We start from the raw sequence: 57671 nt of genomic DNA on the forward strand, positions 1-57671 counted from the left end.
CCTAAACTACCAAATGTTTTTCTGAAAAAATTTCCCTTCATCAATGAAAGCAAATCCATACCCAAAACATCCAATCCCTAAATAAACTCCTCCTGCGCTTCCCGGTTTTGCCGGACTGCAAAGATAAMAACTTTAACCAACATAATCCAAGAAAAAATATTTTTATTTTTTCTAAAACTACATCCCTAAAATCTCAACCTCAAAAGTGTTTAATTAAGTGCTTTTTCCTAAAATCTAATCAGCTCCCCCTATCGGAAACCGCTCCTGCGCTTTTACCTGATCAACAAACTCTCATCCGTTTTTCAGTGCGGCAAAAGTAAGAATCTTTAAGCTGTAATTCCAACTTATCTACAATGTTTTTTTAATCCCAGACCTAAACACCTGACTTCCCGAAAGAAAAATTTATATAACCGGAGTATTTGATCTCAGGAAAAAGAAACTGATTATCACAGACGGTGAAATTCTGNTCTAATCAGCTCCCCCTATCGGAAACCGCTCCTGCGCTTTTACCTGATCAACAAACTCTCATCCGTTTTTCAGTGCGGCAAAAGTAAGAATCTTTAAGCCCTCAATCCAAACAACAGAAAAGATATTTTCTAAAACCACCCTTAAACTGTTGATTACAAAAGCGAAAATTTTTATCATTGGATAATTACTTATAAATAACGCGGTTTTGATTTCATCAAATCAAAACAATAAATTCCAACTCAACTACGTTTTCTAAATTATGAAAGCACTATATTCAGTCATATTTTATCTAGACAGAAAAACTATACAATTGCTAAATGCGCAGAAAATCAATCTTCGGCAACTAATAGGTTCCTTTGCAAGTTCAAACTCAATAGCACATATTACGATCGCAGAATTTTCGGCAACGCCAGAAGAAATCAATTATTTAATACAGAGATTAAATACTTTTGTAAAAAGCCAAGAAAAATTGAATGCACTTTTTGACAGTTTAAGTTGCTCCAGTTATTCAAAATGTGCAGTCTATTTACCAGCCACAGATGTCGAATCTAAAATTCATGATATCACTAAGGCTGTCAGAAAGCGTATTAAGACAGAGAAAAGTGATATATGCACACCTCATATTTCATTGGGAAGAAAACTTTCTGAACAGCAGCTTAAAAGTGCTGCAGACAATTTTAGCGACGTAACATTCGAATGTGAAATAGGGCAAATCGCACTGCGAAAATATGATCCTTCAATAGGACAATTCACAATTGAAAAACAATTTACTTTCGGCGGAAATCGATCTGGAGGAACGCAACTGTCGTTCTGGTCTTAATTAGACCAACTATAAAAATCGAATTCAAAATCGCGCGAAAGTTGCAGCCCCGATTGTAGCGGCATCCTTTTGGCGAGGCGGCGAAGCGAGGCGGCAAAGCGAAGCGGAGCCGACAAAGCCAAAAGATACAGCGCAAAGCGGGAATTGTCTGCCCGAAAGAAAAATCAATTATTCAACGTATCCCAAAGTGACAGAATTTTGATGTCTGAAACTGGTGCTGATAAACGGATTATGCGCTTAGTATTTGGTAAAAGATCATAAAAATTATCGCTGAAATGCGTCTGTCCCATTAAATAAACGTCTTTCGCCAAAACATCGGTTGAAATTTCGATTTCATTTGGAGAGATTTTCTTTACAGAAATCCGTGGCTTTGTAAGTTTCAGATCTTTTGGTTTTGAGAAAAAGTAAATGTTTTCTGCTATAATCTTGCTGTTCACGTCTTTCAACGATAATTTCAAAAATATTTTATTTTTGTCATAATTGGCGAAGAGTTCGGAAGTTTTCAAACTTTCAAACTTTAAAATATCTTTTAAATCTTTTCCTGCAGGCTGCAATTCTTTTTTTATTAATATTTTTCCCGAAAAATCCATAGTCTGAACTTCCAAAGAGATATTTTCAAATTTTTCTAAAGCGTCATTCACAGCGTAGAAATTGAGCGTTTCACTCTTTTCCTCTGCTAATATCACCTTATTTTCAAAACTTCTCTTCACCTGATAATGCAGCGCCTTCCAGTTTCCCAAATAGTCAATCGACGACCAGGAAATCACCGGCCAGCAATCGTTCAGCTGCCAGTAAAGCGTTCCCATATTGTCAGGTTTTTCCCTGCGGTGTGCTTCGATCGCGATTTTCATTCCGCGCGCCTGAAGAAGTTGTGAAACGTAATTATATTTTACAAAATCCGTCGGAACCACATAATCGCGCTCCATGTATTTTTTTATGATATCAAATCCACGAGCGTTTTTTTCGTGTGCTTTAACCGTGGGATTCTCTAAATTTAAATCCGGATTTGTTGAAAACATCGACTTCACCGCTTCCAGACTTGGCATTCCCTGAAAACCATATTCAGAAGCAAATCGCGGAACTTTTTCGCTGTAAATTTCAAAAGGAAATTCGCCCCACCAAACGCCCCAGTAATGAGAATCGCCTTCGGTTAAACTTTCTTTATGTCCCCAACCTATCGATGGTGACGTCGGCCAATAGATATTTTTTTCTGAGGTTAAATTTTCCTTCAAAGCATTTGGAATAACTTCGTGGAAAACCTTTCTGTAATCTTTCCAGACCTGCAGAGAATCTTCTTTTGAATATTTGAACTGCTTCTGATAACCCCAGTTGACGATAGCTTCATCGATTTCATTATTTCCGCACCATAAAGCAATTGACGGGTGATTTTGAAGTCGGCTAACCTGATCTTTGACTTCTTCTTTCACATTATTCAAGAAATCTTCATCTGACGGATAAAAACTTCCGGCAAACATAAAATCCTGCCAAACCAAAATCCCATTTTCGTCGCAGGCTTTGTAAAATTCGTCGTCCTCGTAAATTCCACCGCCCCAAACACGAATCATATTCATGTTGGCATCTTTGCAGTCTTTGATGAGTTTTTGATATTTTTCTTTTGTAATTCTGGGTGTAAAACTGTCAGACGGAATCCAGTTGGTTCCTTTTGCATACATTGGATTTCCATTGACTTTAAAGTAGAAGGATTTTCCTTTTTTGTCTAAGTCCTGAATTAATTCGATGGTTCTTAATCCAATTGTCTCATCTTTTTTATCAATAATTTGAGCATCTTTTTTCAGAGAAAATTTTAATAGATAAGTCATTGCTTTTCCCCATCCGTTCGGTTGCCAAAGTTTTGGATTTAAGATCTGATAAGGAATTGAGATTTTATTTAAACCTTGCTTTAAAGAAATATTATTTACTTCATTACTGATTAAAAAACTGTATTTCCCATTTTGTTCGGCAAAAATTTCTGCATGAATAATGAGTTCTGCTTTTTGATTTGTTACACTTTTCTGCTCGATTTTTACGTTTTGAAGTTTCGCAAGATTCCAGAAATTGAGTTTTACATCTTTCCATATTCCTGCGGTCACTAATCTTGGTCCCCAATCCCAACCGAACTGGTATTGTGCTTTCCGAACAAAACTTCTCGGAGATTCCGGCATGGTAAACGGAACTTTTTTGGCTAAATCTTTTCCAATATTAACGGAAGATTTAAATTTTATCTGCAATGTATTATTTCCAACTTTCAAATCATTTTTCACCGGTATGTTCCATGTTCTGAACATGTTGTCTGTCTTCTTCAGCAATTTTCCGTTTAAATAAATTTCAGAAAACGTGTCCAATCCGTGAAAAACCAATTCGCAATTTTGATTTTGTAATTCTCTAGCTGAAACTTTAAAAACCGTCTGATAATCCCAGTCTTCACTTTCTACCCACTGCACTTTTTTTTCGTTTTCATCTTTAAAAGGATCCTGAATTACTTTATTTGCCAACAAATCCAGATGCACCATTCCCGGGACTTTAGCTGAAAGCCAGGTGTTTTCTTTGCTGTTTTTAAACTGCCAGTTTTCTTCGGATAAATTTCGTTCGGATGTTTGCGAAAAGCCTTTGGCAAATAAAAGAAGGAAAAAAAGGTATGGGTAATATTTCAAAGCTAAATTCAGTTAATAAGTTTCAGTCTTTTGATTTCTTCTGCGCTTGCGAAACTTTCATAGGGCAAAATAGCTGAAGAATGAAAGTATTTTCCATTCGTCATATTTTTCAACTCCGAAATATTATTAGAACGGACGCCGCCGCCGATGAGAATTTTTATATCATCAGAATAATCAGCAACCATCTTTTTTAAATTTTCCTTGCCTTCCACAGCAGAATTTTTTCCACCGGAAGTCAGGATTTCTTTAAAACCCAACTCGATAATTTTTTCGGTTGCTTCAAAAATATCAGGAGTTCTGTCTATCGCGCGGTGAAAAACACACGGTTTTCCCATCGCCAGCCCAACCAAGATTCTGTTTTTTTCCTCGTCAACTTCCTGTTTTTCATTTAAAATCCCAAAAACAAAACCATCAGCACCCGCATCAGAAAACCGGATAATGTCTTTTTGCATTCTCAAAAATTCAGAATTTGTATAGAGAAAATTACCGCCGACCGGCCGAATCATTACATGAATAGGCTTTTCATATTTTTCTTTCAAATATTGCAGTTCGGTAATGTCTGGAGTGACGCCGCCCGTCGTGACGTCAGCACAAAATTCGAGGCGGTCTGCGATAGAATTTAACGCAATTTCGGCGGAAGTGATATCAAAACTGGCGATTTCTAAGAACATAGTCTGATTTAGATTTGAGATTGGGAGTTTGAATAACGGAGTATAAAAGTTAAATTTATTTTAAAGCAAATTCAGGTTTCTCAAGACGGTTTCCTTTCTGGTCGTAAACTGCAAAATTAAATCCATCCTGAATGCAGTATGAGCCATATTCCCCTTTTTTGTTGATGGCAATGAAGCCCACCTGAATATCTCTTAGATTTTTATTTCTTCGCTTCGTAATGTTTACGATTCTTTCAACCGCTTCTTTACAGGCCTGCTGAGGATTTCTCCCCTGTCGCATCAATTCCACCACAAGATGAGTTCCGACTGTTCTTATAACTTCTTCGCCATGGCCGGTCGCCGTTGCTGCGCCGATCTCGTTATCAACAAATAAGCCAGCTCCGATGATTGGGGAATCACCTACTCTGCCGTGCATTTTGAAAGCCATTCCGCTGGTAGTGCATGCTCCGGAAAGATTTCCCTGAGCATCCAGTGCGATCATTCCAATCGTGTCGTGATTCTCGATGTTGACGATAGGTTCGTATTTGCTGTCTTTCAGCCATTCTTTCCATTCTTTTTCGGATTCTGCGGTGAGAATGTTTTCTTTTTTAAAACCTTGAGAAACGGCAAATTGTAAAGCTCCATCGCCCACCAACATGACGTGAGGCGTCTTTTCCATTACTGCTCTAGCCACAGAAATTGGGTTTTTAATATTTTCAAGACATGCCACCGAACCGATGTTGTAATTTTCATCCATAATACAGGCATCCAGGGTTACTCTTCCGTCTCTGTCGGGGCGGCCACCATAGCCAACGCTTCTTTCGTTGGGGTCATTTTCAACCAGTCGGACTCCTTTTTCTACCGCATCCAAAGCTCTTCCGCCTTTTCCTAAAATTTTCCACGCTTCTTCGTTGGCCTTTAAACCAAAATCCCAGGTTGAAAGAACAATTGGTTTGTTTACCATCGTACTTTCGCTTTCTGGAAATTCTTTTGCAATTAAATCTAAAGGATTCAGCAATAATGCAGATGATAATATTCCAGTAGTTTTTAAAAATTTTCTTCTTGAATTCATATCTTTAGGTTGAGGCTTAGGTTAAGGTTAATTTTGAGTATTAAATTTTAAATCTTGAATCAATTCGCTCCTATTTCGTCGACAAAAAGCCACGCTTTTGAATCTGTGCCAGGATTTCCTGCAGGAATAATTCCTGCATTTTCTATTTTAATTTTAATAAATTTCGCACTCTGGTTTCCAACTCTGATACTGATTCTTCCTTTTGCTGAAAGAATTTCCTCTTTGCTGATTTCTTTAACAGTCTCAAAATTTTTACCGTTATCAGAAACAGAAACTGTCGCTGATTTTGCCAGATGAATCCAGCTTCCTTTATTGTCTAAGGTGTTAAAATAAACTTCTGAAAAACTGATTTTTTCACTTAAATCAATCGTTGCCACAACATCTTTCCCCTGAAAACCAAGCCAAGTTTTTCCCAGTTGTTTAACATTTCCAATAATTCCGTCAACCAGCGTAAAAGCACCACCAAAAGAATAATTTTCGCTCGGCTGATTTTCCAAAGTGATTTTTTTTCCGGTCGTTTTTGAGGTAGAAAAATTCTGAGAAGAAACCGCTGATTTTAATTCATCATTTTCAAAATAAGCAGATTTAATGGTCATCGCTTTTGAAACCGGAATCGGATTTTGGTAGGTTGAAGAATTTGATGTTGGCTCGCTTCCATCTGTCGTAAATTTAATTCCGCTTGGATTTTGTGAAGTTGAAAGTTCATACGAAACACCTTTGCTATCAGGAATTACCTTTCCTGAAATGTTGTAAATACTTTTTGCATAGTTGATGTTCATTTTATCTAAAATTTTAAAATGCTCCACCACCCTGTTTTCAAATTCCTTGTAATTATCCGGTTTTGAAGTTCCCCAACCCACTTCTGAAAGTGCAAATAATCTTGGGAAGATCATGTACTGAACCTGTTTGAAATCCAGAATATATTCCGTCCATAAATTTGCCTGCACTCCCAGAATATATTTCGACTGTTCAGAATTCAACTCCGCAGGAATCGGATTGTATGAATACACTTTTTCCAAAGGTGTAAAACCTCCGAAAGCATTCGGTTCTGTCTGCGGATCGCCCTGATAATGGTCGAAATAACAATATGCTCCCGGAGTCATTACGGCAAAATGATTGGTTTTTGCGGCTTCAATTCCACCTTTAATTCCCGTCCAGCTCATTACTGCGGCATTTGGTGCCAGTCCGCCTTCCAAAATCTCATCCCAGCCGATAATTTTCCTGCCTTTTGAGTTTACGTATTTTTCAATTCTCTGAATGAAATAACTTTGTAAACCGTGTTCGTCTTTCAGATTGTTTTTCTTTATTAAAGCCTGACAGTGGGCACATTCTTTCCATCTTGTTTTCGGACATTCGTCGCCACCAATGTGAATGTACTGCGAGGGGAAAAGCTGAATAACTTCATCCAGAACATTTTCCAAAAAAGTAAACGTTTCGTCTTTCGGGCAAAAAACATCATCAAAAACGCCCCATTTCGTTGCCGCTTCAAAAGGCCCTTTAGTACAGGCCAGTTCAGGATAAGCAGAAAGTGCAGCTAAAGCATGACCAGGCATTTCGATTTCAGGAACGACGGTGATGTGTCTTTCCTGAGCGTATTTTACAACATCTTTAATCTGCTCTTGAGTATAAAAATACGGCCCGTAAGGTTTTCCGTCAAAAGTATTGTCAACGTAAGCTCCAATCATGGATTCTTTTCGTTTTGAACCGATTTGAGTGAGTTTTGGATATTTTTTAATTTCGATTCTCCAACCCTGATCGTCGGTTAAATGCCAATGAAAAGTATTCAATTTATACATTGCCAGATAATCGATGTATTTTTTTACTTCTTCGACAGTGAAGAAATGACGGCAAACGTCTAAATGCATTCCTCGCCATGCAAATTTGGGTTCATCTTCAATTTTCAATGCGGGAATTTTACCCAAATCTTTATATTGTTCGAATAACTGAATTAAAGTTTGAATGGCTAGAAAGTAACCTTGATCTGTATAGGATTTTATGTGAATCTGTTTAGAAGTAATTTCAATTGAATACGCCTCGTTATTGAGTTTTGACTGATCTGATAATTTTGAATACAACAAATGTGCATCCGAATTTTTTGCGTTACTGAATTTTATTTTTAATTTATTTTTTAAATATTCTGTCTCTTTTACAGGAAGATTATTACTTAAATTAAATAATGCCGGAATAACAAATTCTCCTTTTTGAAACTCCACTTTTTGCGGATAAGGAATTAAATGCAGTTTTGTCTGGGCGGAAAAGCACGTTGAAATCAATAAAGAAAAGATCAGAAAAATACGCAGCATCTTGTAGAGTTTAGATTTTAGCGAATATAATTCTTTTCTGAAAAATTCATTCTTTCATTTTACTATTTCAGCTCTAAAAATAAATCATTATGATGCTTTCAAAAACGTTGCAGAAAATAAAGTAGGATCAGAAAATAATTCTGCTGTAAGAAACGACTGAAAATTAAAGAAAAATCTTTTCGATGACAGAATGCGCCTGTTTTACTGAGATACATTTATTCCGCTACTTCCCCAGTGCCTTTGCACCGGCTGCAGACGTCATAAAACGTTCTTCCGGTTGATGTAGTTGTAGTAGGATTAGTCAAATTTATCCTGCCCTGCCCGAATTCACTCACTGTGTAAGTTCCCGCTGTGGTGTAAGAATAGCTGACTTTGCTGCCGGTAATTCCTTTGCCACTGCAAACGGGGCATTTTACACGTTTCACATTTGCAGCTTTTTGCTGAGCTTCCAATTGAGCTTCGACTGCGGGATTGTGAACTTCCGTAATTGCATTATCCTGTATTTTGACTGTCGCGCCTGTGTCGTGATGATTGTACAGACCCGTTTTCGGTGTGCCTTCCTGATTAAAATAGCCCACAAAATCAATCTCTTCGGGATGGTAGGAAAATTTACCTTTATAAATTACGTTTTCTTTAATTTCACCTTCAAAAATATTGCCTCCTGCAAAATAAAATGTTCCGTTGCCGTGCATCATTCCGCCCTGGAAATTGCCAGCATATCGGTTACCGCTTGGGAAAAAAATTTCTCCGCTTCCATTTTTGCAGTCGCCTTTTTTACAGCCTTCCACGGGAACTCCACCCACGTAGTTGGGCACAGCTTTTCTTACCAGATTTCCAAAGCTGTATTCTACATTTTCGGCCTTACCGTTTTTATGGGTCAGTATGCCTTTTCCATGTTCTGAACCATCGGCAAATTCTCCGCTGTATCTGTCGCTACCATAGTCAATTATGCCGTTTCCGTGAGGTTTTCCATTTTTAAAACTTCCTTCATATACCGCATATCCCAAATCAGATTTTCCAATACCGTCTTTGCAGTTTCCACTTAAACATTGTGCGGATAAAAAATGAAATGAAATACACAACGCGAGAAGAAAAAAAACCAAACTTTTCATCACTCAAAAATTTATAACATTATCTGAACAGGTTCCCAAACGCAAATCCCTGGCACTCTCAAGACTGACTTTCATTTTTCTGGCAATATCACTGTATAAATCACTGCATTTTGACCCCTGATTAAAAGAATATCCCACGTAACCGCTGTCTGAGATATATTTTGACTTTAAATTCTGAACAACAGCTTCTTGTGAAATGTTATTCCCAAATTTTACCGGATACGCTTTGTAAGAGGTGACTGATTCTGAAGTTCCGAGCCAAAAAATGACCATACCTTCCGTTTTATTCCAGCGGCTTAGATTGGCATAGGAAAAAGTGACATTCCCATTTTGAGCTTTCGCCAAAGCTTCTGGTGATGGTGGTTTCGTCCCTGCAAGTTTAATACCTGAAAATTTCGCAACATTTACATACACGCTTACGAAAGTTCCTTCATCAGTTTCAGGAATATATTCAGCAGGCATGTGCAAATTTTCTTTTTTGGGAATGTAAACAACACAGTAAAAATTGCCGTCTATTTTCAGATTTCCAACCCAATAACTTTTATAATATGGCATCAGTGCTCTGTTCTGTTCCTGACTGCCTTTTTTCAGACCAGAAGGAACAATATCATTCTTCAATAAATAGATTATTCTATCCAACTGCCCGGGGCTGTACTTTATTTTTTTGAATTCTGGATCTTTAAAATTCCTGTCCTGAGGTTTGACACGGTTTTTATAACCGTCATTGATGTCCCACAATGCAGCCCGCAATTCTACGGGATGATCTCTTCGGTTAGCTGCATCAGGAAGAATAATGTTTGCCTGTCCGAAAATAGTGAGCTGAATCAACAAGAACGGCATTAAGAAATATTTTTTCATCATTTACATTTTTAAATTTCACTTAAAAGCTTAAAAATCAGTCCGTTACTTCTTCTTCTTAGCTATCTCAAAATACAGGGTATTGGCGTTCATATTGCTGATCAGCATCATTGCATCTTCGCCGTCTTTAGTGAACTTCGTAACGTCATTTCCTATTTTGTTTTTATATTCAGACGGCGTATAGCCTTTTGCAGGAAGCTCCTGCAGTACAGGGATTAGATTATTCAGAAAAGTCATCGTCTCGGGGTCAGTCATGTCCATTTCCAAAACATATTCGTAGGCATCAGCAGTTTCGTTGATTTTATTTTTAAAATATCCTAATCCAATCGTTCCGTTGTAGGTCATAAAGCCAGAATCATTTTTTCCGCTGACGGTTCCTTTTAAATTTTTAAAACCGGTAGCTCTCTCATCCAGTAAGCGGTAAAAATCTCTTTTAAAGTCAATTGTTTTTTCGAAGATAACCAATCCGGCGTCTGCCACAGAACCTTCACTTAAACCTACACCTACCGTAGCTTTTGTCACTCCCGATGATGGCTGAAAGTCGTCTGTTTCCAATATGGCATAGTTATCAGACACTTTTCCCTGCGATCCTGCATAAGTACTGCTGCCATCTTTGATAATGAGCATAGCATTCTGACCTTTGCTCTCTTTAGCTTTTACCGCACCCAGCGCAGTGTATGAAAACCCTGTTTTGAAACTGACTTCCACAGCGACCGGTTCGGCTTTGTAGCTTTCATATACCTTCGTCCATCCATCTCCAAGTAAAGCTTTTTCTCTTTCAGAAATGGCAAGTTTTGCATCTGAAGTAATGCTTGCTTTCGATTGTTTTGAAGTTGCTGTACTGGTTTTTTGTGCCCGTGCCAGTGTAAAAGAGCAGGCAATTATTGCTATGGTAAAGAGTTTTTCAATCATGACCGTTTAGTTTTATTTAATTTAAATATTTTCTGATTTTATTTCTTCTTAAAAATATAGAAGTAAGGCGTGTTTTTGGCAGGATAGCTTGCGAGCATCATCACATCTTCACCATTTTTTTTGAATTCTATAACGTCTCCGCCAGCATCATTTTTATAATCTTTACTGGTAAAACCTAGTGCAGGAAGTTCTTTCATCACCAAATCAAGATTGTCTAAAAATCGCAGTGTTTTCGGATTGTCAAAATCTAAAACGATAATATATTCATGATTGGCGCTGGATTCCAGAATTTTGGCTTCCTGATAACCCAATGTATCGTTGCTGTAATAAATCTGCTCATTGTTTTCTGTGATATTGCCTTTCATTCCCCTGTAGTCTTTAAATCCTGCATTCCGTGCTTCAAGAAGATTGTAGAAACTTCTTTTAAAATCAAAAGGCTTTTCAAAAACAAGCAGACAGGCACCGGAAACAGGTTCGCCGGAAGCATCTATAAGGTAAGTTCCCTTTAAAACCGATATATCCTCTTTTAAATTATAAACCCCGAGAGTGGTAAAATTATTTTCGATATTTTTTCTGATGCCACCCAACCGGTTATCACCGTTATAAGCTGCCAACATCGGAAATATCCCCGGTTTGTTGGAAGTCACTGCTCCAATAGCCGTGTAGGAATGACCAGACAAAAATCTAATTTCAGCAGCGCATGCCGCAGTTTGATAGTCTTCATAAATTTTCTTCCAACCCTGTGCGATGAGTAATTTTTCTTCCTGTTCTACGTATGGCGACATTTTAGTTTTATTCTCCGGAGTGAAAACGGGACCGTCTTCAGCGCTCTTTACAAAACTGTAATTCACGTCTGCACAGTTTCCGTTTCGCAGATCTTTCACATCCCGTAAATTCATGTTCAGGGATCTTGCCAGATAGCCGTAAGTCTGGTTGCAATCATAATTTTCAAGAAATTCGTAGGTGATGTATTTTGAAGATTTGTAAGCTTTCTTTTTTAACTCCTGAGCCACCTGAAATTCCTGATAAGAATCGTCAAATTTCACAGTAAATGCCGCATACTCGCTTGCTTTACCACCTGTTCCGTACCACAAAACAAATGTACCTCTTTTGTTTTTCCAACGGTCAAGTGATACACTGGTTTGAATCTGCGGATACGCAAAATTGCTGACCATAACAAGGAAAAAGATAAAAGATTTTTTTTTCATCATTTCTATTTTTTAGAAGCTGCGTCCAGCGCATTGGCTTTGTTCTCATACCATTCTGCTTTTGCAGTATCGTTGCGGCCCCATTTGTAGCCAATCGCCATGTACATGTGTGCAAGAGCATTATTTTCATCCGCGGCAATCGCCTTAGTAGCCGAGGAAATTACAGTTTCATAATCTTTCAAATTCATTGCGATATCTGCTTTGTTGGTAAAATATTCCGGTTTTGAAGGATCTTTTTCGCAGGCGATATTGATGAACGAAAGTGCCTTATTTAAATTGCCAATCTTCATAAACGAAATTGCGGCACTGTTGTAATCATCAGCATACATGTGCGGTTCCGGAACGTCGTAAGCCAACTGATATTGCTCTGAAGCTTCTTTATACATCTGCATTCTCATATAGAAATTTCCGAAATGACACCGCAGAAAACCGGTATCCATATTTTTAACAAGGATGCCTCTGTTGAAAAGGTCTGTCGCTCCATAAACATTATTCAGCTTTGCGTAAGCTGCAAAAGCTTCTTTGTACATCTCTGCCTGTGAAGGATGTTTTTCCACACCTTTCAGAAAAACCGATAATGCAGCATCGTAATCTCCCAAAGCATAATGATAACCGCCGAGTTTAATGTAAAACTGAATAGGTTCAGGATTGATCAGCAAAGCGGCTTTTTGATCTTCAACGGCTTTCTCCACTAAACCTTTTCTGTAAAATGCAATTCCACGAAGTGTTAGAATGTTGCCATCATTCGGTAATAATTTGATAGCTCTGGAAAGTGTTACCAGCGCGCCATTCACATCGTCATCTCCATACATTTGCCAGCCTCCGCGTTCTGCTAAAATATAGCCGTTCTCAGGATATTTTTTTTCAAGAATTGCCAGCAGCCGGTAAGCTTCATTAATGTCGCCGGTTGTATAACTGATTTTCGTAAGTTTAATATAGTCAGAATCTTTTTGTTGAGCCTTAAAAGTTTCAATGCTGAATAATGTAAACGCAGCCAACAAAAAACACTTTGAAACTGATAATCGTTTAGACAGGAAAATTTTGGAAAATATTATTCTGGATGATTTCATGACTGTTAGTTTTTAAAATGAAAAATACTTCTGTTTTGTTATTGAGAAAGTCTGAAAAATGCACCACCTGCTTTTTCATATTCTTCATATTCCGCATGGGCTTTGTCGAAATCTGTTTTGGCCAAATCTTTTAATGGAGAATCTGCAGGCGCATTGTTGATGATGAATAGAAAATCGTTCATGGCATCTACAAACTGTATCTTTCTGGTATGCATTCTTCCGCGGTACAGGTAGGCTTCAAGGTCTTTGGGATTTTGGGAAATCGCCTTGTCCAGATCAGGAATGGCGAGGTCGGCAGAATTCATTTTAGCATGAAGTTTTCCCCGGAACTGTAAGGCCTGATAGAAATCCGGTTTTATTTTGAGTGCAGCATCAAGGTATTGCAAAGCCTGTATGTTCTGTTCCTTAGAGATCAACGATGTGGCAGCGAGAAAACTTGCATCTGGATTCTGTGGATTGATTTTATATGCTTTTTCAGCATCAATCAAAGCTTCATCAATTTTTTTGAGCCTGATCAGAACATTGGCGCGTTGGGTAAGAGCAGCTTCATTTTCTGGGTCGGTATTTATGGCTTTTGTAAGTTCCTGTAAAGCTGGCTGATAATTATTCTGCCTTGCAGCGGCGATGGCTTCAGGAGATAATAACTGCTGACCAGATGCACTAATTACCGTTAAAAAAAAACCTAAAATGAATAATTTAAATTTTGTTCCCATGATCTCTGATTTAAGATTTTGAAACTGGAAATCGGATCAGAATAAATCCTGTTTTCCGGCATCAAAACAATATATTACAAAGATATTTCGAACAGCATTTTTAGACAATGGGCTGTTCAGCCCATTTTATTTCAGAATTAAAAGTGAAGCTGGAAGTATGATTTAACTAAATTATTGGGAAAATTATTAAAATAAATTTCGGTCACGTGCTTTCTGAAGCAATTCGGTACGGTTGTGCGCCTGAAGTTTCTGATAAATGTTTTCAATATGTCTTTTCACGGTAAAAGGCGAGATAAAAAGCTGTCCGGAAATTACTTTATTCGTCAGACCTTTGCTCAGAAGTTCCAGAATTTCACTTTCTCTGGCCGAAAGAAGATTCTCCTCAGACTGGCCGTGAGGTCGCTCCGTATCACTACTTTTTCGAAGCAATTTTAAAGTTTTTACAGCAATTGATGGAGACATTACTGCCCCGCCAGCCATTGTATCAATAATGGTATCGTAAATTTTTTCTGCTTTTGTATCCTTTAAAATATAACTGTCTGCACCTGCCTGAATCGCCCTGAAAATATGATCATCATCGTCATATACTGTAATCATTACAATTTTTATTTCGGGAAATCTTTTTTTAATCTCAAAAGTCGCATCAATTCCGTTCATTTCTGGCATTTCGATATCCATAAAAATAAGATGAGAATTGGGATTTTTTTCGACAGTGCTTATTCCTACTTTTCCGTTTTCTGCAAAAGCTACAATTTCAATTTCTAAAAATTGGGACAACTTTTCTTTTAAAGCTTTTCCTGCCATCCGGTTATCTTCAACAATAATCACTTTAATCATTGCAGCGGTATTTGAAGTTTATAAACAGTTCCTGAACCTACACCGGATTCCAAATGTACTGTCCCGGAAATATCATGAATTCTGGTTTCTATATTTGTAAGTCCAAATGATTTATTTCTTTGAATTTCAGTATCAAATCCAACTCCGTTATCAGAAATATTTATCAGCAAATCACCAGCATTTTGAGTAAAATTAAGTTCTATGAGATTTGCGCCACTGTGTTTTAAAGCATTATTTAAAATTTCCTGCACGACTCTGAAAATCTGCGCTGCCATTTTAGAATCAAGCAAGATATTTTCATTTACATCAAAGTCAATTTTAATCTTTAAGTCTGGTTTTACCTCAGAAATACTGTTGATCAAGTTTAAAATCTTCAGTCGCAAATCTTGAAGAAAAACAGTTTCGCTATGCAAAACCCAAAGGGTATTTTTCAGTTCAAAAATAGATCCGTCAACAAAATCTGACAGAGAATTGATCTTTTCTTTTACTCTAACATCAGTGTTTTCAGCATTTTTCAGACCGTCGAGCGTCGCGCTCATCAGCGTAAGATGCGCTCCCAGACTGTCGTGAAGATCTCTTGAAATTTCAAGCCTTTGCTGCTGCGTTTTCGAAATGCTCTGCTGCTGTAAAAGATCATTTTCAAGAAGAAGCTGTTTCTGCCGAAGCTTTGTTTTCACAGAAAAAATTCTGAAAGCCAGAAGTCCAATAGCTACTAAGCTACTCAAAATAATAAGCGAAAGATTTTTCTGTTTTGAAGCTAGTGTGGCTTTTGAAATATTGAGTTTAGCAAGATTTAAATCTTTTTCTTTCTTTTCAGTTTCATATTTTACATTCAGAAAAGCCACTTTATCCACCATTTCACTATTGAAAATCTTATCCTGAAACTCATTAGCAATCTTATAAAGTTTCAATGCCTTTTGCTGATCGCCTGCCTTCTCGTAGATTTCCGCCAGATTTCTGCTGCTCTCAGAAATCCGCTCGTTAGAATTTATCTTTTTTGAAATGGCATATGCTTTTTCACCAAAAAAAACAGCATTTTGCAGATTTCCCAGTTTGCTGTAGCAGTTTGACAGACTTTCGTAAGTGAAACTCAAACCCAGTTCGTCACCAATTTTTTCCCGAATGATACGGCTCTTTTCATAAAGATCAAACGCCTGTTTATCATTTTTATTTTTACTGTACTCCTCACCGCGATTCATATAGCTGATCGCAAGGCCATAATCATCGCCTGTTTTTACCTGCAAATCGATTGCTTTTTCCTGAAAATAGAGAGTAGAATCATGCTCATTAAGAAAAGAAAATGCGTTTGCGAGATTGTTATATGTGCTGGCAATACCGTTATCATTTTTCTCTTTTTTTCTGAATGCCAACGCTTTTTTTTGCCAGACGAGCGCTTCTTTGTACCTTTTTAAATCCTGCCAAACCAAACCAATATTACTGCTGATATTCCCCTGAATCTTGTTTGAACCTGATTTTTCGGCATATTTTAGTGCAAAAAAAAATATCGAAAGCGCATTTTTATAATTTCCGATTTTCCATTCGAGCAGTCCAATATTGTTAGACACACTTGCGACAGACTTTGCATTGTCTGTGTTTTTTAAAAGCTTTAAAGACTCTGTGTAAAATCGAAGTGCTTTGCTGTAATTGGAATTAATATCTTCTACGACACCAAGAAAATTCAGTGCGTCCGCTTTACCGGGAATATTCTTCGCTCTTTCTGAGATCTGCAGCATTTTTTGCGCATTCTGAGCCAATTTTTTATTATCTAAATCAATGTATTCTCTGCAGATTTTTCTGAGAATATTTATTCTGGCCGTATCAGGAATTTTTTTATCTGAAATTCTTTTTTCAAGCTTCTGTAGCTCAGATAGTTCTTCGCGCACAGTTTCCGGAATCTGTGCAGAAAACAGATTTATCATAAAAATCAGGAAAAATAAAGCGTAAAATTTGGACAATCATTTGGTTTTTAGAACAACTTAAAGATACAAATTCCAACAGTTAAAAATATTTACTGTCGCTTTTTAATTAAAATTTTACACAAAAAAAAGAGGAAATTAATTTCCTCTTTGATATTTTGAATGAATTTAACTTAAAAAGACATCTCAGGAATTTCTCCATCGATAATTAAATTCGCTTCTGTCGATTTTTTAATATGCTCCACAGAAACACCGGGTGCTCTCTCCACAAGTTTGAAACCTGCAGGTGTAACATCTAAAACTGCTAATTCTGTCACCACTTTTTTCACACAGTTGATTCCGGTAAGAGGTAATGTACATTTTTTCAGGATCTTGCTTTCACCAGCTTTATTTACATGCATCATCGCAACGATAATATTCTCTGCTGACGCTACCAAATCCATGGCTCCGCCCATTCCTTTTACCATTTTACCAGGGATTTTCCAGTTGGCAATATCGCCATTTTCTGAAACCTCCATCGCGCCGAGAATTGTTAAATCTACCTTCTGGCTTCTGATCATACCAAAACTGAACGCTGAATCGAAAAATGATCCGCCGTCTAAAATGGTGATGGTTTGTTTTCCCGCATTGATAACATCGGCATCTTCTTCGCCTTCAAAAGGGAAAGGTCCCATTCCCAAAACGCCATTTTCACTCTGAAACTCAACATTCAGATTATCCGGAACGTAATTGGCGACCAACGTAGGAATTCCGATTCCGAGATTTACGTAAAAACCGTCTCTTACTTCTCTGGCAATTCGTTTGGCTATATCTTCTTTACTTAACATTTTTTATATAATTTGATTTAGAGTAACTTACGATTTGGCTCTTACAGTGCGCTGCTCAATTCTTTTTTCAAACTTTTCACCCTGAAAAATTCGCTGCACCATAATTCCCGGGATGTGAATCTGATTTGGGTCTAATTCTCCGGGCGCTACTAACTCTTCTACTTCGGCAATCGTGATTTTTCCTGCTCCGGCCATTGGATGATTAAAATTTCTTGCTGAACCTTTAAAAATTAAATTTCCTGCATGATCGCCTTTCCACGCTTTTACGATTGAATAATCTGCTTCAAAAGCATGTTCCAAAATATGTGGCTTACCGTTGAATTCTTTCATCTCTTTTCCTTCAGCGACCTCAGTTCCAAAACCTGCCGGCGTGTAAAAAGCTGGAATCCCTGCCTGTGCAGCGCGGCATTTTTCGGCGAGAGTGCCTTGCGGCGTCAGTTCGACATCGAGTTCACCGGACAGCATCTGTCTTTCGAATTCTGCGTTTTCACCCACATAAGAGGAAATCATTTTCTTGATCTGCTTTTTCTGTAAGAGCAATCCCAAACCAAAATCGTCTACTCCTGCGTTGTTTGAAATGCAGGTAAGATCTTTTACATCTCTTTCTACCAATGCGTTGATGATATTTTCGGGGATGCCGCACAAACCAAATCCGCCCAGCATAAGGGTCATTCCGTTGGAAATTCCTTCTATGGCTTCCTCAGCATTTTTTACTCTCTTATCGATCATTTTTTTGTGAAATTTAAGTTTTTGAAATTACAATTTTTTTGTGAATTGAACGGATTTTTCGGTGGGTTTTGCGTGAGGGATGGAAGCGGCATCCTTTTTCTGTTTTTTGTGAGCGGCGGCTTTGCCGCCGCTCACAAAAAACAGAAAAAGATACAGCGGACAGCCCGACCCAAATGAGGAAATGGAGCGCGAGCGAAGCGAGCGCGTAATGACCGAATGAGGGACACGTCTTGATGATTAAAATTTTTTATTTACTTAGATAATAGTTAGTCAACTTATTGTATAACAGAAAAATTTATTTTATTTTTGCAACCTGTTATTCAACCTCTGACGAAGTCCGTGTAAGTTGCTTAGCCTGAACATTTTATTTTATAAAAAATGGATTTATTAAAGTACGTACAAGACAAGTACATTACAAAAAAAGAATTCCCTGAATTCAAAGCTGGTGATACAATTACTGTGTATTACGAGATTAAGGAAGGTCAAAAGACTAGAACTCAGTTCTTTAAGGGAACTGTAATTCAGTTGAGAGGAACCGGTTCTACTAAAACTTTCACGATCAGAAAAATGTCTGGTGATGTAGGTGTAGAAAGAGTTTTCCCGATTAACATGCCTGCTCTTCAAAAAATTGAGGTTGACAGACGAGGTAGAGTTAGAAGATCTAGAATCTATTACTTCAGAGATCTTAGAGGTAAGAAAGCGCGAATTAAGGACGCTGCTTACAAGAAAAAGTAACTCGAAAGACAACATAAAAAAAGACTGCTCAATTTGGGCAGTCTTTTTTATTTGAAAACTTTTAAAGATTTAAGCTAAAACTTCGGTCTTTTTCCCAGGTAAATTCATCAAAACGATTGCGGAGAGAATCAGTACAATCCCTATCCACTGGCTCAAAATTACCTGTTCGTGTAATAAAACAAATGCCATCGTGACTGAAACCGGTAATTCAAGCGATGAAACAATACTTCCTACTCCTAAACCTGTATTTGGAAAACCGAGATTAAAGAAAATAGGTGGAATGATCGTTCCGAATAAAGCGAGTATAAGTCCATACTTCCAAAATATGGAAATGTTGAACGGTCGGATGTGTTCTGTATTTGATGTGAAATTTAAATATAAATCTTTTAAGGCTGGAGAATGCAACGGTCCGATCTGAGCAAAAATCAGAAACAGCATAATGATTATAAATCCGCCTGAAAGCATGATGATGCTTTTTCTGAGAACAGGAAGATTTGTGGCAATAGTATTTGACGTAAACATGGTCGCTGTGAATGATGCGGCGGCAAGAAGTCCCCAAAACAGTCCGTGCCAATCGAGCTGGATATCTGTCTTGATTAAATTGGTCGCAAGTACTGTTCCTATTAGAACAATGACAGTGGCAATTATCTTTTTAAGTTCCGGAATTTTTCTTTTAATAATACTTTCTAAAACTACACTAAACCAAACCGACTGCATAAGAAGCACGATAGCGATGGAAACATTGATGTACTGAACTGCGATATAGTAAAATAAACTTGTGCAGCCAAGTGACGTTCCCGCTAAAAGCAGCATTCTGAATTCGCGGTTTGTAGGTGACACCAATTTCTTTTTTGAAGTAATTGTCTGAATAAAATTTAAAATAAGTAATCCAGTGATTCCAATAATAAACTGCGCAGAAGTGACTTCGGACGTTGTAAACCCATCTTTGTAAGCTAACTTAACAAAGGTTGCGAGCATTCCGTAAATGCTTGCTCCTAAACCTACAAATAAAATTCCTTTTAAAATATTTTTCTTCTGCATAACCATTTTTCAGCCGCCAAAGATACGTCTTTTCGTTTAAAGAAATTTAGACCATTTTTACGCAGAAAAAAATCCGCCTATGTGGCGGATTTTATATTTAAGATGATGAAGATTATTTAGAAACAATCACCTTCGTTGTTGACTCAATTCCTAATCCTTTCACTTTTACCAAATAAGTACCGTTTACAAGATTGCTCGTAGAGATCGCTTTCTTAGCATCCGGTGAAATTTTAGCTTCCGTTGACACCAATTTTCCGCTCATGTCATAAATTTCCACATTCACCTTACCCATTGTATTGCTAGGTAAATTGATGAAGAATTCATTTTTCGCTGGATTTGGATAGATTGAGATTGCATTTTTAACTGAATTCACTTCGCTTGTTGACAATAGACAATCCGCTGGTACGCTCATACTTTGCACCTGATCATTTATATCTAATTTGCTGCCGGCAGATGCTCCGACACCTAAACCTCTTCTAGCAAAAGTTCTCCAGATCATACAACGATCTGCACCATTTGTCGTGTTCAATTCCGCAGCAAGTATAGCATCTCTTCCTTCGACAAAAGTAGGACTACAAGGCTGTAATTTTAATGCGTTTGTTACCAATTGCAGAACTCTAGCACTTCCACTTGTAGTGCTCGAAGTTACATCAGACGCGTAACCATATTTGTTTGCATATTCCCAATGCAAATCCCAAAGCATGGTTGCCCAAACAAAACCTATTGAATGCACATCTGGTACAAATACTAAATTTTCGTTTTGATATTCCATACCATTAGTATCATCGTAAACATAATCATTAACATCAAAACTAGTTGAGTATTTTGCTGGACGTATTCCGTTACCAGTAATACTTTGACCAGAAGCATAGGTTGCCATTCCTCTTGGAACTGTTGCAGTGGCATTAGGACTGTTTGTGAGCATCAAAGCAAAGAAATCAGACCAACCTTCACCCATTTGTTCTTTGCTGTTACCAGACTGAAGGCAAGAGAAACCATTTCCTGTAAGTCTATTTGAAATACCATGACCATACTCGTGGACAACTATTCCATTATCAAAACTCCCATCAGGAGTTATTGCAACTGAAGGATCATTTTTCAAAGTTACATTTACCACAGTATTTGCCGCTAACTGATTTTTTATATACTCACCTTCCGCATTGCTAATTAAGACTGAAGAAATTGTGATTGTAGCATCAGTACCGCTCATATTACCAAGTGATGTGCTTGTCGGTGCATTATAAATAATTGCAGCAGTCGCTCCAGCATTTTGGACATTCTTCACTTTTGTAACAAAATCACAACTTCCTCTTTCAACTAAACCTATTTTTCCTGTTAATGATGCTGCTGGCAGAGCAGTACAACCATCCAATACAGATGACAATTGAACATTACCAGTAACTCCTGTTGCATTGAGAGCAGTACCAAATTGAGCTATGCCTGCTCCAGGCTGACGGCTGACAGCAACAGTAGGGGCATTGTAATAAAAGATTCGGTTAATTGTAGACCATAGATACATTTGCATTTTTGGTTTAGATCCGTCCGATGGTGTCGAAAAGTTGGCATTATTAAGGTTTGGATTTGCCAAGAGATAACCATCCTGCGCCTCAGCATTTACAGAATCACCATTACCAATCGGCGAAAAAGAAAAATTACTCTCCTGGAAATTTCTTGCCGATTCTATAAAACCAAATTTATAAAATATATCATGAATTTTATTATTAAGATAAAAGAGGTTTGTTATAGAAGCGTTTCTGTTATTTACCGGAGTGCCATAAAGGCTGTAAGAAAAATCAAAATTTCTACTAGCTCCGCCTTCTGCAACTGCGGTTACAGAGTTAGTTCCATTTGGATCCGCATACGCATACACGTTGTTACCTCTTGTATATGTATAAGATGAAGTACCGTCAAAATGCCATCCTTCTGGTGATGATGCTAAAATCCATGGGTTCGAAACTACTGAGCGTGAACCAAATGTTGGTGCTTCGATAGGCAATGCAAATACATTGTAAGACGCGTTTGCGGGAACTAAAAGAGAAAATTTCGCATTCTCAGATTTATTTTCCGGGAAAAAAACTTTTGCTGCAGATTCTGCAATTGGAGTAGCAGAAATTCCTGAATGGTCATGAGAATAGGCATCATGATAGAAATTACAAGAGAGGTTTAAATCATTTCTGGCAATGATGGCGCCATTTTGCGCATCAACCAAAACTTCCCAGTAACTTGCCGATTTTGGCTCCGGGAAAGAAAACTGATATGCAAGTTTTAACTCATTATTATGAGGAACATATACAAGTCTCTGTTTTGCAAACTTGTTATCGTCGCGGTCTTTTTCGTCAAAGTTTAAAATAGAAAAAGATTTTACCAGATCATTTTGAAGATCAGCAGCAATTTTATCCAATGCCTGATTCTTGGTGATTGCAGGAACTGCGGACGAAGCAGAACTGTAATCCTTTACGAAAGTATCGTTGTAATACGCTACTTTCCCATTTTTTACCAACACAGAACCAACTGCATTTCTGATTGGTAAACCATTATAAGTTTGCTGTGTTTTTACGATATCACCATTCATTGTCTGCGAAGCATCGGTGCCGTCGATTATAAAATTCATCAGATCAGACTTCTTATAATCCCGGATCTGATTGACAGTTATATAATCTTTAATTAATCGTTGATTTTCTTGAGAAAATACCTTTGTAGTTGGAAATATTGCAAAGACTGCAAATAATAATGGTAAAGTTATCTTTTTCATTTCTTTTCTTAATGCGCCAAATGTACAATTTATTTCCAATCAATTAATGCTAAGTTTAAAAATAATTCATTAGAATTTATCAATCACAAATATTTTAATCAATTGCGGGTGATTATCACATCATTATTTTACGATATTATCTTTATTAAATATGATCTGAATAATAAAACAAAAAAAAGAGCCACTAAAAAGTGACTCTTCATTTATAGAAATTTATGAAGATTATTTACCTCCATCCATTTTTCTTTTCAATTCTGCCAGCGCATCGATATCTCCAAGAGTAGATCTTTCTTCGTTGTTGTTACTAGAATTATTGTTACTGCTGTTGTTATTCGATCTGTTGTTAGAAGCTTCTCTCGCATTCTTTTTCTCTTCGTCTCTGAAGATTCCTGTATGAGAAACTACTACTCTTTTGAATTCTTTGTTGAACTCAATTACTTTAAACTGAGCTTCATCACCTTTCTTGATTTTAGATCCGTCTTCCTTTTCTAATAATCTTGATGGGCAAAATGCTTCAACTTCTGCATCTTCAAACTGAATAGAGGCACCTTTATCGTGTACTTCTACTGCTTTACCAGCGTGTACAGTTCCTTCTGCATATTTAGTTTCAAACTTATCCCAAGGATTTTCCTGCAATTGTTTGTGACCTAAAGAAAGTCTTCTAGCCTGAATATCAAGCTCAAGAACTACCACTTTCAACTGATCACCTACTGCGCAGAATTCTGATGGATGCTTGATTTTCTTAGTCCAAGAAAGATCAGAAATATAGATTAATCCGTCGATACCTTCTTCAAGTTCTACGAATACACCAAAGTTTGTAAAGTTTCTTACAGTTCCTGTATGCTCAGAACCTACCGGATATTTAGCTTCGATGTTTTCCCAAGGATCTTTAGATAACTGTTTCATACCTAAAGAGATTTTTCTGTCTTCTCTGTCAAGAGTAAGTACTTCAGCTTCCACTTCGTCACCTACTTTTACGAAATCTCCTGCGCTTCTCAAATGAGTAGACCAAGACATTTCAGAAACGTGAATCAATCCTTCTACACCTGGAGCGATCTCAACGAATGCACCATAATCTGCAAGAACTACCACTTTTCCTTTTACTTTATCACCCACTTTCATGTCAGCAGAAAGAGCATCCCAAGGATGAGCTTCTAATTGCTTCATACCCAATTGGATTCTTGTTTTCTCGTCATCAAAGTCAAGGATAACCACTTTCACAGTCTGTCCGTCTTCCAAGATTTCAGATGGATGGTTCACTCTAGACCAAGAAAGGTCTGTAATGTGGATCAATCCGTCTACACCACCAAGATCTACGAATACACCGTAAGAAGTAATATTCTTAACAGTACCTTCAAGAACCTGACCTTTTTCAAGCTGCGCGATGATTTCTTTTTTCTGACCTTCGATATCTGCTTCGATCAATGCTTTGTGAGAAACCACTACGTTTTTAAACTCTGGGTTGATTTTCACAACTTTGAATTCCATAGTTTTTCCTACATACTGATCGTAATCTTTAATAGGCTTCACGTCGATTTGAGAACCTGGTAAGAATGCCTCGATGCCGTGTACGTCAACGATCATACCTCCTTTAGTTCTTGATTTTACAAAACCGTTTACGATTTCTCCAGTTTCGTGAAGTTCGTTTACTCTGTCCCACGCTTTCAGCGTTCTTGCTTTTCTGTGAGAAAGTTGTAGTTGTCCGGTTTTGTCTTCTCTTCTGTCAACCATTACTTCTACCTCATCACCTACTTTCAGGTTTGGATTGTAACGGAATTCGTTAAGAGAAATAACACCTTCAGATTTGAAATCGATGTCTACGATCGCTTCTTTATCCGTAAGTCTTACAACTTTACCGGTAATCACGTCGTTGTCATTTAGGCTGCTTAAAGAACCGTTGTAGATTTCTTCAAGATCACTTTTTTCTTTTCTTGCATCGGCATCAAGACCAGATTCGAAAGAATCCCAGTCAAACTGTTCTGGTGCTACGTTTTGGTTAAGAATAACCTCTGCTGAATTTGTCTCTTTTGACATTTTCTAAATAAAATTTGTATTCCTTCTTTTTTAATGGTCTGCCACGTCGGTGTTTAAAAAATACGGAAGTTATTAATTACTAATAATTTACTTTTCCAGACCTTACCTCGAAAAGCGTGTGCAAAGATATGAATTTTTAAGAAATAAATCTTTCTAAATTTTATCCTGATTTAAATTAAAAACTCGGCTTAATCGTACGTTTTGCTAGAGTCTTCCAGAAGATTATTTAAAGTTGAAAACTCTTCTTCCGTCAGATCGCGCCATTTTCCAAGTGGCAGATCGAGTTTGATATTCATAATTCTGATGCGCTTCAGTTTACGTACCTCATAGCCAAGATGCTCGCACATTCTGCGAATCTGCCGGTTCAAACCTTGCGTAAGCACAATTCTGAATGTCATATCGTCGATTCTTTCCACCTCACATTTCTTGGTCACCGTATCCAAAATCGGGACACCGTTTCGCATACTTTCCAGAAACTTTGTGTTAATCGGTTTTTCTACACGCACGAGATATTCTTTCTCGTGATTGTTTCGGGCACGAAGAATTTTATTGACGATATCGCCGTCGTTGGTCAGCAAAATCAAACCTTCACTTGGTTTATCAAGCCTTCCAACCGGGAAAATTCTTTTCGGATGGTTGATATATTCGATAATATTGTCGCGTTCGCGTTTCGTATCGGTCGTGCAGACAATTCCTACAGGTTTGTTGAAAGCAATATAAACCGGTTCTTCCTCAGATTCTTTGATCGGTTTTCCGTCGACTTCCACCAGATCGTCGTCAGACACTTTCGTTCCCATTTCCGGTACAATACCGTTGATTGTGATTCTTCCTTCCTCCAGAAGTTTGTCTGCTGCACGTCGCGAACAGTAACCTACTTCCGATAAATATTTATTGATGCGTGTTTTTTCCATTAATCCAAACCTTCTTTTGTGTAATTTTTATTGCTGAAAACCGTGATCCCGTAGCTGACACCCAAAAAAAATGCACTGTTGTCACCCAGCTGCATTCTCTCCAGCACAAAAGCACCTTCCTGACTGAGTCTTTTTGAAAAAGATGTTTGCACCCCAAGTTTCACAGCTAGATAATAAGAGTCTTTAACTGCTGTATTATTCAGCTGACTTCCATACGTTAGATCAATAAAAAAAGCATCATCGCCCGGTCCGATAATAATTCTTGGCTGCACCAGCCAGTAAACCAAATGAAAATTGGGATCGATGTAGCTGTATTTCAGTCCGCCACCTACAGCGAAATTAGGCAAAAAATGATAGCCGCCGACCGCCAAAATACCATAAGACAATTTGTTGGGCAAATAAGGTGCAATATTGTTCTGATAGTAATACGAGTCTTTGTTCTGACTGTCTTTTATACTGTTACCCAGATTATAACCGATATTCAATGACGGATTAAAATAAAAATCCATTTTTGGTTTTGCTGACTGTGCTGATATTGTCTTTATCATCAAGACAAAAATTATAAAGAATATTTTTTTCATTAGACACTGAATTTAAAACCGTTCTCAAGATATTCGGGACGGGCTTTTTCTATACTGTACTCTCCGATTTTTGTCCGGCGAAGCTGCGTGAGATAAGCGCCAACGCCCAACTCCTGACCGATGTCGTGCGCAAGACTTCTGATATACGTTCCTTTCGAGCAACCGACTACGAAACTTACAAAAGGCAAATTTATTTCAATTTCAATGATATAATGAATGGTCGTCTTTCTGGATTTCATTTCCACTTCTGCTCCGGCGCGGGCGAGGTCGTACGCTCGTTTTCCGTCGATTTTCAAAGCTGAAAAAACAGGTGGTTTCTGATCGATTTCTCCCACAAATTTTTCTAAAGCCGATTTTACGTCTTCTACTTTAATGTGCGAATATTCCTGATTCAAAATTTCGGGCTTTTCGGTGTCGTAAGATTCAGTTTGAACACCTATTTTTATTTCTGCCCAGTATTCTTTGGGCGCATCCTGTATTTCGGGGATTTTTTTGGTAAATTTTCCGGTACAGACAATTAAAAGACCTGTTGCTCGCGGATCTAAAGTTCCGGCATGACCTATTTTAAATTTTTTCGGGAGCCCAAATTCATTTTTGAGTTTGTACTTGAGTTTATTCACTGCCTGAAAAGAAGTCCAGTCGAGTGGCTTATCGAGAAGTATGATTTGTCCGGAAAGTAAATCTTCTGCGGTCATTTTGAGTTTAAGGGTTTAAGCGTTTTCAGGGTTTGTGTCTTTTTCGGGAAATGCTATTATTGATTACAAATCTTTGCCGGTTATTACAGATATGCAGCCCGACCTGAGTGGAGCTCTTTTTGCCGGAGCGAAGCGCAGGCAAAAAAGCGGGAACGGAGGGCGGAAAAAGCTGCCCAAATCATTATTTATATTAAATTGGTAACGAGTAATTTTTATTGAAACCAGTAGAAATAAATCAGCAAAGCGATTCCCACGAAAATCCTGTACCAGCCCCAAGGTTTGAATCCGTATCTGTTTAAAACGCCGATGAAGGCTTTGATCGCGATAAGTGCGGTAATGAAGGCAACGATATTTCCGATAACAAATATCATGATGTGATCCTGCGACGAAAGAATCATCTCAAAACCTTTCTGCGGATTTCCGGTTTCTTTGCCCCAAGTTTTTACGAAAACTGAATACACAGTCACCGCCAACATTGTAGGCACCGCCAGAAAAAATGAAAACTCTGCTGCTGCTTTTCTTGTCAAACCCTGAGACATCCCGCCAATAATGGATGCTGCACTTCTGCTCGTTCCCGGCATCATTGCCAGACATTGCCAAAAACCGATAATCACCGCTTTTTTGACGGACATCTGTTTTTCATCGGTAATGGTGGGATGTTTAAACCATGTATCTGCAAAAAGCAAAACGACACCGCCCAAAACCAAAACTGCCGAGATGGCGATCTGATTACCAAGCACTGCCTCAATCATATCATCAAAAATATATCCTAAAACCAATGCAGGAATCACCGCAAAAGCCAATTTAAAATAGAATTTCAGATTTTTAAAATCAAAAAATTTCTTCCAGTACGCAACAACTACAGAAAGTATCGCCCCAAACTGTATGGAGACCTGAAACATTTTAAGAAATTCTGTTTCTTCAAGTCCAAGTAGATTCGCTGTAAATCCCATGTGCGCTGTCGATGAGATCGGAAGATACTCTGTGAGACCTTCGATGATGGCAATGATGATTGCTTTTAATAAATCCATTCTTTTATCTAAAATTAAAAAGATCAAGAAAACCGGAATTCAGCAAAACCAAATTTCCGGATTTCTTAATCTCAGAATATAAACTGTATTTCTATTTTCTTTTTAAAATCGCGTAGATCTCAATCCCAAACCCGATCACAATCAGTAAAGGTGCGATTCTTATTCTGCGCACCGAGAAAATACCGTCGTTCCAGACATTCGGGTCGTATTTTCCGTCTACCGTATTGGCATCTGCGCCCATCATCAGAAGAAATCCCACGACGATGCAGGCAAGCCCAATCATCATCCATTTAAAGTTTTCTTTACCGAAGTAAAAAGCATTCTGCTGAGGTTTTTCGGAAGGATTGCCGAAATCTGAGGCAGAAAATTTCTGTGTTTTTTTACTCATTTTTTTAAGAATAATATAGATCGTCTACGTTTGAACGCAGGAATCTCCAGGTTGCAATAATGGTGCTGAGCACAGTGATAAAAATTCCGACAGCGAGAATTCCGATTAGAAGCCAAACGTACTGGCTTGTATCCTGTACAAACGGCGTTTTTGTAGTGGTAGAGAAATAATACCAGATTCCACACACAGCGAGAATCCCTATAAAAGCGCCTAAAAGTCCCAGTACCAGAGCTTCTTTAATGAATGGCATCAAAATAAAACTTCTCTTAGCGCCTACCAGCTGCATGGTTTTAATAATAAATCTTCTTGAGAAAACTTTCAGCCTGATCGAGTTATTAATCAAGACAATCGCTAAAACTAAGAACAGTAAAGAAAATCCTAAAATCCATTTCAAAACGGTGTTGAGTTTATCATAAATTTTCTGAGATTCTGAATCGTTTCTTACGTCTACAACGCCGGGAATGGTTTTTATCTGCTGCAAAACACTTCCTATTTTAAGAGAATCATTGTATTCCGGTTTTAGTGTAATCTCAATAGACGCCGGAAAAATATCTTCCTCAAAAAGTGCTTCACTGCTGATTCCGAGACTTTTTCTCGCCTCGTCAGCGGCCATTTTTTTGGTGATGTAATTGGTTTTCTTCACCGACTCAAACTTCTGAATCTGATTTACGGCATCGGTTTCCATTTTAGCGACTTTGGCAGAATCTTTTGCATCGTAGTTTTCGTCGAAATAAGCGTTTACCACGAGCTGCTCCTTCAGATAATCCGAATATTTCTTCGCATTAATCAAAATAAGACCCGTGAGGCCCAAAAGAAATAATACCAGCGCGATACTGATGATCACGGTAATATTGCTTGAGCGCAGCCTTTTCTTATTAAACTCTTCTACAGATTTCGCCATTAATCCTAAAATTTTTGGCTAAAATAGAAAAAATCTTCCGAAATTTGGGGCGTATACAGGAAAATCATTGTTAACGAAATCATAAATAACTTGAGCGTAAAAGCAAAAAAACATCTCGGCCAGCACTTTCTTACAGACGAAAATATTGCTAAGAAAATCGTCGACGGACTCAGCTATGAGGGCTACAGTAACGTTTTGGAAGTCGGACCCGGAATGGGCGTTCTCACCAAATATCTTCTTGAAAAAGAACAGAAAATTTATCTCGCCGAGATCGACAACGAGTCGATTGAATATCTGAAGAAAAACTATTCAAAAACTGCTGAGGATACTTTCAGAGGAGATTTCTTAAAAGAAGACTTTGAGTTTATCCGTGCTGATCAGTTGGCTGTAATCGGAAATTTTCCGTACAACATTTCTTCACAGATCCTTTTTAAAATCATCGATCATTACAGCAAAATTCCGGAGATGGTCGGCATGTTTCAGAAAGAAGTTGCAGAGCGTACAGCCGGCGTTCCACGGACAAAAGATTACGGAATTCTTTCGGTTCTCGTTCAGGCATATTATGATGTGACGTACCTTTTTACGGTACACGAAAATGTGTTCAATCCGCCACCAAAAGTGAAATCCGGTGTCATCAAACTTACCAGAAATCCAAAAGAAGGATTGGTAGGAAATGAAGTTTTGTTTAAGCAGATTGTAAAAGCAGGATTTAACCAGAGAAGAAAAAAACTTTCCAATTCTCTGAAAGTTTTAAATATTCCTGAAGAATTAAAAACGCATCCGTTTCTTGAAAAACGCGCAGAAGAGCTTTCGGTAAAAGATTTTATTGATTTTACCAAGCTCTGGAAAGAATCGGTTTAAATTAAATTCACAGAAAAATCAGAAGTCATCGTCAAAATGCCTTCTGATTTTTTTTCCGGATGCAGCGTAAAACCTTTCAGTTTAGAAGTTTTCCCTTTTAAAACCAAATCATTAAGCTGCCGGTCAGAAATTTTCTTCCCAAAAATCTCAAACGGAATTTTAAAACCGCAGTCTTTAAAAGCCAAACAGCCAACCGCCGTTTTTCCTGAAACCAGTTTATTGTTTTTGCATTTCGGACAGTTTATTTCTTCCCAACCCGGAATTTCTTTTTTAATTCTTGGCTCGCGTGTTTTTTTATCTTCAATTTTCGGCTCCTCGTGCAGACTGAAAACTTTTGCTTTTCCTGAAATCACTTTCCGGGTTAAATCAGTCACCATTTGAACGAGTTCTTCGCGAAACTTATTGGCTTCGTATTCGCCACTTTCAATTTTTCTAAGCTTGAGTTCCCATTCACCGGTGAGTTCCGGACTTTTTAAAACTTCGTCTTCGATCGTATCAATCAGTTCAATTCCGGTTGCTGTCGCAATCAGGTTTTTCTTTTTACGCTCAATATATTTCCTTTTGAATAAAGTTTCAATAATATTGGCTCGCGTCGAAGGTCTTCCGATACCATTATTTTTAAGCATTTCGCGGAGCTCCTCATCATCAACCTGTTTGCCGGCAGTTTCCATGGCGCGCAACAGAGTCGCTTCGGTGAACGGCTTTGGCGGCGACGTTTTTCCCTGGTGAATAAAAGGATCATGCGGTCCGCTCTCACCTTTTTCAAAATTCGGGATCGTCTGTTCTTCCTCTTTTTCCTTTTCTGAAACTTCGGTTTTGTCTTTAGCGTATACTACCCGCCATCCTGGTTCTAAAATCTGTTTTCCGGAGGTTTTAAACGGAATCGTTCCCACTTTAGCTTCCACCAAAGTATTCGAAATCTTACATTCCGGATAAAAAACTGCGATAAATCTTCTCGCGACAAGATCATAAATCTGCTTTTCTTCCCGAGTGAGACTTCCCGACGGCGAAATTTCTGTCGGAATAATCGCGTGGTGATCCGTTACTTTAGCATCATCAAAAACCGTTTTCGATTTTGGAATCGGCTGTTCCAGAAGTGGAGCAATTAACTCCGAATAAGGTTTCATACTGTGAAGAATTCCGCTGATCTTCGGATGCAGACTTTCCGAAAGATAGGTTGTATCGACACGAGGATAGGTCACATGCTTTTTCTCGTAAAGACTTTGGATATATTTCAGCGTATGATCTGCCGAAAAGCTGTATTTCTTATTCGCCTCTACCTGAAGTGCAGTAAGATCAAACAACCTCGGATTTTTCTCTTTTCCCTCTTTTATTTCAAAGGAAACAATTTCGAACAGATTTCCTTTCAGATATTCCAGACCTTTTGTAGCGCGGTCAGCAGTTTTGAGACGGTCAATGGCAGCCGTGAAAATCACTTCGCGGTATTTCGTTTTCAGTTCCCAGTATTCTTCAGTCGCAAAAGCATCAATTTCTTTCTGACGCTGTACGAGCATCGCCAACGTGGGCGTCTGTACTCTTCCAATCGATAAAACTGCCTTATTTCCACCAAATTTTTTCGTGAAAAGCCGTGTTGCGTTGATGCCTAAAAGCCAGTCTCCTATTGCCCGGGCATTTCCTGCGAGGTAGAGATTTTTATAGTCTTCAGCAGGTTTCAGTTTTTCAAAACCTTCTTTTATCGCTTCTTCTGTCAGCGACGAAATCCATAACCGCTGAACGGGTTTGTTGCACTTTGCTTTCTGCAAAACCCACCGCTGAATAAGCTCTCCTTCCTGCCCGGCATCACCGCAGTTGATGACTTCATCGCATTCTGCCACCAGCCTTTCGATGATTTTAAACTGTGCTTCCACGCCTTTATTCGGAATCAGTTTAATGCCAAAATTTTTCGGGATAATCGGTAAGAAAATAAGATTCCAGCTTTTAAGTTCCGGACCGTAATCATGAGGTTCTTTTAAAGTACAGAGATGCCCAAAAGTCCATGTCACGCAGTAGCCATTGCCTTCCATATAACCCTGTTTGGGCATGGTCGCGCCCAAAACTTTGGCAATATCTCTGGCGACACTCGGTTTTTCGGCAATGCAAAGCTTCATCTTCTTTAATTCTTCTACGGCCTGCAAAAATCGGAAATTTTAATGACAATTGTACGCTGATTGCTTTTCATCTCCAAAATTATCTCTTCAATATTCATTTAAATCAGGAAGATTTTAATTCTTAAAACGCCAAGCAGTTAGCATTTTAAAGAACAAAATCTAACTGCAAAAAGCATTGAAAATTCATCTTATAATTTCATTCAAAACAACTTATGCGCATAACTTCAGCAATTCATGCGCATAAACCGATCAACTTATGCGCATAAATTCTCTAAGTCATGCGCATGACTTCACTAAGTTATATATATAAATTCAACAAATTATATATATGATTTTTCTAAGTTATATATATGAATTAATCAACTCATCCGCATGAAATTCCACAGACAATTCAAGATGCCTTTTCCGCTTTATGTTTTAAACAAAAAAAGCTGCCCAAAAGAGAGCAGCTTTCTGTATTTATTTTACATTAAAACCGTTAGCATTCCGGCACATTCACGGCGATGGCAAGACCGCCTTCCGAAGTTTCTTTAAAACGGTCGCTCATCGAAAGTGCCGTTTCCCACATCGTCTGGATAACCGCATCCAAACTCACTTTTGCTTTCGCAGGATCGCTTTCCAAGGCAATATTTGCTGCGGTAATGGCTTTCATCGCGCCCATCGTATTTCTTTCGATACACGGAATCTGCACCAAACCCCGAATCGGATCGCAGGTTAAACCCAAGTGATGTTCCATGGCAATTTCTGCAGCCATCAAAACCTGCCCGACACTTCCGCCGAGAATTTCGGTTAAACCAGCTGCAGCCATCGCGGAAGACACCCCGATCTCTGCCTGACAGCCACCCATCGCCGCTGAAATAGTGGCATTTTTCTTAAATAAAGTTCCGATTTCCCCGGCGACAAGTAAAAAACGGATGATGTCTTCTTCACTGTTTGCTTCGGTAAAAGCCTGAGAATACATTAACACTGCGGGTATAACGCCACTAGCACCGTTTGTGGGAGCCGTAATAATTCTTCCGAAACTTGCATTTTCCTCATTCACTGCCAGTGCAAAACAGGAAATCCACTTATTGATATTGGTAAACGTTTCTTCTGCATCTACCACCAACTGAAACCATTCGTCTCTGTTTTTATAAATTTTTTCTCCGAGAAGTTTTCTGTTAATTCCTGCAGCGCGCCGCGAAACATTGAGTCCGCCAGGCAAAACACCTTCTTTATTCACGCCTTTGTAGATGCATTCTTTGATGTTCTCCCAGATGATGAGTGCTTCTTTTCTCGTTTCATCCTGCGGCCGCCAGCTTTCTTCATTCATAAAAATCAGGTCTGATATTTTATTTAAACCCAATTTCTCGCAGTATTTTAAAATATCCGAACCGTGATGACAAGGATACAACGTGCGCACGCATTGTTTCTCGATGGAGTTTTTTTCCTGACTGGCAATGAAACCGCCACCGACAGAATAGAAATCCTGCACCAACTCAGTTCCGTCTTCAAAGACGGCTTTAAAAATCATTCCGTTGGGATGGAAATCTAAAGATTTTGATTTGTTTAAAATCAAATGGTGGCCGTAAACAAAGGGTATCAGCTTTTCTCCACCGAGATTCAGCGTATTGCTCGTCTTGATATGCTCAACAATTTCGTCGATTTTCGAAGTATTGATGGTTTTAAAATCTTCACCATTCAGACCAAGCATTCCTGCGATGTCGGTTCCGTGGCCGATTCCTGTTTTTGCCAGGGAACCGAAAAATTCAAGGAAAACTTCTTTCACCTCAACAATTGAGCGCTCTCTTTTAATGATTCTGATGAATGCCGACGCGGCGTTCCAAGGTCCCATCGTGTGCGAACTCGAAGGCCCGATGCCCACTTTAATAATCTCAAAAACCGAAATAGATTCCATAGCTTACTGCATATTCTTAGAGCAAAGATACGGGATATAAGTGATAGCAATCAACCGGAAAAACTGCGATAGTTACTGAAAATTCTATTACACAAAAATCTTTTTGAGAAGCAAAGAAACCTCACGGTGTTTTGTTGCCGGAAAAAGATGCGTCCCGTTTTTTATAACGTAATCTGGTTTTGAATTTTTTACCGGAAATACAATGTCTTTGTCGCCCAAAATCTGAACAACATCCGGCAGTTCTGTAAATTTCCATTCCGCAATTCTCTCGACCGACCATTTCAGATAGTAAGGATCGCGCATCTGAAAATATTCTGCAATTTTCGGATTATCAGGATCGAAAAACCTGCGGAACCTTTTGTAAAGAATTGAGGATTTATCGAAGAATTTTATCGGCAGAAACTTCGGAATTCTTGTCAGTTCGCCCATTTTTATAAGACGCGGTTTTTCAAGATCAGATTTTATGCTTCCGAGAATCACGGTTTTTTTTGCCGGCTTTAAAAGATTAATTTCCTGTACCAGAAATCCGCCAAAGGAATATCCGAGGAGATAAAAATCCTCAGAATCATCAATATTTTCTGCCATGCGCTGCACGTAACCGGCAAACTTTTCGTTTTGCTCAGGAATCAGCCAGTCGAGAAAGACAGCCTCATGCTCAGGTGAAAATTCCAGCTTTTCCAACACTTTAGAACCTGCACCAAGACCGCTTATCACATAGATTTTCATATTCCGAAAATATAAAAAAAGAGCAACTTATAAAATAAGCTGCTCTTTAATGTTTTGTTAAAAATAAGGTCTACAAAGGTCTTTCGTTGTCGATTTTCTGCGTAGATAATTTAAACTGAATATCCATCTCATCTTTGATGAAGTAATCTTTCAGTGAATTCTGATAATAAATCTTGAAATCTCTTCTGTTTAAAGAAAATCTTGAAGATTCGATCTCTACTGTAAACTGTGTCACGTGAACATTCGCCGGGAAAGAAATGGTTTTTCTCACACCTTTGATCGTTACATCGCCGAAGATCGTAGAGTTATATTCTGCATTTGCCAGCGGAATAATTTTCTTCAGATGAAATTTTGCCGTCGGGAATTTTTTAACCTCGAAAAAGTTGTTTCCTTTCAGATCGTTGGTCAGTTTATCTTTATCTGCGCCAGTAAGATCATCCACGGTAAGGCTGCGCATGTCGATCACAAACTCGCCATCTACCAGAACGGTATTGTCAAACGTGAATTTTCCGCTTTTCAGCTTCAATGTGCCGTAGTGTGATGTAGGTACGGTTTTCACGACTTTGTGTCCCCACCACTTTATTTCTGATGTTACAACTTTCGATATCTTATCTCCTTTTTTCTGTGCCACAACAAATGATACGCCCACACACATCATCATCAGTACTAAAAATCTTTTCATTCTTTTTTATTTACAATTCAACAAAAATAAAAAAAAGTGCAGAACTTCTGCACTTTTGTCAATATTTTTTTGATTAAATTATTTAGCGGTTACCTTTACCAGCATATCGATATCATCTTTGATAAAAACATCCTGCGCGCCAGATTTGTAATTCACATCAAATTTCTGTCTGTCGATCGGAAATTTATCAGACACCAAAGAAACTACGCCTTTGCTGTTGGAAATTTTCGCAGGGAACGTAATGCTGTTGGTTTTACCTTTTACCGTAAGATCGCCAGTCACCATTTTATTGAAAATCTTGTCGCTGTTGTTTTTTACCGAGGTAATTGTAAAAGTTGCATTCGGAAATTTTTCTACCTCGAAAAAGTCTCCGTTTTTCAGGTGACCGTTCAGTTTTCCCTGGTATTCACCTGAAAGATCGGTTGCGTTGATCGAAGTCATATCCAATACGAAACTTCCTCCTACTACGTCATTTCCTTTCATAATCAGGTTGCCGGATTTTACGTTCACTGTCCCGTCATGCGAGCTGGCTTCTGTTTTGGCAACTTTATATCCCCACCAATGTACATCAGATCCAACTACTTTTTTAGTCTGTCCGAAAGCTAATCCGCTGACCAAAACTGCGGCAAATAATAATTTTTTCATGTTTAAATAAACTGTTCTGTTAATGGCGCAAAGATAAGCTCATTTACGGAACGTGAAAATTGATCTATGATAATAAAAAAACTAAAAAAAATTTATTCGTTGAAATATGCTGTGTAAAGCACCACTCCGTTTATGCTGGTACTGTCTGTATCGATCAGATAAAGCGGGATATTCTTCAGCATATTTTCCATTTTATCGCTGATTTTGAATTTCTCGTAAAATTTATCTTTATCAATATATCTTTTTATCGTCTGCGGAATATCACCGGCAATCAAAAGTCCACCGGTAGCTTTTAATTTTAAAGTAAGATTATTTGCCTCACGCGCCAGGAATTCAAGAAAAGTATCGAGTGCAATCTTGCAGATCATAACATCTTGCTCCATTGCGGCTTTAAATATTTCCTCCGTGAAATTTCCGTTGGCATTGGCAAGTTTTTCTGCCAGCCATTCAGGTTCAGGATGTCTTTTCACATCGCGCAGAAAGCGGTAGATATTAAACAGACCAGTTTTAGAAAGTACCGTTTCCCAGCTTACAATTCCGTATATATTATTTAAAAACTGATAAAACTCTACCTCAACCGTCGTACGTGGCGAAAACTCAGAATGACCACCTTCTGTCGCAAAAGGACGCAGATATTTACCGTCGAAAAAATAACCGGCTTCTCCCAAACCATTTCCAGGCGCCAGAATGGCCACATTTCCTTTCTCGAGCTGTCCACTTGTATAGATCGGATCAAGATCCTTATCCTGCAATAAAGCAATTCCGTAAGCGGCAGCTTCCTGATCATTCAGAAGATACACTTTTTCAAATCCAAATTTAGAAGCATAATCAGATTCATAGATATCCCAACCGATACGCTGTGGCGCACTGCGGCCGTTAAAAACCGGTCCCGGAACAGAAATTCCCAGACGTTTGGCATCAGTGATATTATTGCGCTGCATAAACTGCGTAAGAATTTCCGAAAAATCAGAGTAATTTTTTGTTGGGAAATCTTCTTTTACGGTCATCTCTACACCACCGTTCTGAGAAATGTAATGTGCTACGGTAGTAAGGTCTTCGCGAAGATTAGCTCCGATAATAGAGATATTATGATTGCTGCTGTTTTTCACACCCGGAAGAAACAACGGGAATTTTGGATTTAGATTCATAGTGGCATATTTTATCAAATATAATAATAGTTTTGAAAACAGTAAAGGGAAAAGAAAAACCTTTTCGAAATTGTGAAAAGGTTTTTTGTCTGATTTTTGTCGCTAAATTATTTTCCTAAAGGCAGGTTGTAAGAAAAACCGGCACCGATGCTTCCTACATTATAATCCTGGTTTACAACATCGCCAGTGCTTCCTGTGAATACTTTTTGGTACTGCACAAAGAAATTCCAGTCGCGGTTGTGATAGCCGATTTCAGGCTTCAGATAAAAACCTCCGGAAGGTCTGTCAGCCACATAATTTGAAGCTACGCGGTCGTTACCTACCAAAAATCCGTAACCTAAATCAGCTCCGAAATAAAAACCGGTTTGCTTTGGATATATTCTGAACAACGCAGCTACCGGTACTACACCTACATCATTGTTATCATACCCGCCGTTTTCTTTACCGAAATAATGTGTGTAACCCGTTGCGATACCCAAACCAAAGCCCGGAGTAATCAGATTCTGATACGCAACATCTACGCCTACAGCCATAGAAAGATTATCCTGAGGAACGGCAACACCTACAGTGGCGCCCACTTTAATCATATTATTCATTTCCGCACTCTGAGCGCTCAGCACACCTGCTGCTAAAATTGCTGCGGTTGCCATTGTCTGCTTCAACATTTTCATAATTCTGAATTTTTCAAATTAAAGAATTCGCTATGGGAAAAATCATGCCAAAAGAAAATCTGTCTTAACAAAGAATTAACAGGGTTTAGCTGGATTGAATATGAAATAAACTTTAACTTCCTGAAATAGAACTCATCAAAACTGAAATGCAAAGCATGGCAGATTCTTTCATCAATAATAAACATCTTTTGTGGAGAGCAGGATTCGGGCCCTCCATTTCTCAGATAAAAGATTTGGAAAAAACTTCGGTAAAGAATCTTTTAAAAGATATCTTTTCAGAAAGTTCTTTTGAACCAATCACCTATCAGACTGCGGATTTTGTGATTTCTGAAACTGATACTGCAAACAACGCTACACAAAAACGCGAAATGCAGAAAATCACTCAGAGACAGAATTCCGAGATGAATCTCGCATTTTTGAAACAAATGACCGAAAGCAGAGGTCAGCTCAGAGAGAAAATGGCTTTTTTCTGGCACGGTCATTTTGCCACAAGAATCAACAATCCGAAGTTTAATCAGCAGCTTCTGAATATCCTGCGAAAAGATTCGCTGGGAAATTTCCGTGATCTGCTGTTCAGTGTGAGCCGCTCGCCTTCGATGCTGCAGTTTCTGAATAATCAGCAGAATAAGAAAGATCATCCGAACGAAAATTTTGCACGCGAAGTGATGGAGCTTTTCACGATGGGACAGGGAAATTATACAGAAAAAGACATCCGCGAAGCCGCAAGAGCTTTCACAGGCTGGAGTTATGATAAAGAAGGAAATTTTACAGAACGCAGCAAAATACACGACACCGGAACCAAAACTTTTCTTGGAAAAACCGGAAATTTCACGGGTGATGATGTTTTAAATATTATTCTCGATCAAAAAACCACTGCAGAATTTATCACCAGAAAAATCTACACATTTTTCGTCAATGAAAAACCAGATCCGCCGATTATTAAAAAACTCAGCGAAAATTTTTATCAGTCGGGATATGACATTAAAAAACTAATGAACGAGATATTTTCTTCAAATTGGTTTTACGATAATAAAAACATTGGAAACAGAATAAAATCGCCTACCGAACTTCTTGCCGGGATGATGCGGATGTTGCCGATGCAGATTCAGAATCCTGAAAACATAACGGTCTATCAAAAACTTTTGGGTCAGATGCTGCTCTATCCGCCCAATGTTTCAGGCTGGCCAAATGGAAAATCGTGGATCGACAGTTCGACTTTAATGTTACGGCTTCAGATTCCCCAGATCTGGTCCGGACTGCGACCGATGGAATATTCAGCCAAAGAAGATGACGACATCGACATGGGAATGAAATCGCGCGAAGCCCTTAACAAAAGTTTTAAAAATCCCAATATCACCATCGATTGGAAGAGTGTGGATGAGATTTTTAAAGGAAAAAATGCCGAAGACTATCTTCTGGTAAAAACTGAAAATCTCAATATGAAAACGGTACAACAGTTTTCGGATCAGAGCACAAAAATGATTATCATCAATCTCATGTCAACGCCAGAATATCAGCTGATGTAACTGCGTTTTTTGATGCGTTTTTATTTAAAAATTAGAAATCATGATTATTAAAAGAAGAGAATTTTTAAAAATCGGTTCTTTGGCAGCGGCTTCACTTTTGGTGCCGAATTTTCTGCAGTCAATGACGCTGGATCAGGCTTTGAATCCGGGGCAGAAAATATTAATTGTTCTGCAGTTTACAGGTGGAAATGACGGTTTAAACACTATCATTCCGACGAGAAACGATATTTATTTTAAAGAACGAAACACGATTGCCATAAAAGATTCGCTGGTTTTGAATGACGATACGGGCATCAATCCTGCACTTTCTTATTTTAAAGAACTCTACGACAGCGGCGAACTTGCGCTTCTTAACAATGTCGGTTATCCGAACCCCAACAAATCGCATTTCAGAAGTATGGATATCTGGCATTCGGCGAGCAAAAGCGATGAGTTTCTGGAAACCGGCTGGCTCGGCAGATTTTTGGATGAAGAATGCTACAAATGCGACCATCCGACGCAGGCTCTGGAGGTCGACGATATGCTGAGTCTGGCTCTGAAAGGTGAAAACAACAAAGCGTTTGCCTTTAAAGATCCCAAAAAACTCTATCAGACCAGTCAGGAAAAATATTTTAAATCGCTTGCAGATCACAGCCACGAGCACGATGAAGAGACGGTTTCGTATCTATACAAAACACTCGGTTCTACCATAAACAACGCCGATTATATTTTTGAGAAAAGCAAGGCGAAAAAAACCACTCAGGAATACCCAAATTCAAAACTGGGAAAAGATTTTAAAACGGTGGCTTCACTGATTAAATCAGACATTAATACGCAGGTATATTATCTCTCCATCGGAAGTTTTGATACGCATGTGAATCAGAATGAAAGACAGCAGAAACTGTTTAACGAGATCAATGAAGCGGTAAAATCTTTTGTGGCCGATATGAAAAGCAACGGACTTTTCAATGATATTCTGCTGATGACTTTCTCCGAATTCGGACGAAGGGTTTCTCAAAATGCCAGCAAAGGAACCGATCACGGTACGGCAAACCAGATGTTTTTCATCGGTGGCGGTTTAAAGAAAAAAGGAATTCTGAACGCGTTACCCGATCTTCAGAATCTGAATGAAGGCGACCTCATTTACACCGAAGATTTCCGGAAAGTCTATGCAACGGTTTTAAAAAACTGGCTGAATGCTGACGCTTCAAAAGTTCTTGGCTGGAAAAACGGTCTGTATGATTTTATCTAAAATTTAAACGAAAAAAGCTGTCTCAATGATTGAAACAGCTTTTAAACAAATTTTTTCTACTTTGTTATTTTCCGAAAAACGGCAAGCTTTTTCTTGTGCTTCCTGATTTTCTTCCTGTGATTTTTTTGATGAAATAATCAATAACAATGGGTGCTAAAAATGTAAGTACGGTTCTGAAAAGTCGTGATCTCATAATAATTTTATTTATTCTGTTATTTACAATTACTTTGCCATCCTACCATACGCGATTATTTTTTCGGATATTTTTTTGTAAATACAATAGCGTATTTTTGCAGCAAATATCAGATTATGTCATTTGAATCTTTAGGATTATCACAGAATATCATCCGTTCCGTAAAAAAAATGGGTTATCTGAAGCCGTTTCCTATTCAGGAGCAGTCGGTTCCCATTATTTTACAGGGAAAAGACCTGATGGGAATTGCCGAAACAGGTTCCGGAAAAACCGCTGCTTTTGTGATGCCCATTTTAGAAAAACTGCAGCATGCTGAGGTTAAAAAAGACCGTAACATTCAGGTCTTAATTTTGGTTCCAACGCGTGAACTGGCGATTCAGATTGACGAAGTTTTCAGAGTCTTTACAGAAAATTTAAAACGTGAAATCCGCACCATGGCAGTTTATGGCGGGGTTTCCATCAATCCGCAGATGAAAGGAATGTTCGGCGTGGAAGTTCTGATCGCCACACCCGGCCGTCTTCTGGATCTGATTGACCATAAAGCTTTAAGCATTTCAACCATCCAGCATTTGGTAATCGATGAGGCTGACAAAATGTTTAAGCTTGGTTTCGGTGAAGAGATGAATAAACTTTTTGCCATGATGCCTGTTGCAAAGCAAACCATCCTGTTTTCAGCGACTTTAAATGACAAAGTTTCTGAAATGAAAGAACGCTTATCTCTCAATCCTGTACTGATCGAAATTAAAAAAGAGGAAGTTGAAATCGACAGTATCGAGCAGTTGGCCTATCACGTTTCGCCCGAAGACAAAGGTCCGTTTCTGAGATATTTGATTAAAGAAAAGAAAGTTGAAAAGGCACTGATCTTCGTTTCCTCCACTCGATCTGCCGACAATCTTGTTGAAAAACTCAAGAAAAATAAAATTAAAGCCGTTGCCATTCACGGTCAGAAATCTATGGGCGCGAGGCGGAATAATCTTGAAGAATTTAAAGTAAACGGTGCCCAGATTCTTGTAGCAACCGACTTGCTCGGCCGTGGAATTCACATCGAATCTCTACCCTGCGTCATCAATTACGAACTGCCTCGTTCGCCAGCGGATTACATTCACCGAATCGGAAGAACGGGACGTGCCGGAGAAAAAGGTACTGCCATCAGTATTTTAACGGATGATGAACTGCAGCATTTCAGAGTCATTCAAAAGAAAATGGGCAAGAAAGTAACCTTGCAGCGAACAGAAGGAACAGATTTGCACGGATATTAACTGTAAAAATTAGTTTTACAAGTCAGCGTCTTCGTGATAATTTTCATAAGCTAAACGAATACTTTTTTTTATCCGCTCCTTAAGTTTTCTCGGACCTACAACCGTGAGAAATTCTCCCATTCCCAAAATCATTCTTTCAAGTTCGAAATTCAGCTGCACACAGATTTTAAACGTTGTACTGTGTTCATCTTCAGAAATAATTTCCTGAGAATGATGAAAAGGTTTGGTTTTTATATAAGGCGCATGATCCGAAGTCACCGTGAAAATTACATTTTGACCCCGCTGCGATTCTGAAACCGTTGCACCGATCACTTCCCCAAAATACCGGTCAGCATCAAAATCTTTGTCGATGTATTGCGTTTCAAGATCGGTTTCGATGCTGACGATCCTGTCTAAGGCGAGATTATAGATCGCTTTTTTGTGCCAGCAAATCAAAAACCAACGGTTGTTGTATTCCTTCAGCAACTGCGGATGCACTGTGAGCAAATTCTGTTCCCGTGCCTTAAAACTTTTGTAGCAAATCTTCAAAACTTTTTTATTGAGAATCGATTCGTACAGAACATCAATATACTCCAACCCTTTCAGACGCTCGTTTTTATCCAGATGAATAATCGACTTCTGCTGCGTCGACTGTATCGAATCTTCCAGTTTCTGAATGACACCATTCATATCTTTAAACATCGAAAAATCTTTAAACTGCTTCAGAATCTGAATGGCGTTATTCATTGCTTTCAGATCATTTTCCGTCACCGAGATCTGATGAATGCTGTATTCCGGATCGCTGTAACGGTAAAATTTCTTTTCAAAAACTTCTATGGGCGCTTCGTACCCGAATTTCTCACTCCGCATATTCTGCAGATCGAGCTGCACCGTCCGTCTGCTGACAAAAGACTCTTTGCCTTCAAACTCAAACAAAGCATCAGAACATTCATCAATCAGATCTTCGAGTGTATATTTCTTATATTTGTTTTTCAGACATTTGTCTAAAGTTTTGTAGCGGATCAGCGCATTTTTGTTGGAAGACATAAGCTTTTTTCGGGGTTTAAGCAGGTTAAACGTTCAATCATTAAAATTCGTCAACACGAGCGTAAGAACCGCCGTCAAAACATGAAGTCCTGTAATACAATACACAGTTTTTTTATTTTCAAAACGGTCAATCAGAAATCCATAAATAGGAAACTGTAATATTGCGAGAATAACAAATGGTGGCGAAATCGTCTGTTGAAAAACCGTCCCCACCATTCCGAAAGGAGTTAAAACCACTGCCGGCGTATAGTAACCGTAACCTCCGCCCATCAGAAAAACCACTGGCAAAAGCAGTAAAGGTGTCAGGAGGCTCAGCAGTAATGTCCATCGGTATTTTTTCATTCTTTTTTTGTTAGTGCTTCTCCTTCAAACACAACTCCTTCCCATCCAAACTCCATAAAATTTCGGATATTCTGATGATCGATGCCTTCCGGATTTCCCAAAACATCATCGTGGTAAAAACTTCCGAAAAGATGCAGTGTTTCAGTTTTAGAAAGGGCATTCAACCGTGCAAAACTGAAAATCTTACACGAACCGTTGTTTTCTCCGGCTTCATTAACAGTTTTGCCGTTGGTAAAACGTGTCGGCGTAAAGTCGTAGTGCCTGTCGATAAATGCAATAACGCTTTTGAACTCAATTTTTTCCGGTGAAACTTCCAGCTGCTCCAATATCATGGCTATAATTTTTTTTAAAAATAATCAAAAATAATATGACTGCGCAAAAAGATTGCACACTTGCGCAATTACTTTGCATTAAGAAATAACAGCGGTATTACCAATCAATATTAATTTAAAAATAATCAAAAAGATGAACACATTTACAGGAGACCAACTGATCGCTTTAGGATTTAAACCCAAAAAATGGTTTGCCGAAGCATTAGAATACATCAACAGCCATGAGCTTTCTGAAAACGAAATCACAGAATATCTTGAGCAGTTTAAAGCAGCACCCGAAATTCCGCTTCATGCAGAGCCCAAAGATTTTATCATCAACATCCGCGCAGAGCACGAAAACGAAACCGACAACGTGCAGAAAGTAATCGCGACGATGAACGTTCTGATGAAAACGCCAACCCTGATCGGCGGCGCCTTAATGCCCGATGCATGCCCGACAGGGCCGGAAGGAAATATTCCCGTGGGCGGTGTCGTGGTTGCCAAAAACGCGATTCATCCCGGTTTTCACTCCGCCGACATCTGCTGTTCGGTGATGCTGACCGACTTCGGGAAGACCGATCCCAAAACGGTTTTGGATGCCGCACATTCTATTACACATTTCGGATATGGCGGAAGAGAGCGCGGCGCACAGATGCCGATGTCGCAGGAACTGATGGGTGCCTTCAGAGAAAATTTATTTTTAAATGACGAAAAACTCATCAGCATTGCCCGATCTCACATGGGAACGCAGGGCGATGGAAATCATTTCCTTTTTGTGGGCATTTCAAAAAATACAGGAAACACGATGATGATCACCCATCACGGCTCCAGAGCGCCCGGCGCGATGCTGTACGATAAGGGGATGAAAATCGCCAACCAGTTCCGTATGGAAATTTCACCGGAAACCATGAGAGAAAACGCGTGGATTCCGTACGAGACCGAAGAAGGAAAATCGTACTGGGAAGCCCTGCAGCTCATCAGAGCCTGGACGAAGGAAAACCACGAGTCGATTCATAATGCTGTTTTGGAAGAGCTGCAGGCCGAAAAACAGAACCGCTACTGGAACGAGCATAATTTTGTCTTCCGCGACGGCGATTTATTTTACCACGCGAAAGGTGCCACACCATTAGACGATAAATTTATGCCCGATATTACAGGCCCACGACTGATTCCGCTGAATATGGCAGAACCCGTTCTGATCGTTCAGGGAACAACGAATGAGAGAAATTTAGGTTTTGCACCCCACGGCGCCGGAAGAAATTTCAGCCGTACTTTTCATAAAAAATCACTGGCGCATAAAACCGTTGATGAGATTTTTGAAGAAGAAACAAAAGGTTTAGACATCCGTTTCTTCACCAATGACATTGATATTTCCGAATTGCCGAGCGCCTATAAATCGGCGAAAAACGTCCGCGCCCAGATTGAAGAATACGGGCTTTGCGAAGTTCTCGATGAGGTGATGCCTTTCGGCTGCATCATGGCCGGCGACGTGCAGAAAAATGCACCGTGGAAGAAAAAGAAGAAGTTTAGAAAATAAATTAAACTACGCAAAATGATTGCGCATAATCGTAATTACTTTGCATCAACAATAACAGAGGTTAAGTGAAAGTTACGTCAAATAATTTCAGGTATTTACTTTCATCAATTACCTCATTTTACAGGGGCAGTAGCTCAGTTGGTAGAGCAATTAAATTTTATAATTATCAATTATGGTCAAATAAAATTTACTACTTATGTGTCGAGGGTTCGATTCCTTCCTGCTCCACAAATGGTCAACAGAAGCTTACTTCTATAATTGGTAATGCCGATGAAAATCGGCTTGTGGTTCGAGTCCGCGAGAAGTTTCTGAATTACCATTAAAAAATCAAGGTCAAGTACATCTTACTTCTAAACCTTCCTGTCACGAAAATTAGATGTACAATTACCTGATTTAATTTTAATTAAATAAAAACAAGAATGAAAAATAAGAATTTTTTAAAAGTTGCCATCCGAAATAACGCAGTTTATGTTCCTGACATCAACGGTTCTGCAAGTGAGAATTTAAATAAATCGACTTTTGAATTAATAGAAAATTTGAAGAAATTAGGATTTTCTTTTACCGAAAAATTGCTATGGAAAATAAATAATGCTGACCTTAATTATCAAAGAAAAATCTATGACGTCTTTCAGGAAATATTGGGAACAAAATTGAATTGGACGCCGATGGTAAAAAACTGGAAAATCCCAACTGGAGAAACTAAAAGTGACCATTGGATTACTTTTTTTGCCAATATTTTTAATGATAAAAAAGGAAAAACATTGGATTGTGGGCATTTGATTCCGGAAAACACTTTTCCTTTGGAAAGATACAACGGTTGTCCGTTTTGCGGAACTCCTTTCCGGTTTGGAGGAATAGAATCTTTCGGCACGGGAAGCAAAATGAAAGTCTTAGAATTGTGGACCGATAAGGATATTGAAAAGTATTTCCATTCTTTATTAAATTCAAAAACAGCATTAGATGCGTCACAAACTGACTCATTTAAAAATTTAATTGCAGAATTTAATCTTCCTGCTATTGAAATCAAAATGAAAGAAACTGTGATGATTGCTGTAGATGCTCTGATCGAAAATGAAAAAGAAGATGAAGCTGGAGAATTATTGAAAACGCCGAACGATATATTAAGATATTTGTGGTACAAAAAAACTGGTTTTCTTCAGTTGATTGAGCCAAAAACCATCATTAAAAGAAACTCAAAAAACAACCGTCATTTCTTTATTCCAATGGATAAAAGCGGTGAAGTAAAAATAGAAACGAAGAAAACTCTAAAATTAAAATATTCCCGGAAAGAATCATTGATGGTTGCAAAATGGTTGAATGAAATGGAATTGAATTCGGAAACCATTTGCGAAAATATGCATCCGAAAAGAAATATGTGGATTCGTTTTATCCGGGCATTGCGTTTGGCGGAATTCGGAAAAAGGAAAGGTTTTGAAAATCTTGCAAAAATTTTAGATAATTTCTACAACAAGAACTACACAGTTCTGCAAGGTAGAATCGAATATTTCAGATTAAAAGCAAATGCAGAAGAAACATTTGTTTTGTTAAAGAAACGTCCTGGTTTATTTGCTCGTTCTTTATTTTCAAATATTCTATGGTTTGGAGAAGATTTAACTTTGAAACATTTTGAAGAAATCGTTGATAAAATCCCAATGAGATTGGTTTTAACATTGAATATGTATGCAGAAATTTATTTTGATAAAGTAACCAAAAGAAATGTGAAAACGTTAGGCGGAACCAACAAAACAATTCCTGCAAACCGTTGGATTTTATCCTATGAAGACGACCATTTGAGAGAAATCCGAATGAAAATTGAAGTAATGTCTTTGAGAGCGATTGAAAAGAGATTTGCCGGAATGAAAACTGAAAATAAAACAATATACATCAGCCCGGAACTGTATAATATTCCATTGAGTATTGGTGACAGAAGTGATAATATTCAGGATTTGCCTAATGCTTTAATGGGAACAAAATTCCCTTTAGAAGGCAATGATATCCGTTTGTTTATGCAGTGGGGAAAAGGTTTGCCGGCACAACATCTTGATATGGATTTGAGTTGTCACATCGCTTACGAATCCAGTTCAGAAGTTTGCAGTTATTTTAATTTGACAACCAAAGGATGTGAGCACAGTGGCGATATTATCAATATTCCGAACAAAATTGGAACGGCGGAATATGTGAATTTGAATCTGTTCGAATTACAGAATGCAGGTGCTAAATATGTTACTTTCACTTGTAATGCATATAGCAACGGAAGTATCAGTCCGAATTTGATTGTTGGTTGGATGGATTCGAAATTTCCGATGAAAATCTCTGAAAATTATGGTGTTGCTTACGATCCATCTTGTGTAATGCATCAAATCAGAATTACAAATGGGCTTTCCAAAGGTTTGGTTTTTGGTGTTTTGGATGTGGACAACAGAGAAATAATCTGGTTAGAAATGACATATTCCGGACAAAACATTCAAACTTTGGACACCATTGGTGTTCAGACATTGATGAAAAAGTTAGACTCTAAAATGAAAATTGGAGACTTGCTGAAAATTAAAGCTCAATCTCAAAATTTAAAAGTTGTGCAGAAAGAGGATAATGCGGATGAGTCTTATGATTTGAACTGGGCAATAAATTCAGCTAATGTGACGCAATTATTGTTAGATTAAATGGTAATCATTCTCGCGCAGAAAATTTTATTTTAGTGATTTAATTAAAATATTAATCTTTGAAATTGAATAATCTGCTTGAGTTTTTAAGAATTAAAAAAAATGAAAGCAAAAATATTAGAAAAACTGAGAGAGGTTGAGGAAAGACGCGGCGTAGAGATACTTCTTGCCGTAGAATCCGGAAGCCGCGCCTGGGGTTTTGCATCTCCTGACAGCGATTATGACATACGCTTCATCTACCGACATGAAAAAGACTGGTATCTTTCGCCATGGGACAAAGATGAAACCATAGAATTCATGACCGAAGACGATCTTGACGGTTCTGGATGGGATCTGAGGAAGACTTTTCATCTCCTATTAAAGTCCAATGCGGCTTTGCTGAGTTGGTTCTATTCTCCGATCATCTACATGAAAAACGAAAAATTTTATGAACTTTTTAAACCTTTGGCAGATTCCTGTTTTTCGCCGATCGCGGTTTCTTACCATTATCTGAGCATGAGCAAAAATATCTCGAAGCCTGCAGGGTTGATGAAGTTAAACTGAAATCTTATTTTTATTGTTTGCGAACTGCACTGACAGGAAAATGGATATTGGAAAAAGGAACGGTACCACCTGTTTTGTTCAGTGAATTGCTGGTCTTAGTGGATGATCTTACAAGGGCGAAAATAGAAAATCTGGTAAATCTAAAGGCTTCCAAAGGTGAGTCTTACTATCATCCAAATGACTGGGAACTTTTTGGATTTTTAGAAGAAACCATACGCGACAATGAAGAAAGATCAAAACATCTGAAAAGCGGAAACATCAATAAAAACAAAATGGAAAAGGTTTTCAGACAAATACTTTCAGATTAAAATAATGAAAACAGACAAACTGATATCTCCTAAACTCATTCTCTTTGAAGCCATTTCGGGAAGCCGTGCCTATGGTCTGGCAACAGAAAATTCTGACACCGATATCAGAGGTATTTTCTATGTAGCGAAGGAGGATTTTTTTGGTATGCACTACACTCCGCAGATTTCAAATGAGACAAATGATATTACCTATTACGAAATCGGAAGACTTATGGAACTGCTTCAGAAAAACAATCCTAATATTTTAGAAATTTTAGCGACTCCCGCGGACTGTATTCTGCAGAAAAACCCTTTAATGAACCTGCTTAAACCTGAAGACTTCCTGTCTAAACTATGCAAAGATACGTTTGCCGGTTATGCGGTATCACAGATAAAGAAAGCAGGAGGACTCAAGAAAAAAATTTTGAATCCGATTGATAAACTAAGAAAATCAATTCTCGATTTCTGTTATATTTTAGAAAATAAGGGCTCGGTTCCATTAAAAAAATGGCTCACCGATGGCTCTTCCGCGCATGGAACTTTTGCAGGAAAAGGTGGCTTATCTCAGGAAAGGTGCGGTTTGGTCAGCATAGATAATACCAAAGGCATGTACGCGCTGTTTTACGATCGATCCGGAGAATTAAACTACAAAGGCATCATGCAAAGTGAAGATGCAAATCAGGTTTCTGTCTCTTCGGTTCCGAAAGATGAGCAACCGCTTGCCTACATGTACTGCAACCTTGATGCGTATTCCACCTACTGCAAAGATTACCGCGAATACTGGAAATGGGTTTCAGAACGGAATGAAGACCGTTATAATGTGAATAAGGATCACGGACAAAACTACGACAGTAAAAATATGATGCACACCATCCGTTTACTGCAGTGCTGTGAGCAGATTTTCAAAACCAACACGCTGAATATCCGTGTCGAAAACCGTGAAGAACTGCTTGATATAAAGTACGGAAACTTTTCTTATGAAGCCCTGATGCAGAAAGCGGAAGCGCTGATGCGGTCAATTGATTATCACTACACAAAGTCAGAACTGCCTGTGCAACCTGATTTGCGAAAGACGTCAGCCATACTCGCAGAAATTCGGGAACATCTGTACCTGTCGGGAACGACAAAATGAAACCCTGACAAAACAGCTTTTTCAAATTATGGAAAGGCTGTTTTTGATTGTGGCTGATTTTATTTCCTAATGCATCAAATTATATTATTCCTAAAAATATATCTTATTTTTTTTGATATTTTTAATGACAGGTTTGTTAATGAAAAGTCAGAAAATAAGAAAATCTGTATACCACATTGATACTCTATATTGGGAGTATCTATGCTTTATCCATACACCATCTATACATGAACTCTACACAATCGCGGTTTAAAGGCGTTAAAATGCTGATTTACGCGCAAAACGTTCTGAAATATTAATCAAATTCAGATGATTTACCGTCTCAATGAAAGAATATTCTGTTTTAATAATCTTTAAAGATAATAGCTATCTGTTACATATTATGTTTGTAATGTTCAGTATTAAGGGATTTCTCTTTTCTGAAAAAATGCGAGAAGCATTACCTCTTAAATCTTGGTGGTGATGATCAAAATAAATTTTTACATTTACGTATACATTTTAAAAACACCGATATGAATTTTGACGATCAGTTTACCAAAGATTTCGAAGAAAAATTCCAGAAAAACCTTCAGGCAGTGAGAGGAGTATCTCCGGAAGATTTTGAAAAGATCAAACAAAACCTGCAGTTTGTTTTTGAATTTTTAGAAGATTTAAAAAACAAGCCGGACAAAACGCCGGAAGATTTCGAACATCTGGAAGCTATCAGTTCAGCACTTAACCCTTTATCACAGGAATTAGCAGATATGAAGCTGGTTTTAGACGAAAGTTTATACAGACAATCGATCGCTTATTATGAGCATGTGAAAAAACTGACGAAAGAGGGAAACATAGAAGCCGAGAAAATCTATCTCGATTTAAAACCCCATTTTGAAACCTTCGATCCTAATTGATTGTAAAAATAATACACCGCTGCACTCATTGCGTGATGTCAAATCAAATGAATATTCTCAATCGATTTCTAATGACACAAGCGACAGAGCAAAAGACAGAGAATAAAAATATTCAGCTATAATGAACAAGAAGCACGAAGCCGTAAACTTTTCGCAGCAGAAATATATTAATCGTTTCCATATAAAAATTATTTCACAGCATTTTAATAAATTCAGTTCGCGCAAATATTTCCAATATTCTGATTGATTAACTTACATTTGATGGGAATCTTATTTTGCCACAATTCAGCAAATTAAGCACATCATTTATTGTTTGGTTCAAGAAACTGTTTAATTACAAACTGAATACATACATTAGCAGTAGGTTTAAATCAGCCATCATACACTTTGAATATATTCGTACGATATTTAAACCTTTTACAAAAACGGCATCAATTCTAACTTAATCTAAATCTGATTGTTATAAATTGACATTCAAAAAAAATCCAGCCCCAATACCTATAATAGGATCAGGGCTGGAATATATTTATGAAATTCTAAGTGCATAGAACTCAACATCGAAACCTGTTCGGTGATTTCTATACAGCTACATTACCGTCAATAGTGTCCGGATATCTCTTGCGGTCAGAACCCATCTTCGCCCCGAATGCTGAAACGATCGCACCCAACAGAAGACCGAAAAATCCGATGATTGCCGCTGTGGATGCAGTATCCGCTGCTTTGTCTGCTACTTCTCTGGCTTTTGCCTCGGCTTCTTTTTTGGTCTGCTGCCATTCAGCTGCTGCTTTTTTGTAGGTCGCAATCCAGTTATCAGCCACTATGGTCGCCTCTGCTCTGCTTTTGCCGGTTCGTGCCATGATTACATTCACCATCGCTTCTTTATCTACCTCAGAAACCACGCCGTCGCCCTGTTTTCTCAGTCTGTCAAAAAGACCATCCAGCTGTTCATCCGACTGCTGCGGATTATTCCCGATCTGGTCAGCCGTATTTTCTGCTGTGTTTTTTGCCTGACTAGCTTCTTTGGATAAATTTTTCGGCTGAAGTTCAGACTTTCCCGTCTGTCGCAATAAAGTTTCTGCCTCCGATTTAAGGCTGTTCAGGTTAATGCCTTCTTCTTTCAGTTTGTCACCTACAACCGGTGCCGCGGCTTCGATTCCTTTTCCGGCAACGTTTCCTACCGTACGCATCGTACTGCCGATGATTCTTCCCGCTCCGCCTAAAATCCCACCAATAGCAGAAGTTAACAGATAGAAAGTAATCAGCGTGATTACACTCCACGTAAGCAATCCGTGAATGATTCCATCGAATGATCTGCGTACCGGCGCGAGTCTTCCGGCGATCCATCCGCCGATGAAAAGTGCTACAAGCGTAGAAACAAAATACCAGATGGCAGAACCAGTTCCTAAACCTGCTGTCGGGTTTTCTTCTGTTTTAGGATCGATGCTGCTCAGTCCGATTCCCAAACCTAAAAGATTGAGAGAAATCAAGATCACCATCGAGATCAGTACGCCCGCAAAAACGGAACTCCACGATAATCTTTTAAGGGAGAACATTCCTCTGTTGATACTTCCCGATTCATTTGCTGAAACATAGTTGGGCTCATTGTCACTGTTTAAATTAATTTGGCTCATTGTGTAAATATTTGTGAGTTTAAGTTTATTTGATATTACACCCCGTGTTCAAATAATATACCACATTATTGAATATATAAAAAAATATGAGTAATCTGGTTCTCAAAATACCGTTACAAAATACTTAGGTATTCGAACTTAACCTTGAATATTCTGCAGATTTTTCATGATTAAATATTTCCTTACCACCAAATTAAATCCTTAAGCCCACGATTTAAAGACGCAAAATGAGCTGAACTTTTACCTGAATCTGATGCATTTTATTTAAGAAAAATCAAGACACAAAAAAACCGCATTCTCTAAAGAAGCGGTTTTATATTTTAAAAAACCGGAGCTTATCTCACGATTTTTATATTGATGGCTGAGAAACCTTTTGGTGATCTTTCTTTCTCGAAAGCCACTTTGTTTCCTTTTTTGATCAGGTCGATACAGTTGTTGCTGTGAAAAAATACATTCTCCTTCGACTGATCTTCTGTAATAAATCCGTAACCTTTCTCGCTGAAGAAAGTTACGATTCCCGTCTTGATAGGATCTTCCTCTTCGATCTTTGCGGCACCAAGCTGAATGTTGTTCAAATCAAACTCTTCACCATCGTTATCTACACGGTCTGGTCTTGTGCTGGTCAGCTGCCCATTCTGGTCGACATACATGATCATATCATCAAGGCTTTTGCCTTTGTCATTGTCGTTTTTCCGGTCTTCGCGACGTATCGCTTTTTCCTTTTGTTTCTGAAGTTTTTTCTTAAAGTTTTCTTTTTTTGAGAAAGAATCCGCCATATATTGCTTTATATTTATTGTTTGTTTTAAAAATCTACATGATATTTTATGAATATCGAAAGTGTATAAAGGATTCGCAGAGCGCAGAGAAATCCAGTAAATGTCGTCAAACGCGTGACGCGTTTAAAAAAATCTGCCGTATTTCTATCATTTGATGATCCTGAAACATTTATTCTCACCAGATTTCTTATGCAAATATAGGTAATTTTAGAGAGATTTCCAAGTGTGGCGTTTTAATCTGTCTATTGCCATTATTTATCTATTAAAATATTAACAATACTTTAACCTACATTTTTCATTACAAGTTGATAAATCTTATGCGGTATTACCATTTAATGAGTACTTTTACGCGAAAATTAAATCAATTAATGAAAAAATCAGCAATTTTAGGATTTCTCTTCATCGCCGTATTATCCTTCGCGCAGGGAATCCAGTTTGAAAGCGGAAATTTCGCCTCGCTTTTAGCAAAAGCAAAAAAGGAAAACAAACTTATTTTCGTAGATGCATACGCTGTGTGGTGCGGACCGTGTAAACTGATGGTGAAAAATATTTTCCCTCTGAAAGATGTCGGTGAATACTACAATACTCATTTCGTAAACGCAAAAATCGACATGGAAAAAGGCGAAGGGATCGAACTTGCCAAAAAATATAAAGTTTCAGCATTCCCAACCTATCTTTTCATCAACGGAGACGGTGAAGAAGTGCACAGAACTTTGGGATATGTAGAAGAAAAGGCATTTATCCAGTTTGCAAAAGATGCAGAAGACCCAAGCAAAAGGCTGACATCCCTGAAAAAGAAATTTGAAGACGGAGAAAAAAATCCTGAGTTCCTTATGAATCTTGCGCAGCTTACGATGTACAACGATGCAGATTTTACCTCTAGAGTTATTTCAAAATATTTTGAAGCTAAACCGGAACTGAACCAGCAAAATTTCCAGATGCTGATGGCGGCTGCAAAAAATACAGGCAGCGATGCGTATCAAGTTTTTGTAAACAGAAAAGCAGATATCGTAAAGCTCATTCCTGAGAACACGTACATGATGATCGACAAAAACATCAAGACGAATACGGTGATGAGCAAAGCGTACAACAAAGAAACCAAGAAGTTTGACGAGAAATATTTCCTTACCGAAACACAGAAATTCCTTACAAAAACAGAATCTGAAGATCTTCTGAGAAAAGTAATGTCGAGCCGCGCACTGAAAGATAAAGACTTCGCGACATACGAAAAACTGACTTTGGAGATGTACAAAGATTACGCAGGAAAAAGCTCTGAAGAACTGAATGAAGTTGCCTGGAGTTTCTTCGAAAACGTAAAAACAAAATCTTCACTTGAAGTGGCTTTAAAATGGGCTCAGGAATCGGTGAAGAAAAACGAAAACTCTGCCAATACAGATACGTTAGCCAATCTTTACAACAAATTAGGCGATAAAACCAACGCAAAAATGTGGGCACAGAAATCGATTGATCTGGCTAAAAAAGAAGGCGGCGATTACGCAGACACCGAAAAACTTTTGAAAAGCATTTAGTTTTAAAACTCTTTTCATTGATACAAACTCCGCACAGCCTGCGGAGTTTTTTATTGCCAAAAACTGCTTACCTTTGACGTTATGAAAAAGCATTGGCCTCCTATTCAAATATTCACGGTTACGTTTTGCCTTTTCATAATGAGTTCATGCAACAGAAAATTCCGTGTTTGGGTGGGAAAAGACAGTCAGAAAATTTACAATTTAAATTACGGAGAACACAAGCGCCAGAAAATGGATGTTTTTCTACCCGCCCATTATCCTTCTGATGCGCCGGTGGTTTTGATGCTGCACGGCGGTGCCTGGAAATACGGCAAAAAAGAGCATATGATACAAATCCAAAAGATGCTTTTTTCCAACAATATTCCGACGGTGAATATGAATTACCGCCTGGCATCAAAAGGAATTACTTATAAAAATCAGCTGGAAGATATTGCAGAAGCGATTAAAAAATTCAATTCGCTTGCGGGAAAAGCTGAACTTATGCCCGACAATTATATTCTTTTGGGAGAAAGTGCCGGCGGTCATCTTGCTTTGCTTTACGGTTACCGAAATCCAGATCAGATTAAAAAAATAATTTCCTTGAGCGGACCAACCGACTTTTACAGCGAAACTTTTCTTAAATCTTTTTATTCTAAATACACTTCAGGCACTGTTCAGACGATGGTTGGCGCGAAACTCAACCGAAAAAATCCGGCGTTTGATTTTCAGGAAGCGAGTCCGATTTCACAGGTGAGCCATGTTCCGACGCTGCTTTTTCAGGGGAACAAAGATTTTCTGGTCAATTATCATCAGGCGCTGTCTTTAGACTCTGTTTTAACGGAGAAAAACATTCCGCACAAACTGGTCTTCATGGAAAATACCGGTCACGCACCAAGATTTTTCAATAAAACAAAACGTGACAGCATTATTTACCCCAATATTCTGGAATGGATAAAAAAATAACCCGCTCTTTCCGGCGGGTTATTTTTTATTTCAGATCCTGCTGATCCTCTTTTTCCTGTTCGATCTCGATCAGTTCATCCAGGGTATCATCTTCCAGTTTCGGATTTTCTTTCTCTGCGCCAAACATAAATTTAAGAACGACGGGAACTGTAGTCAGCAATACAATGACGATAATAATATATTCGAGTTTTTCTTTTAAATTAATGCCAAACTGATTTTCGAAAAGTTCTGCCAAATAATGACCAGCAAAAATCAAGGTGAAAGACCAAAGAATGGCTCCGATAACATTATCTCTCAGAAAAGCCTTTTTGTCCATCTTCACAATTCCAGCAATGATGGGTGTGAAGGTACGCACAACCGGTAAAAATCTTGCCATAATGATGGCAAGTGCCCCGTGTTTTTCAAAGAAATCGTGTGCCTGATACAGATATTTTTTCTTGAAAAGCATCGTATCTTTTTTCTTGTACAAAGCGGGACCGGTTTTCACACCGAAATAGTAGCCTACTTCGTTCCCGATAATTGCTGCAACAGCAACTGCCGATGCAAGAATGGTGGTATCTAAAAAGTCATTTCCGGTAGAGCCGAAAGTTTCTTTTATAATCTCAACCGCATACATTCCGGAAACAAATAGAAGAGAATCGCCGGGAAGAAAAAAGCCGACAAAGAGGCCTGTTTCAGCAAAAATAATAAACAAAATGAGCCAGAAACCGCCCATTTTTATATAGAATTCCGGGTTTAATAAATCCCTCCAGCTGTTGAAATCTTCCATAGTATGTGTTGACGAACAAAAATAGGATTAATAAAAGTCTAAAGGTAAATAATTGGCAAATTTTAACAGTACACCCACGTCATATTACAAATCCATATCATCGTCTGAAACTGCTGTTCCGTCGGCCATCAAAAAGGCTTTTAAAAATGGCGTGAGATTCCCGTTCATTACGGCATCTACATCCGAAGTTTCGAACCCTGAACGCACATCTTTCACAAGTTTGTACGGATGCATCACATAATTACGTATCTGGCTTCCCCACTCGATTTTCATTTTCCCGGCTTCAATTTCTGTACGTGCTTTCAAACGTTCTTCCAGCTCCATTTCATATAATCTGGACTTCAAAAGCTGCATCGCTTTTTCTTTGTTCTGAAGCTGCGAACGCGATTCTGAGTTTTCAATAATAATTCCGGTTGGTGCGTGACGGAGACGTACGGCTGTTTCCACCTTATTTACGTTCTGTCCACCGGCTCCGGAACTCCGCATGGTTTCAAAGGAAATATCCGCAGGATTGATGTTGATTTCAATCGTATCATCCACCAAAGGATACACGTACACCGAGACGAAACTCGTGTGTCGCTTGGCGTTTGAGTCGAAAGGAGAAATTCTTACCAATCTGTGAACGCCATTTTCACCTTTCAGATAACCGAAAGCATATTCGCCCTCGATTTCAAGCGTCACGGTTTTCACGCCCGCAACTTCACCTTCCTGATAGTTAAGTTCCTTTATCTTATAGCCTTGCTTTTCGGCCCACATCGTGTACATTCTCATCAGCATCGCCGCCCAGTCGCAACTTTCGGTTCCGCCTGCTCCGGCTGTTATCTGGAGAACTGCAGAAAGTTCGTCGCCTTCGTTGGAAAGCATATTTTTAAACTCAAGATTTTCAATTTTTTCAGTGAGTTTCGGGAATGTTTCATCCAGTTCTTTTTCAGAATCCGGATCTTCTCTGGCAAATTCCATCAGCACCTGAAGGTCTTCAAACTGCGTATGAATATCTTCATAATCCTCAACCCATCTTTTTTTTGAACGCAGCTGTTTCAGAAAAACCTCAGCCGTTTTCGGGTTGTCCCAAAACTCAGGCGCAGCGGTTTTCTCATCATCATTGGAAATCTCAATTTTCTTTTTATCAATCTG

The 57671-nt window shown here is 38.4% G+C and carries 49 protein-coding genes, 1 tRNA gene and 1 pseudogene (1 of these 51 running past the window's edge); 14 read left to right on the plus strand and 37 right to left on the minus strand.

Going from position 1 to position 57671, the window contains the following annotated elements; genetic code table 11:
- The first annotated feature begins 727 nt into the window (after positions 1-727).
- The gene (locus tag ASG01_RS11115) at positions 728-1288 is read left to right on the plus strand and encodes a 2'-5' RNA ligase family protein (RefSeq protein ID WP_055863635.1); all 561 of its coding nucleotides are present in this window, start codon (positions 728-730) and stop codon (positions 1286-1288) included.
- A 164-nt stretch (positions 1289-1452) separates the two neighbouring features.
- Here ASG01_RS11115 and ASG01_RS11120 read toward each other — a convergent pair whose 3' ends face one another.
- The 14 genes from ASG01_RS11120 to ASG01_RS11185 form a co-directional block, all read right to left on the minus strand.
- On the minus strand, positions 1453-3939 hold the full coding sequence (locus ASG01_RS11120) for a beta-mannosidase (protein ID WP_055863637.1): 2487 nt from the start codon (positions 3937-3939) through the stop codon (positions 1453-1455).
- A gap of 8 nt (positions 3940-3947) precedes the next feature.
- On the minus strand, positions 3948-4610 hold the full coding sequence (locus ASG01_RS11125) for a copper homeostasis protein CutC (protein ID WP_055863639.1): 663 nt from the start codon (positions 4608-4610) through the stop codon (positions 3948-3950).
- Between the two features lie 55 nt (positions 4611-4665).
- Complete coding sequence (locus tag ASG01_RS11130; protein ID WP_055863641.1) at positions 4666-5661, minus strand: isoaspartyl peptidase/L-asparaginase family protein; 996 nt, start codon at positions 5659-5661, stop codon at positions 4666-4668.
- 59 nt (positions 5662-5720) lie between these two features.
- Complete coding sequence (locus ASG01_RS11135) at positions 5721-7964, minus strand: beta-N-acetylhexosaminidase (RefSeq protein WP_055863644.1); 2244 nt, start codon at positions 7962-7964, stop codon at positions 5721-5723.
- A gap of 215 nt (positions 7965-8179) precedes the next feature.
- On the minus strand, positions 8180-9076 hold the full coding sequence (locus tag ASG01_RS11140; protein ID WP_055863646.1) for a hypothetical protein: 897 nt from the start codon (positions 9074-9076) through the stop codon (positions 8180-8182).
- A gap of 3 nt (positions 9077-9079) precedes the next feature.
- Positions 9080-9934, minus strand: coding sequence for a hypothetical protein (locus ASG01_RS11145; protein ID WP_157844198.1), 855 nt, complete (start codon positions 9932-9934; stop codon positions 9080-9082).
- Between the two features lie 45 nt (positions 9935-9979).
- On the minus strand, positions 9980-10846 hold the full coding sequence (locus ASG01_RS11150; protein ID WP_055863650.1) for a hypothetical protein: 867 nt from the start codon (positions 10844-10846) through the stop codon (positions 9980-9982).
- Between the two features lie 38 nt (positions 10847-10884).
- Positions 10885-12057 (minus strand): hypothetical protein, encoded by a 1173-nt coding sequence (locus tag ASG01_RS11155; RefSeq protein ID WP_055863651.1) that lies wholly within the window; start codon positions 12055-12057, stop codon positions 10885-10887.
- Positions 12058-12059: 2 nt separating this feature from the next.
- On the minus strand, positions 12060-13052 hold the full coding sequence (locus tag ASG01_RS11160; RefSeq protein WP_157844199.1) for a tetratricopeptide repeat protein: 993 nt from the start codon (positions 13050-13052) through the stop codon (positions 12060-12062).
- 110 nt (positions 13053-13162) lie between these two features.
- Positions 13163-13837, minus strand: a complete 675-nt coding sequence (locus ASG01_RS11165; protein ID WP_055863656.1) for a tetratricopeptide repeat protein — start codon at positions 13835-13837, stop codon at positions 13163-13165.
- 186 nt (positions 13838-14023) lie between these two features.
- The gene (locus ASG01_RS11170) at positions 14024-14674 is read right to left on the minus strand and encodes a response regulator (protein ID WP_055863658.1); all 651 of its coding nucleotides are present in this window, start codon (positions 14672-14674) and stop codon (positions 14024-14026) included.
- Entirely contained in the window at positions 14671-16629 is a 1959-nt protein-coding gene (locus ASG01_RS11175) for a sensor histidine kinase (RefSeq protein ID WP_055863660.1), read from the minus strand. The genes ASG01_RS11170 and ASG01_RS11175 overlap by 4 nt, the downstream gene beginning before the upstream one ends.
- A 134-nt stretch (positions 16630-16763) precedes the next feature.
- Positions 16764-17417 carry a CoA transferase subunit B gene (locus ASG01_RS11180; protein ID WP_055863662.1) on the minus strand — a complete coding sequence of 218 codons (654 nt, stop codon included), beginning with the start codon at positions 17415-17417 and terminating at the stop codon, positions 16764-16766.
- Between the two features lie 27 nt (positions 17418-17444).
- Complete coding sequence (locus ASG01_RS11185; protein WP_055863663.1) at positions 17445-18146, minus strand: CoA transferase subunit A; 702 nt, start codon at positions 18144-18146, stop codon at positions 17445-17447.
- A gap of 378 nt (positions 18147-18524) precedes the next feature.
- Between ASG01_RS11185 and rplS the strand changes: the two genes are divergently transcribed.
- Complete coding sequence (gene rplS, locus ASG01_RS11190) at positions 18525-18881, plus strand: 50S ribosomal protein L19 (protein ID WP_034709455.1); 357 nt, start codon at positions 18525-18527, stop codon at positions 18879-18881.
- Between the two features lie 69 nt (positions 18882-18950).
- Here rplS and ASG01_RS11195 read toward each other — a convergent pair whose 3' ends face one another.
- From ASG01_RS11195 to ASG01_RS11235, 9 genes are all read right to left on the minus strand, one after another.
- Positions 18951-19922 (minus strand): EamA family transporter, encoded by a 972-nt coding sequence (locus ASG01_RS11195; RefSeq protein ID WP_055864253.1) that lies wholly within the window; start codon positions 19920-19922, stop codon positions 18951-18953.
- Between the two features lie 112 nt (positions 19923-20034).
- Positions 20035-22674: a T9SS-dependent M36 family metallopeptidase gene (locus ASG01_RS11200; RefSeq protein WP_055863664.1), complete on the minus strand. Its 2640-nt coding sequence runs from the start codon at positions 22672-22674 to the stop codon at positions 20035-20037.
- A gap of 222 nt (positions 22675-22896) precedes the next feature.
- On the minus strand, positions 22897-24708 hold the full coding sequence (gene rpsA / locus ASG01_RS11205; protein WP_055863665.1) for a 30S ribosomal protein S1: 1812 nt from the start codon (positions 24706-24708) through the stop codon (positions 22897-22899).
- A 188-nt stretch (positions 24709-24896) separates the two neighbouring features.
- On the minus strand, positions 24897-25619 hold the full coding sequence (gene rluF, locus ASG01_RS11210) for a 23S rRNA pseudouridine(2604) synthase RluF (protein WP_055863666.1): 723 nt from the start codon (positions 25617-25619) through the stop codon (positions 24897-24899).
- Positions 25619-26167, minus strand: coding sequence for a hypothetical protein (locus tag ASG01_RS11215; protein WP_055863667.1), 549 nt, complete (start codon positions 26165-26167; stop codon positions 25619-25621). Before ASG01_RS11215 ends, rluF begins: the two co-directional genes overlap by 1 nt.
- A gap of 32 nt (positions 26168-26199) precedes the next feature.
- Positions 26200-26895 carry a tRNA pseudouridine(55) synthase TruB gene (gene truB, locus ASG01_RS11220; RefSeq protein ID WP_055863668.1) on the minus strand — a complete coding sequence of 232 codons (696 nt, stop codon included), beginning with the start codon at positions 26893-26895 and terminating at the stop codon, positions 26200-26202.
- Between the two features lie 212 nt (positions 26896-27107).
- Positions 27108-27926 (minus strand): undecaprenyl-diphosphate phosphatase, encoded by an 819-nt coding sequence (locus ASG01_RS11225; RefSeq protein ID WP_055864255.1) that lies wholly within the window; start codon positions 27924-27926, stop codon positions 27108-27110.
- A gap of 91 nt (positions 27927-28017) precedes the next feature.
- Positions 28018-28314, minus strand: coding sequence for a DUF3098 domain-containing protein (locus ASG01_RS11230; RefSeq protein ID WP_055863670.1), 297 nt, complete (start codon positions 28312-28314; stop codon positions 28018-28020).
- A gap of 4 nt (positions 28315-28318) precedes the next feature.
- The gene (locus ASG01_RS11235) at positions 28319-29215 is read right to left on the minus strand and encodes a cell division protein FtsX (RefSeq protein ID WP_055863672.1); all 897 of its coding nucleotides are present in this window, start codon (positions 29213-29215) and stop codon (positions 28319-28321) included.
- Between the two features lie 90 nt (positions 29216-29305).
- On the opposite strand from ASG01_RS11235, the gene rsmA reads away from it, so the two are divergent.
- A complete protein-coding gene (gene rsmA, locus ASG01_RS11240) occupies positions 29306-30076 on the plus strand; it encodes a 16S rRNA (adenine(1518)-N(6)/adenine(1519)-N(6))-dimethyltransferase RsmA (RefSeq protein WP_055863674.1) in 771 nt (256 codons plus the stop codon).
- Here the strand turns inward: rsmA and ASG01_RS11245 are convergent.
- The 7 genes from ASG01_RS11245 to ASG01_RS11275 all read right to left on the minus strand — a co-directional run bounded on the left by ASG01_RS11245 (position 30073) and on the right by ASG01_RS11275 (position 37953).
- Positions 30073-32184 (minus strand): type IA DNA topoisomerase, encoded by a 2112-nt coding sequence (locus ASG01_RS11245; RefSeq protein ID WP_055863676.1) that lies wholly within the window; start codon positions 32182-32184, stop codon positions 30073-30075. The genes rsmA and ASG01_RS11245 overlap by 4 nt on opposite strands.
- A gap of 478 nt (positions 32185-32662) precedes the next feature.
- Positions 32663-34081 carry an L-serine ammonia-lyase gene (locus tag ASG01_RS11250; protein ID WP_055863678.1) on the minus strand — a complete coding sequence of 473 codons (1419 nt, stop codon included), beginning with the start codon at positions 34079-34081 and terminating at the stop codon, positions 32663-32665.
- A gap of 87 nt (positions 34082-34168) precedes the next feature.
- Positions 34169-34807 (minus strand): alpha/beta hydrolase, encoded by a 639-nt coding sequence (locus ASG01_RS11255; protein WP_055863680.1) that lies wholly within the window; start codon positions 34805-34807, stop codon positions 34169-34171.
- Between the two features lie 70 nt (positions 34808-34877).
- Positions 34878-35489, minus strand: coding sequence for a YceI family protein (locus ASG01_RS11260; protein ID WP_055863682.1), 612 nt, complete (start codon positions 35487-35489; stop codon positions 34878-34880).
- 78 nt (positions 35490-35567) lie between these two features.
- Complete coding sequence (locus tag ASG01_RS11265) at positions 35568-36134, minus strand: YceI family protein (RefSeq protein ID WP_055863684.1); 567 nt, start codon at positions 36132-36134, stop codon at positions 35568-35570.
- 92 nt (positions 36135-36226) lie between these two features.
- A complete protein-coding gene (locus tag ASG01_RS11270) occupies positions 36227-37282 on the minus strand; it encodes a glucokinase (protein ID WP_055863685.1) in 1056 nt (351 codons plus the stop codon).
- A gap of 107 nt (positions 37283-37389) precedes the next feature.
- Positions 37390-37953, minus strand: coding sequence for a hypothetical protein (locus ASG01_RS11275; protein ID WP_055863687.1), 564 nt, complete (start codon positions 37951-37953; stop codon positions 37390-37392).
- A gap of 155 nt (positions 37954-38108) precedes the next feature.
- Here ASG01_RS11275 and ASG01_RS11280 point away from each other — a divergent pair, with 155 nt between their 5' ends.
- The 3 genes from ASG01_RS11280 (at position 38109) to ASG01_RS11290 (ending at position 42162) form a co-directional block, all read left to right on the plus strand.
- On the plus strand, positions 38109-39479 hold the full coding sequence (locus ASG01_RS11280) for a DUF1800 family protein (RefSeq protein ID WP_055864257.1): 1371 nt from the start codon (positions 38109-38111) through the stop codon (positions 39477-39479).
- Positions 39480-39519: 40 nt separating this feature from the next.
- On the plus strand, positions 39520-40710 hold the full coding sequence (locus tag ASG01_RS11285) for a DUF1501 domain-containing protein (protein WP_055863689.1): 1191 nt from the start codon (positions 39520-39522) through the stop codon (positions 40708-40710).
- Positions 40711-41019: 309 nt separating this feature from the next.
- Entirely contained in the window at positions 41020-42162 is a 1143-nt protein-coding gene (locus tag ASG01_RS11290; RefSeq protein ID WP_055863691.1) for a DEAD/DEAH box helicase, read from the plus strand.
- 15 nt (positions 42163-42177) lie between these two features.
- On the opposite strand, the gene ASG01_RS11295 is transcribed toward ASG01_RS11290, so the two are convergent.
- Genes ASG01_RS11295 through ASG01_RS11305 form a run of 3 tightly spaced genes read right to left on the minus strand, consistent with a single transcriptional unit; the run spans position 42178 to position 43862 of the window.
- Positions 42178-43188: a helix-turn-helix transcriptional regulator gene (locus tag ASG01_RS11295; RefSeq protein ID WP_055863692.1), complete on the minus strand. Its 1011-nt coding sequence runs from the start codon at positions 43186-43188 to the stop codon at positions 42178-42180.
- Positions 43189-43221: 33 nt separating this feature from the next.
- Entirely contained in the window at positions 43222-43530 is a 309-nt protein-coding gene (locus ASG01_RS11300) for a hypothetical protein (RefSeq protein WP_055863694.1), read from the minus strand.
- On the minus strand, positions 43527-43862 hold the full coding sequence (locus tag ASG01_RS11305; protein WP_055863696.1) for a HopJ type III effector protein: 336 nt from the start codon (positions 43860-43862) through the stop codon (positions 43527-43529). The genes ASG01_RS11300 and ASG01_RS11305 overlap by 4 nt, the downstream gene beginning before the upstream one ends.
- Positions 43863-43995: 133 nt before the next feature.
- Here ASG01_RS11305 and ASG01_RS11310 point away from each other — a divergent pair, with 133 nt between their 5' ends.
- From ASG01_RS11310 to ASG01_RS11335, 6 genes and pseudogenes are all read left to right on the plus strand, one after another.
- Positions 43996-45378 carry an RtcB family protein gene (locus tag ASG01_RS11310; RefSeq protein ID WP_055863699.1) on the plus strand — a complete coding sequence of 461 codons (1383 nt, stop codon included), beginning with the start codon at positions 43996-43998 and terminating at the stop codon, positions 45376-45378.
- Positions 45379-45501: 123 nt separating this feature from the next.
- A tRNA-OTHER gene (locus tag ASG01_RS11315) sits at positions 45502-45606 on the plus strand.
- Positions 45607-45797: 191 nt separating this feature from the next.
- A complete protein-coding gene (locus ASG01_RS11320) occupies positions 45798-48038 on the plus strand; it encodes a hypothetical protein (RefSeq protein WP_055863701.1) in 2241 nt (746 codons plus the stop codon).
- A 102-nt stretch (positions 48039-48140) separates the two neighbouring features.
- Positions 48141-48889: pseudogene (locus ASG01_RS16430) on the plus strand (DNA polymerase beta superfamily protein).
- Between the two features lie 4 nt (positions 48890-48893).
- The gene (locus ASG01_RS11330) at positions 48894-50000 is read left to right on the plus strand and encodes a DNA polymerase beta superfamily protein (RefSeq protein WP_055863703.1); all 1107 of its coding nucleotides are present in this window, start codon (positions 48894-48896) and stop codon (positions 49998-50000) included.
- Between the two features lie 512 nt (positions 50001-50512).
- Entirely contained in the window at positions 50513-50890 is a 378-nt protein-coding gene (locus ASG01_RS11335) for a hypothetical protein (protein ID WP_055863705.1), read from the plus strand.
- Positions 50891-51468: 578 nt separating this feature from the next.
- Here the strand turns inward: ASG01_RS11335 and ASG01_RS11340 are convergent.
- Together ASG01_RS11340 and ASG01_RS11345 are read right to left on the minus strand one after the other, a co-directional pair.
- Positions 51469-52521: a hypothetical protein gene (locus ASG01_RS11340; protein WP_202966984.1), complete on the minus strand. Its 1053-nt coding sequence runs from the start codon at positions 52519-52521 to the stop codon at positions 51469-51471.
- Between the two features lie 335 nt (positions 52522-52856).
- On the minus strand, positions 52857-53297 hold the full coding sequence (locus ASG01_RS11345; protein WP_055863706.1) for a cold shock domain-containing protein: 441 nt from the start codon (positions 53295-53297) through the stop codon (positions 52857-52859).
- A 368-nt stretch (positions 53298-53665) separates the two neighbouring features.
- Here ASG01_RS11345 and ASG01_RS11350 point away from each other — a divergent pair, with 368 nt between their 5' ends.
- Both ASG01_RS11350 and ASG01_RS11355 read left to right on the plus strand, forming a co-directional pair.
- A complete protein-coding gene (locus ASG01_RS11350; protein ID WP_055863708.1) occupies positions 53666-54826 on the plus strand; it encodes a thioredoxin family protein in 1161 nt (386 codons plus the stop codon).
- Between the two features lie 138 nt (positions 54827-54964).
- Entirely contained in the window at positions 54965-55768 is an 804-nt protein-coding gene (locus ASG01_RS11355; protein ID WP_238584546.1) for an alpha/beta hydrolase, read from the plus strand.
- A gap of 25 nt (positions 55769-55793) precedes the next feature.
- Here ASG01_RS11355 and ASG01_RS11360 read toward each other — a convergent pair whose 3' ends face one another.
- Both ASG01_RS11360 and prfB read right to left on the minus strand, forming a co-directional pair.
- Complete coding sequence (locus ASG01_RS11360) at positions 55794-56537, minus strand: DedA family protein (RefSeq protein WP_082498356.1); 744 nt, start codon at positions 56535-56537, stop codon at positions 55794-55796.
- Positions 56538-56621: 84 nt separating this feature from the next.
- On the minus strand, positions 56622-57671 hold the 3' portion of the coding sequence (prfB, locus tag ASG01_RS11365; protein WP_055863712.1) for a peptide chain release factor 2. Its footprint extends 63 nt past the window's final position; 1050 of the gene's 1113 nt are visible here — the last part of the coding sequence; its start codon lies off the right edge, out of view — the gene reads right to left on this strand; the stop codon is at positions 56622-56624.

The sequence above is a fragment of the Chryseobacterium sp. Leaf180 genome, assembly GCF_001424585.1.
Lineage (GTDB): Bacteria > Bacteroidota > Bacteroidia > Flavobacteriales > Weeksellaceae > Chryseobacterium.

What these genes read in the sequence shown, in the direction of transcription:
- ASG01_RS11115 (WP_055863635.1), top strand. Translation starts at nt 728, where the DNA reads ATGAAAGCACTATATTCAGTCATATTTTATCTAGACAGAAAAACTATA.
- ASG01_RS11125 (WP_055863639.1), bottom strand. Translation starts at nt 4,610, where the DNA reads ATGTTCTTAGAAATCGCCAGTTTTGATATCACTTCCGCCGAAATTGCG.
- ASG01_RS11130 (WP_055863641.1), bottom strand. Translation starts at nt 5,661, where the DNA reads ATGAATTCAAGAAGAAAATTTTTAAAAACTACTGGAATATTATCATCT.
- ASG01_RS11135 (WP_055863644.1), bottom strand. Translation starts at nt 7,964, where the DNA reads ATGCTGCGTATTTTTCTGATCTTTTCTTTATTGATTTCAACGTGCTTT.
- ASG01_RS11140 (WP_055863646.1), bottom strand. Translation starts at nt 9,076, where the DNA reads ATGAAAAGTTTGGTTTTTTTTCTTCTCGCGTTGTGTATTTCATTTCAT.
- ASG01_RS11145 (WP_157844198.1), bottom strand. Translation starts at nt 9,934, where the DNA reads ATGAAAAAATATTTCTTAATGCCGTTCTTGTTGATTCAGCTCACTATT.
- ASG01_RS11150 (WP_055863650.1), bottom strand. Translation starts at nt 10,846, where the DNA reads ATGATTGAAAAACTCTTTACCATAGCAATAATTGCCTGCTCTTTTACA.
- ASG01_RS11155 (WP_055863651.1), bottom strand. Translation starts at nt 12,057, where the DNA reads ATGATGAAAAAAAAATCTTTTATCTTTTTCCTTGTTATGGTCAGCAAT.
- ASG01_RS11165 (WP_055863656.1), bottom strand. Translation starts at nt 13,837, where the DNA reads ATGGGAACAAAATTTAAATTATTCATTTTAGGTTTTTTTTTAACGGTA.
- ASG01_RS11170 (WP_055863658.1), bottom strand. Translation starts at nt 14,674, where the DNA reads ATGATTAAAGTGATTATTGTTGAAGATAACCGGATGGCAGGAAAAGCT.
- ASG01_RS11180 (WP_055863662.1), bottom strand. Translation starts at nt 17,417, where the DNA reads ATGTTAAGTAAAGAAGATATAGCCAAACGAATTGCCAGAGAAGTAAGA.
- ASG01_RS11185 (WP_055863663.1), bottom strand. Translation starts at nt 18,146, where the DNA reads ATGATCGATAAGAGAGTAAAAAATGCTGAGGAAGCCATAGAAGGAATT.
- rplS (WP_034709455.1), top strand. Translation starts at nt 18,525, where the DNA reads ATGGATTTATTAAAGTACGTACAAGACAAGTACATTACAAAAAAAGAA.
- ASG01_RS11195 (WP_055864253.1), bottom strand. Translation starts at nt 19,922, where the DNA reads ATGCAGAAGAAAAATATTTTAAAAGGAATTTTATTTGTAGGTTTAGGA.
- ASG01_RS11200 (WP_055863664.1), bottom strand. Translation starts at nt 22,674, where the DNA reads ATGAAAAAGATAACTTTACCATTATTATTTGCAGTCTTTGCAATATTT.
- rpsA (WP_055863665.1), bottom strand. Translation starts at nt 24,708, where the DNA reads ATGTCAAAAGAGACAAATTCAGCAGAGGTTATTCTTAACCAAAACGTA.
- rluF (WP_055863666.1), bottom strand. Translation starts at nt 25,619, where the DNA reads ATGGAAAAAACACGCATCAATAAATATTTATCGGAAGTAGGTTACTGT.
- ASG01_RS11215 (WP_055863667.1), bottom strand. Translation starts at nt 26,167, where the DNA reads ATGATAAAGACAATATCAGCACAGTCAGCAAAACCAAAAATGGATTTT.
- truB (WP_055863668.1), bottom strand. Translation starts at nt 26,895, where the DNA reads ATGACCGCAGAAGATTTACTTTCCGGACAAATCATACTTCTCGATAAG.
- ASG01_RS11225 (WP_055864255.1), bottom strand. Translation starts at nt 27,926, where the DNA reads ATGGATTTATTAAAAGCAATCATCATTGCCATCATCGAAGGTCTCACA.
- ASG01_RS11230 (WP_055863670.1), bottom strand. Translation starts at nt 28,314, where the DNA reads ATGAGTAAAAAAACACAGAAATTTTCTGCCTCAGATTTCGGCAATCCT.
- ASG01_RS11235 (WP_055863672.1), bottom strand. Translation starts at nt 29,215, where the DNA reads ATGGCGAAATCTGTAGAAGAGTTTAATAAGAAAAGGCTGCGCTCAAGC.
- ASG01_RS11245 (WP_055863676.1), bottom strand. Translation starts at nt 32,184, where the DNA reads ATGAAGCTTTGCATTGCCGAAAAACCGAGTGTCGCCAGAGATATTGCC.
- ASG01_RS11250 (WP_055863678.1), bottom strand. Translation starts at nt 34,081, where the DNA reads ATGGAATCTATTTCGGTTTTTGAGATTATTAAAGTGGGCATCGGGCCT.
- ASG01_RS11255 (WP_055863680.1), bottom strand. Translation starts at nt 34,807, where the DNA reads ATGAAAATCTATGTGATAAGCGGTCTTGGTGCAGGTTCTAAAGTGTTG.
- ASG01_RS11260 (WP_055863682.1), bottom strand. Translation starts at nt 35,489, where the DNA reads ATGAAAAGATTTTTAGTACTGATGATGATGTGTGTGGGCGTATCATTT.
- ASG01_RS11265 (WP_055863684.1), bottom strand. Translation starts at nt 36,134, where the DNA reads ATGAAAAAATTATTATTTGCCGCAGTTTTGGTCAGCGGATTAGCTTTC.
- ASG01_RS11270 (WP_055863685.1), bottom strand. Translation starts at nt 37,282, where the DNA reads ATGAATCTAAATCCAAAATTCCCGTTGTTTCTTCCGGGTGTGAAAAAC.
- ASG01_RS11275 (WP_055863687.1), bottom strand. Translation starts at nt 37,953, where the DNA reads ATGAAAATGTTGAAGCAGACAATGGCAACCGCAGCAATTTTAGCAGCA.
- ASG01_RS11280 (WP_055864257.1), top strand. Translation starts at nt 38,109, where the DNA reads ATGGCAGATTCTTTCATCAATAATAAACATCTTTTGTGGAGAGCAGGA.
- ASG01_RS11285 (WP_055863689.1), top strand. Translation starts at nt 39,520, where the DNA reads ATGATTATTAAAAGAAGAGAATTTTTAAAAATCGGTTCTTTGGCAGCG.
- ASG01_RS11290 (WP_055863691.1), top strand. Translation starts at nt 41,020, where the DNA reads ATGTCATTTGAATCTTTAGGATTATCACAGAATATCATCCGTTCCGTA.
- ASG01_RS11295 (WP_055863692.1), bottom strand. Translation starts at nt 43,188, where the DNA reads ATGTCTTCCAACAAAAATGCGCTGATCCGCTACAAAACTTTAGACAAA.
- ASG01_RS11300 (WP_055863694.1), bottom strand. Translation starts at nt 43,530, where the DNA reads ATGAAAAAATACCGATGGACATTACTGCTGAGCCTCCTGACACCTTTA.
- ASG01_RS11305 (WP_055863696.1), bottom strand. Translation starts at nt 43,862, where the DNA reads ATGATATTGGAGCAGCTGGAAGTTTCACCGGAAAAAATTGAGTTCAAA.
- ASG01_RS11310 (WP_055863699.1), top strand. Translation starts at nt 43,996, where the DNA reads ATGAACACATTTACAGGAGACCAACTGATCGCTTTAGGATTTAAACCC.
- ASG01_RS11320 (WP_055863701.1), top strand. Translation starts at nt 45,798, where the DNA reads ATGAAAAATAAGAATTTTTTAAAAGTTGCCATCCGAAATAACGCAGTT.
- ASG01_RS11330 (WP_055863703.1), top strand. Translation starts at nt 48,894, where the DNA reads ATGAAAACAGACAAACTGATATCTCCTAAACTCATTCTCTTTGAAGCC.
- ASG01_RS11335 (WP_055863705.1), top strand. Translation starts at nt 50,513, where the DNA reads ATGAATTTTGACGATCAGTTTACCAAAGATTTCGAAGAAAAATTCCAG.
- ASG01_RS11340 (WP_202966984.1), bottom strand. Translation starts at nt 52,521, where the DNA reads ATGAGCCAAATTAATTTAAACAGTGACAATGAGCCCAACTATGTTTCA.
- ASG01_RS11345 (WP_055863706.1), bottom strand. Translation starts at nt 53,297, where the DNA reads ATGGCGGATTCTTTCTCAAAAAAAGAAAACTTTAAGAAAAAACTTCAG.
- ASG01_RS11350 (WP_055863708.1), top strand. Translation starts at nt 53,666, where the DNA reads ATGAAAAAATCAGCAATTTTAGGATTTCTCTTCATCGCCGTATTATCC.
- ASG01_RS11355 (WP_238584546.1), top strand. Translation starts at nt 54,965, where the DNA reads ATGAGTTCATGCAACAGAAAATTCCGTGTTTGGGTGGGAAAAGACAGT.
- ASG01_RS11360 (WP_082498356.1), bottom strand. Translation starts at nt 56,537, where the DNA reads ATGGAAGATTTCAACAGCTGGAGGGATTTATTAAACCCGGAATTCTAT.